Annotated in this window: 67 protein-coding genes and 1 tRNA gene (1 of these 68 only partly in view); 53 read left to right on the top strand and 15 right to left on the bottom strand. The window is 62.9% G+C overall.

Annotated features, from left to right (window positions below):
- The 22 genes from nifK to CKO11_RS12555 form a co-directional block, all read left to right on the top strand.
- Positions 1-534, top strand: the final stretch of a protein-coding gene (nifK, locus tag CKO11_RS12660) for a nitrogenase molybdenum-iron protein subunit beta (protein WP_223639357.1). 1,005 nt of this gene lie to the left of the window's left edge; the window shows 534 of its 1,539 coding nt (coding positions 1,006-1,539); its start codon lies off the left edge, out of view; the stop codon is at positions 532-534.
- Between the two features lie 214 nt (positions 535-748).
- Positions 749-2,326 (top strand): nitrogenase iron-molybdenum cofactor biosynthesis protein NifE, encoded by a 1,578-nt coding sequence (gene nifE, locus CKO11_RS12655; RefSeq protein ID WP_223639355.1) that lies wholly within the window; start codon positions 749-751, stop codon positions 2,324-2,326.
- Between the two features lies 1 nt (position 2,327).
- Positions 2,328-3,713, top strand: coding sequence for a nitrogenase iron-molybdenum cofactor biosynthesis protein NifN (nifN, locus tag CKO11_RS12650; protein WP_223639352.1), 1,386 nt, complete (start codon positions 2,328-2,330; stop codon positions 3,711-3,713).
- A complete protein-coding gene (gene nifX, locus CKO11_RS12645) occupies positions 3,688-4,173 on the top strand; it encodes a nitrogen fixation protein NifX (RefSeq protein ID WP_223639349.1) in 486 nt (161 codons plus the stop codon). Before nifN ends, nifX begins: the two co-directional genes overlap by 26 nt.
- Positions 4,173-4,643, top strand: coding sequence for a NifX-associated nitrogen fixation protein (locus tag CKO11_RS12640; protein ID WP_223639346.1), 471 nt, complete (start codon positions 4,173-4,175; stop codon positions 4,641-4,643). Before nifX ends, CKO11_RS12640 begins: the two co-directional genes overlap by 1 nt.
- A 149-nt stretch (positions 4,644-4,792) precedes the next feature.
- Positions 4,793-4,996 (top strand): CCE_0567 family metalloprotein, encoded by a 204-nt coding sequence (locus CKO11_RS12635; RefSeq protein ID WP_223639343.1) that lies wholly within the window; start codon positions 4,793-4,795, stop codon positions 4,994-4,996.
- A 5-nt stretch (positions 4,997-5,001) separates the two neighbouring features.
- The gene (gene fdxB / locus CKO11_RS12630) at positions 5,002-5,307 is read left to right on the top strand and encodes a ferredoxin III, nif-specific (RefSeq protein WP_223639340.1); all 306 of its coding nucleotides are present in this window, start codon (positions 5,002-5,004) and stop codon (positions 5,305-5,307) included.
- Positions 5,291-5,842 (top strand): nitrogen fixation protein NifQ, encoded by a 552-nt coding sequence (locus tag CKO11_RS12625; protein WP_223639337.1) that lies wholly within the window; start codon positions 5,291-5,293, stop codon positions 5,840-5,842. The genes fdxB and CKO11_RS12625 overlap by 17 nt, the downstream gene beginning before the upstream one ends.
- On the top strand, positions 5,829-6,284 hold the full coding sequence (locus CKO11_RS12620; RefSeq protein ID WP_223639335.1) for a hypothetical protein: 456 nt from the start codon (positions 5,829-5,831) through the stop codon (positions 6,282-6,284). Before CKO11_RS12625 ends, CKO11_RS12620 begins: the two co-directional genes overlap by 14 nt.
- Before the next feature lie 174 nt (positions 6,285-6,458).
- Positions 6,459-6,779, top strand: coding sequence for an iron-sulfur cluster assembly accessory protein (locus CKO11_RS12615; RefSeq protein WP_076485413.1), 321 nt, complete (start codon positions 6,459-6,461; stop codon positions 6,777-6,779).
- A 10-nt stretch (positions 6,780-6,789) separates the two neighbouring features.
- Positions 6,790-7,614 (top strand): iron-sulfur cluster assembly scaffold protein, encoded by an 825-nt coding sequence (locus CKO11_RS12610; RefSeq protein ID WP_223639332.1) that lies wholly within the window; start codon positions 6,790-6,792, stop codon positions 7,612-7,614.
- A gap of 7 nt (positions 7,615-7,621) precedes the next feature.
- Complete coding sequence (gene nifS, locus CKO11_RS12605; RefSeq protein ID WP_223639329.1) at positions 7,622-8,833, top strand: cysteine desulfurase NifS; 1,212 nt, start codon at positions 7,622-7,624, stop codon at positions 8,831-8,833.
- A 10-nt stretch (positions 8,834-8,843) separates the two neighbouring features.
- Positions 8,844-10,004, top strand: a complete 1,161-nt coding sequence (gene nifV / locus CKO11_RS12600) for a homocitrate synthase (RefSeq protein WP_223639326.1) — start codon at positions 8,844-8,846, stop codon at positions 10,002-10,004.
- Positions 10,005-10,015: 11 nt separating this feature from the next.
- Positions 10,016-10,360 (top strand): nitrogenase stabilizing/protective protein NifW, encoded by a 345-nt coding sequence (gene nifW, locus CKO11_RS12595; RefSeq protein WP_223639323.1) that lies wholly within the window; start codon positions 10,016-10,018, stop codon positions 10,358-10,360.
- Between the two features lie 153 nt (positions 10,361-10,513).
- Positions 10,514-11,800 (top strand): RNA polymerase factor sigma-54, encoded by a 1,287-nt coding sequence (rpoN, locus tag CKO11_RS12590; protein ID WP_223639320.1) that lies wholly within the window; start codon positions 10,514-10,516, stop codon positions 11,798-11,800.
- Between the two features lie 295 nt (positions 11,801-12,095).
- Positions 12,096-13,925 carry a nif-specific transcriptional activator NifA gene (gene nifA / locus CKO11_RS12585; protein ID WP_223639317.1) on the top strand — a complete coding sequence of 610 codons (1,830 nt, stop codon included), beginning with the start codon at positions 12,096-12,098 and terminating at the stop codon, positions 13,923-13,925.
- 206 nt (positions 13,926-14,131) lie between these two features.
- The gene (gene nifB, locus CKO11_RS12580) at positions 14,132-15,628 is read left to right on the top strand and encodes a nitrogenase cofactor biosynthesis protein NifB (protein WP_223639314.1); all 1,497 of its coding nucleotides are present in this window, start codon (positions 14,132-14,134) and stop codon (positions 15,626-15,628) included.
- A gap of 9 nt (positions 15,629-15,637) precedes the next feature.
- Entirely contained in the window at positions 15,638-16,390 is a 753-nt protein-coding gene (locus CKO11_RS12575; RefSeq protein WP_223639311.1) for a 4Fe4S-binding leucine-rich repeat protein, read from the top strand.
- The gene (locus tag CKO11_RS12570) at positions 16,380-16,718 is read left to right on the top strand and encodes a nitrogen fixation protein NifZ (protein ID WP_097082457.1); all 339 of its coding nucleotides are present in this window, start codon (positions 16,380-16,382) and stop codon (positions 16,716-16,718) included. The genes CKO11_RS12575 and CKO11_RS12570 overlap by 11 nt, the downstream gene beginning before the upstream one ends.
- Before the next feature lie 30 nt (positions 16,719-16,748).
- Positions 16,749-16,961: a putative nitrogen fixation protein NifT gene (gene nifT, locus CKO11_RS12565; protein WP_223639307.1), complete on the top strand. Its 213-nt coding sequence runs from the start codon at positions 16,749-16,751 to the stop codon at positions 16,959-16,961.
- 2 nt (positions 16,962-16,963) lie between these two features.
- The gene (locus CKO11_RS12560; protein ID WP_223639304.1) at positions 16,964-17,797 is read left to right on the top strand and encodes an SIR2 family NAD-dependent protein deacylase; all 834 of its coding nucleotides are present in this window, start codon (positions 16,964-16,966) and stop codon (positions 17,795-17,797) included.
- A 156-nt stretch (positions 17,798-17,953) separates the two neighbouring features.
- A complete protein-coding gene (locus CKO11_RS12555; RefSeq protein ID WP_223639301.1) occupies positions 17,954-18,157 on the top strand; it encodes a molybdopterin-binding protein in 204 nt (67 codons plus the stop codon).
- A gap of 89 nt (positions 18,158-18,246) precedes the next feature.
- Here the strand turns inward: CKO11_RS12555 and modD are convergent, their stop codons facing one another.
- Genes modD through modA form a run of 4 tightly spaced genes read right to left on the bottom strand, consistent with a single transcriptional unit; the run spans position 18,247 to position 21,641 of the window.
- A complete protein-coding gene (gene modD, locus CKO11_RS12550; protein ID WP_223639298.1) occupies positions 18,247-19,086 on the bottom strand; it encodes a ModD protein in 840 nt (279 codons plus the stop codon).
- On the bottom strand, positions 19,070-20,209 hold the full coding sequence (modC, locus tag CKO11_RS12545; RefSeq protein ID WP_223639295.1) for a molybdenum ABC transporter ATP-binding protein: 1,140 nt from the start codon (positions 20,207-20,209) through the stop codon (positions 19,070-19,072). Before modC ends, modD begins: the two co-directional genes overlap by 17 nt.
- A complete protein-coding gene (gene modB / locus CKO11_RS12540; protein WP_223639292.1) occupies positions 20,206-20,898 on the bottom strand; it encodes a molybdate ABC transporter permease subunit in 693 nt (230 codons plus the stop codon). Before modB ends, modC begins: the two co-directional genes overlap by 4 nt.
- A gap of 2 nt (positions 20,899-20,900) precedes the next feature.
- Positions 20,901-21,641: a molybdate ABC transporter substrate-binding protein gene (gene modA, locus CKO11_RS12535; protein WP_223639289.1), complete on the bottom strand. Its 741-nt coding sequence runs from the start codon at positions 21,639-21,641 to the stop codon at positions 20,901-20,903.
- A 285-nt stretch (positions 21,642-21,926) separates the two neighbouring features.
- On the opposite strand from modA, the gene CKO11_RS12530 reads away from it, so the two are divergent.
- Both CKO11_RS12530 and cysK read left to right on the top strand, forming a co-directional pair.
- Positions 21,927-22,706, top strand: coding sequence for a TOBE domain-containing protein (locus tag CKO11_RS12530; protein ID WP_223639286.1), 780 nt, complete (start codon positions 21,927-21,929; stop codon positions 22,704-22,706).
- A gap of 159 nt (positions 22,707-22,865) precedes the next feature.
- Positions 22,866-23,840, top strand: coding sequence for a cysteine synthase A (cysK, locus tag CKO11_RS12525; protein ID WP_223639283.1), 975 nt, complete (start codon positions 22,866-22,868; stop codon positions 23,838-23,840).
- 71 nt (positions 23,841-23,911) lie between these two features.
- Here the strand turns inward: cysK and CKO11_RS12520 are convergent, their stop codons facing one another.
- Entirely contained in the window at positions 23,912-26,224 is a 2,313-nt protein-coding gene (locus CKO11_RS12520; protein ID WP_223639280.1) for a M10 family metallopeptidase, read from the bottom strand.
- 781 nt (positions 26,225-27,005) lie between these two features.
- Between CKO11_RS12520 and CKO11_RS12515 the strand changes: the two genes are divergently transcribed.
- Both CKO11_RS12515 and CKO11_RS12510 read left to right on the top strand, forming a co-directional pair.
- Positions 27,006-27,464 carry a GNAT family N-acetyltransferase gene (locus CKO11_RS12515; RefSeq protein ID WP_223639277.1) on the top strand — a complete coding sequence of 153 codons (459 nt, stop codon included), beginning with the start codon at positions 27,006-27,008 and terminating at the stop codon, positions 27,462-27,464.
- 54 nt (positions 27,465-27,518) lie between these two features.
- Positions 27,519-27,595, top strand: a tRNA-Arg gene (locus CKO11_RS12510).
- A 30-nt stretch (positions 27,596-27,625) separates the two neighbouring features.
- Here the strand turns inward: CKO11_RS12510 and CKO11_RS12505 are convergent.
- The 8 genes from CKO11_RS12505 to CKO11_RS12470 form a co-directional block, all read right to left on the bottom strand.
- Entirely contained in the window at positions 27,626-28,708 is a 1,083-nt protein-coding gene (locus CKO11_RS12505) for a tyrosine-type recombinase/integrase (RefSeq protein ID WP_223639274.1), read from the bottom strand.
- Complete coding sequence (locus CKO11_RS12500) at positions 28,705-29,001, bottom strand: DNA-binding protein (RefSeq protein WP_223639272.1); 297 nt, start codon at positions 28,999-29,001, stop codon at positions 28,705-28,707. Before CKO11_RS12500 ends, CKO11_RS12505 begins: the two co-directional genes overlap by 4 nt.
- Before the next feature lie 102 nt (positions 29,002-29,103).
- Entirely contained in the window at positions 29,104-29,307 is a 204-nt protein-coding gene (locus CKO11_RS12495) for a hypothetical protein (protein ID WP_223639270.1), read from the bottom strand.
- Positions 29,304-29,522 carry a hypothetical protein gene (locus tag CKO11_RS12490; RefSeq protein ID WP_223639268.1) on the bottom strand — a complete coding sequence of 73 codons (219 nt, stop codon included), beginning with the start codon at positions 29,520-29,522 and terminating at the stop codon, positions 29,304-29,306. The genes CKO11_RS12495 and CKO11_RS12490 overlap by 4 nt, the downstream gene beginning before the upstream one ends.
- A 102-nt stretch (positions 29,523-29,624) precedes the next feature.
- A complete protein-coding gene (locus tag CKO11_RS12485) occupies positions 29,625-29,918 on the bottom strand; it encodes a DUF2312 domain-containing protein (protein ID WP_223639266.1) in 294 nt (97 codons plus the stop codon).
- A gap of 74 nt (positions 29,919-29,992) precedes the next feature.
- Positions 29,993-30,211, bottom strand: a complete 219-nt coding sequence (locus CKO11_RS12480) for a hypothetical protein (RefSeq protein WP_223639264.1) — start codon at positions 30,209-30,211, stop codon at positions 29,993-29,995.
- 198 nt (positions 30,212-30,409) lie between these two features.
- Complete coding sequence (locus CKO11_RS12475; RefSeq protein ID WP_223639262.1) at positions 30,410-30,943, bottom strand: type VI secretion system-associated protein TagO; 534 nt, start codon at positions 30,941-30,943, stop codon at positions 30,410-30,412.
- 255 nt (positions 30,944-31,198) lie between these two features.
- The gene (locus CKO11_RS12470) at positions 31,199-31,543 is read right to left on the bottom strand and encodes a hypothetical protein (RefSeq protein WP_223639260.1); all 345 of its coding nucleotides are present in this window, start codon (positions 31,541-31,543) and stop codon (positions 31,199-31,201) included.
- Here CKO11_RS12470 and CKO11_RS12465 point away from each other — a divergent pair.
- Complete coding sequence (locus CKO11_RS12465) at positions 31,542-31,901, top strand: hypothetical protein (RefSeq protein WP_223639258.1); 360 nt, start codon at positions 31,542-31,544, stop codon at positions 31,899-31,901. The genes CKO11_RS12470 and CKO11_RS12465 overlap by 2 nt on opposite strands.
- 103 nt (positions 31,902-32,004) lie before the next feature.
- Positions 32,005-32,301 carry a hypothetical protein gene (locus tag CKO11_RS12460; RefSeq protein ID WP_223639255.1) on the top strand — a complete coding sequence of 99 codons (297 nt, stop codon included), beginning with the start codon at positions 32,005-32,007 and terminating at the stop codon, positions 32,299-32,301.
- On the opposite strand, the gene CKO11_RS12455 is transcribed toward CKO11_RS12460, so the two are convergent.
- Positions 32,286-32,609, bottom strand: a complete 324-nt coding sequence (locus CKO11_RS12455) for a helix-turn-helix domain-containing protein (protein WP_223639252.1) — start codon at positions 32,607-32,609, stop codon at positions 32,286-32,288. The two genes, CKO11_RS12460 and CKO11_RS12455, sit on opposite strands and share 16 nt — an antisense overlap.
- Positions 32,610-32,790: 181 nt before the next feature.
- Here CKO11_RS12455 and CKO11_RS12450 point away from each other — a divergent pair, with 181 nt between their 5' ends.
- The 16 genes from CKO11_RS12450 to CKO11_RS12375 all read left to right on the top strand — a co-directional run bounded on the left by CKO11_RS12450 (position 32,791) and on the right by CKO11_RS12375 (position 44,779).
- On the top strand, positions 32,791-33,243 hold the full coding sequence (locus CKO11_RS12450) for a hypothetical protein (protein WP_223639249.1): 453 nt from the start codon (positions 32,791-32,793) through the stop codon (positions 33,241-33,243).
- Positions 33,240-33,602, top strand: a complete 363-nt coding sequence (locus CKO11_RS12445; protein ID WP_223639247.1) for a hypothetical protein — start codon at positions 33,240-33,242, stop codon at positions 33,600-33,602. Before CKO11_RS12450 ends, CKO11_RS12445 begins: the two co-directional genes overlap by 4 nt.
- A complete protein-coding gene (locus tag CKO11_RS12440; protein ID WP_223639245.1) occupies positions 33,602-34,282 on the top strand; it encodes a hypothetical protein in 681 nt (226 codons plus the stop codon). The genes CKO11_RS12445 and CKO11_RS12440 overlap by 1 nt, the downstream gene beginning before the upstream one ends.
- Positions 34,266-34,916: a hypothetical protein gene (locus CKO11_RS12435; RefSeq protein ID WP_223639243.1), complete on the top strand. Its 651-nt coding sequence runs from the start codon at positions 34,266-34,268 to the stop codon at positions 34,914-34,916. Before CKO11_RS12440 ends, CKO11_RS12435 begins: the two co-directional genes overlap by 17 nt.
- 175 nt (positions 34,917-35,091) lie before the next feature.
- Positions 35,092-35,667, top strand: a complete 576-nt coding sequence (locus CKO11_RS12430) for a hypothetical protein (protein ID WP_223639241.1) — start codon at positions 35,092-35,094, stop codon at positions 35,665-35,667.
- Positions 35,664-36,578 (top strand): hypothetical protein, encoded by a 915-nt coding sequence (locus CKO11_RS12425; RefSeq protein WP_223639239.1) that lies wholly within the window; start codon positions 35,664-35,666, stop codon positions 36,576-36,578. Before CKO11_RS12430 ends, CKO11_RS12425 begins: the two co-directional genes overlap by 4 nt.
- Before the next feature lie 139 nt (positions 36,579-36,717).
- Positions 36,718-37,050, top strand: a complete 333-nt coding sequence (locus CKO11_RS12420) for an HNH endonuclease signature motif containing protein (RefSeq protein ID WP_223639237.1) — start codon at positions 36,718-36,720, stop codon at positions 37,048-37,050.
- A 132-nt stretch (positions 37,051-37,182) separates the two neighbouring features.
- Positions 37,183-37,623: a phage terminase small subunit P27 family gene (locus CKO11_RS12415; protein ID WP_223639235.1), complete on the top strand. Its 441-nt coding sequence runs from the start codon at positions 37,183-37,185 to the stop codon at positions 37,621-37,623.
- Positions 37,607-39,280: a terminase large subunit gene (locus CKO11_RS12410; protein ID WP_223639234.1), complete on the top strand. Its 1,674-nt coding sequence runs from the start codon at positions 37,607-37,609 to the stop codon at positions 39,278-39,280. The genes CKO11_RS12415 and CKO11_RS12410 overlap by 17 nt, the downstream gene beginning before the upstream one ends.
- The gene (locus CKO11_RS12405) at positions 39,277-40,554 is read left to right on the top strand and encodes a phage portal protein (RefSeq protein WP_223639231.1); all 1,278 of its coding nucleotides are present in this window, start codon (positions 39,277-39,279) and stop codon (positions 40,552-40,554) included. Before CKO11_RS12410 ends, CKO11_RS12405 begins: the two co-directional genes overlap by 4 nt.
- A gap of 6 nt (positions 40,555-40,560) precedes the next feature.
- Entirely contained in the window at positions 40,561-41,472 is a 912-nt protein-coding gene (locus tag CKO11_RS12400; protein WP_223639227.1) for a S49 family peptidase, read from the top strand.
- A gap of 104 nt (positions 41,473-41,576) precedes the next feature.
- Complete coding sequence (locus CKO11_RS12395; RefSeq protein ID WP_223639224.1) at positions 41,577-42,884, top strand: phage major capsid protein; 1,308 nt, start codon at positions 41,577-41,579, stop codon at positions 42,882-42,884.
- A gap of 66 nt (positions 42,885-42,950) precedes the next feature.
- A complete protein-coding gene (locus CKO11_RS12390; RefSeq protein ID WP_223639221.1) occupies positions 42,951-43,421 on the top strand; it encodes a hypothetical protein in 471 nt (156 codons plus the stop codon).
- A 10-nt stretch (positions 43,422-43,431) separates the two neighbouring features.
- Positions 43,432-44,019, top strand: a complete 588-nt coding sequence (locus CKO11_RS12385) for a hypothetical protein (RefSeq protein WP_223639219.1) — start codon at positions 43,432-43,434, stop codon at positions 44,017-44,019.
- Between the two features lie 2 nt (positions 44,020-44,021).
- Positions 44,022-44,369, top strand: coding sequence for a phage head closure protein (locus tag CKO11_RS12380; RefSeq protein WP_223639217.1), 348 nt, complete (start codon positions 44,022-44,024; stop codon positions 44,367-44,369).
- Positions 44,370-44,377: 8 nt separating this feature from the next.
- Entirely contained in the window at positions 44,378-44,779 is a 402-nt protein-coding gene (locus tag CKO11_RS12375) for a hypothetical protein (RefSeq protein ID WP_223639215.1), read from the top strand.
- Here the strand turns inward: CKO11_RS12375 and CKO11_RS12370 are convergent.
- Positions 44,776-45,057: a hypothetical protein gene (locus tag CKO11_RS12370; RefSeq protein WP_223639213.1), complete on the bottom strand. Its 282-nt coding sequence runs from the start codon at positions 45,055-45,057 to the stop codon at positions 44,776-44,778. The genes CKO11_RS12375 and CKO11_RS12370 overlap by 4 nt on opposite strands.
- 29 nt (positions 45,058-45,086) lie before the next feature.
- Here CKO11_RS12370 and CKO11_RS12365 point away from each other — a divergent pair, with 29 nt between their 5' ends.
- From CKO11_RS12365 to CKO11_RS12325, 9 genes are read left to right on the top strand one after another with little or no spacing between them, the layout of a single operon-like run.
- Positions 45,087-45,491, top strand: a complete 405-nt coding sequence (locus tag CKO11_RS12365; protein WP_223639212.1) for a DUF3168 domain-containing protein — start codon at positions 45,087-45,089, stop codon at positions 45,489-45,491.
- Positions 45,492-45,522: 31 nt separating this feature from the next.
- A complete protein-coding gene (locus tag CKO11_RS12360; RefSeq protein WP_223639210.1) occupies positions 45,523-45,975 on the top strand; it encodes a phage tail tube protein in 453 nt (150 codons plus the stop codon).
- Positions 45,975-46,391 carry a GTA-gp10 family protein gene (locus tag CKO11_RS12355; protein WP_223639208.1) on the top strand — a complete coding sequence of 139 codons (417 nt, stop codon included), beginning with the start codon at positions 45,975-45,977 and terminating at the stop codon, positions 46,389-46,391. Before CKO11_RS12360 ends, CKO11_RS12355 begins: the two co-directional genes overlap by 1 nt.
- On the top strand, positions 46,391-46,531 hold the full coding sequence (locus CKO11_RS12350) for a hypothetical protein (protein WP_223639206.1): 141 nt from the start codon (positions 46,391-46,393) through the stop codon (positions 46,529-46,531). The genes CKO11_RS12355 and CKO11_RS12350 overlap by 1 nt, the downstream gene beginning before the upstream one ends.
- Positions 46,531-48,729 (top strand): phage tail tape measure protein, encoded by a 2,199-nt coding sequence (locus CKO11_RS12345; RefSeq protein WP_223639203.1) that lies wholly within the window; start codon positions 46,531-46,533, stop codon positions 48,727-48,729. Before CKO11_RS12350 ends, CKO11_RS12345 begins: the two co-directional genes overlap by 1 nt.
- Positions 48,726-49,379 (top strand): hypothetical protein, encoded by a 654-nt coding sequence (locus CKO11_RS12340; protein WP_223639200.1) that lies wholly within the window; start codon positions 48,726-48,728, stop codon positions 49,377-49,379. The genes CKO11_RS12345 and CKO11_RS12340 overlap by 4 nt, the downstream gene beginning before the upstream one ends.
- Entirely contained in the window at positions 49,376-49,948 is a 573-nt protein-coding gene (locus CKO11_RS12335) for a hypothetical protein (RefSeq protein ID WP_223639196.1), read from the top strand. Before CKO11_RS12340 ends, CKO11_RS12335 begins: the two co-directional genes overlap by 4 nt.
- A complete protein-coding gene (locus CKO11_RS12330; protein WP_223639193.1) occupies positions 49,945-50,361 on the top strand; it encodes a DUF6950 family protein in 417 nt (138 codons plus the stop codon). Before CKO11_RS12335 ends, CKO11_RS12330 begins: the two co-directional genes overlap by 4 nt.
- A complete protein-coding gene (locus CKO11_RS12325) occupies positions 50,349-52,487 on the top strand; it encodes a fibronectin type III domain-containing protein (RefSeq protein WP_223639191.1) in 2,139 nt (712 codons plus the stop codon). The genes CKO11_RS12330 and CKO11_RS12325 overlap by 13 nt, the downstream gene beginning before the upstream one ends.
- Positions 52,488-52,647 lie beyond the last annotated feature (160 nt).

Genomic DNA, 52,647 nt, shown 5'->3' with positions numbered 1-52,647 from the left:
ATCCCGGATCAGCTGAAGCTGGAGCGTGGCCGTCTGGTCGACGCGATGGCCGACAGCCAAGCCTATCTGCACGGCAAAACCTTCGCGATCTTCGGCGACCCGGACTTCGTGCTCGGCATGGCCAAATTCGTGATGGAAATGGGCGGCGAGCCCAGCCACTGCCTGGCCACCAACGGGTCGAAAAAATGGGCCAAACAAATGCAAGCGGTTCTGGACGCCTCGCCGTTCGGTGCCAAGGCGCAAGTTTGGGCCGGTAAAGACCTGTGGCACATGCGTTCGCTGCTCGCCACCGAGCCGACCGACTTCCTGATCGGGTCGTCCTACGGGAAATACCTTGAGCGTGACACGGGTATCCCGCTGATCCGCCTGACCTTCCCGATCTTTGACCGTCACCACCACCACCGCTTCCCGACCTGGGGCTACCAAGGTGGTCTGACCGTTCTGGTGAAGATCCTCGACGCGATCTTCCTCAAGGCCGATCAGGATGCGGGCAAAGTCGGCGAAACCGACATGAGCTTCGACCTGACCCGCTAAGGGGCAGGGCTTTGCCAAGGGACCGGCGGTGCAAACCGCCGGTCTTTTTTATTGTGCGGGGCCGTCTTGTGGGGTGGCTGTCGTGAACCCGACAATCCTACAATTTTCGGGCCAAGTCGAAAAATGCAGGCAGGGCAGGGGGTTGGCCGCTATTTTGCAGGCTGCAAAACTTGGCACGCTTCTTGCTTGATCTTCTGTAACAGGGAGACGCCTCATGTCCGAAGCCTTGAAGAACAAAGTCGCCGAAGTCCTGAACGAACCGGGCTGCGCCACCAATACCGCGAAAGCCGACGGGGCGCGCAAGAAGGGCTGCACCAAACAGTTGACGCCCGGTGCGGCGGCGGGCGGCTGTGCCTTCGACGGGGCGATGATCACCCTGCAACCGATCACCGATGTCGCCCATCTTGTGCATGCGCCGCTGGCGTGCTGGGGCAATGGCTGGGACAACCGCTCGGCCGCCTCTTCGGGCTCGGAGCTGTATCGCAAGGGCTTCACCACCGATCTGAGCGAGCTTGATATCGTCATGGGCCATGGCGAGAAAAAGCTGTTTCGCGCGATCCATGAGGTGATCAAGGAACAATCCCCCGCCGCCGTTTTCGTTTACGCCACCTGCGTCACTGCGCTTGTGGGCGATGATATCGAGGTGGTGTGCAAAGCTGCCGCCGAGAAGTGGGGCACGCCGGTCATTCCGGTGAATGTGCCGGGGTTCGTGGGCTCGAAAAACCTTGGCAACAAGCTTGGTGGCGAGGCGCTGCTGGATCATGTGATCGGCACGATCGAGCCGGAAACCACCACGCCTTACGACATCAATATCATTGGCGATTTCAACCTGTCGGGCGAGCAATGGCAGGTGAAGCCGCTGCTGGATAAGTTGGGCATCCGCATCCTTGGGTCGATCTCGGGCGATGCCCGCTATCGCCAAGTGGCGCAGATGCACCGCGCCAAGGCGACGATGCTGGTTTGTTCGCAAGCGCTGGTGAATGTGGCGCGCAAAATCCAAGAACGCTGGGGCGTGCCTTACTTTGAGGGCTCGTTCTACGGCATCGCAGATACCTCGGAAGCGCTGCGCAAGATCTGCGGGCTGCTGGTGGAGCAGGGCGCCGATGTCGAACTGCTAAGCCGGTGCGAGGCGCTGATCGCCGAAGAAGAAGCCAAGGTTTGGGCCGCGCTTGAACCGCTGCGCCCCCGCGTCGCGGGCAAGCGCGTGCTGCTGTACACCGGCGGGCACAAGACGTGGTCGGTCGTGGCGGCGCTGCAAGAATTGGGCATGGAGGTGGTGGGCACTTCGATGCGCAAAGCGACCCAAAACGACCGCGCCCGCGTGGTCGAGATCATGGGCGATGCGAACCATATGTATGAAAACATGGCCCCGCGCGAGATGTATGACATGCTGCGCGATGCGGGGGCCGATGTGCTGTTGTCGGGCGGGCGCAGCCAGTTCGTGGCGCTTAAAGCGCGCATGCCTTGGGTCGATGTGAACCAAGAAAAGCACGAGCCCTACGCGGGTTACATGGGGATGGTCGATCTTGTCCGCGCCATCGACCGGTCTGTGAACAACCCGATCTGGGCCGATCTGCGCGAACCCGCGCCGTGGGATGTGCCGCTGACGGGGGGCGCTGTGCTGCCCGCGCCGTCTGGGGCTTGCCCGGTCACGCATATGAGCGCGCCGATGGGCCGCGCGCCGACCTTGGTGCCGCAAACCCCCGCCAGCCCCGCGGCGAAAGCCCCGCAAGCCGCCGCCAACCCGCTTGAAGGTTTGGCCAATTCCGCCACCGATTTCGAGGATTGCTGAGATGGCTTGCCTGACCCACCCGCGCCGCGCGCTGTCCACCAATCCGCTCAAAGCCTCGGCCCCCTTGGGCGCAGCGCTTGCCTATTTGGGCATTGAGCGCGCGGTGCCGCTGTTTCATGGTGCGCAGGGCTGCACCGCCTTTGGCATGGTGCATCTGGTGCGCCATTTCAAAGAGGCGATCCCGCTGCAAACCACCGCGATGAACGAGATCACCACGATCTTGGGCGGCGCCGATCAGTTGGAACAAGCGATTGAAAACCTCCGCAAACGCGCGAACCCGAAGTTCATCGGCATTGCCTCGACCGCGCTGACCGAAACCCGCGGCGAAGATGTGGCGGGCGAATTGCGCGATATTCTGGCGCGCCGCAAAGACTTTGCGGAAACCAAGGTCGTCTATGCCGCCACGCCCGATTTTGAGGGCGGGATGCAAGACGGCTGGGCCAAGGCGATTGAGGCTTTGGTCACCGCGCTTGTGCCCGAAACCCCCGCGCCCGACCCGGATTTGCGGCAAGTGACGCTTTTGCCCGGCGTGCATGTGACCCCCGCCGAAATTGAAGAGTTGGTGCGGATGATCCGTGCTTTTGGGCTGAACCCGCTGGTCCTGCCCGATATTTCCACCTCGCTTGATGGGCATCTGGCCGAGGATTGGTCGGGCTGTTCGCTGGGCGGCACGCCGGTTGATCGCATCGCCGATGTGACGCGTTCCGCCTGCACTTTGGCGATTGGCGAGCAGATGCGCGGCACCGCGCAAATCATCGAAGACAAGGCCGGCGTGCCTTATCGGGTCTTCCCCTCTGTCACTGGCCTCAAGGCCGTGGATGCGTTCGTGCGGGTGCTGATGGAGCTTTCGGGCACGCAAACCCCGCCGCCGTCGATCCAGCGTGACCGCGCGCGTTTGCAAGATGCGATGCTGGACGCGCATTTCTTCACCGGCGCGCTGAAAGTGGCGATTGGGGCCGAACCCGATCTGATGTTTGGCCTGTCCACGACGCTGACGCAAATGGGCGCGGAAATCGTGACCGCCGTCACCACCACCCAGCACAGCCCCGTCATTGAACGGATGCCGTGTGACGAGGTGATCTTGGGGGATCTGGGCGATTTTGAGCGCGGCGCGAAAGCCGCGGGCGCGCAGATCTTGCTGACCAACAGCTATGGCCGGATGGCGGCAGACGCGCTGCATTTGCCGCTGGTGCGCGTGGGCTTTCCGGTCTTTGACCGGATCGGCGCGCAAGATGCCTGCCGCGTCGGGTATCGCGGCACGCGTGCCTTTTTGTTCGAAATCGCCAATGCCGTGCAATCGGTTCACCACACCCCAAGGCCGGAAGATTTCGGCGCAACCCCCCTGCCTGAGGAGTTCTCTTATGTCCCGCACCCTGCGTCTTGTTGAGGAGTCGGATGCCCCCGCGCCCGGTGAAAAGCCGCTGCGCGTGGCCATTGCCTCGAACGATCTGGAAAACCTCGATGCCCATTTCGGCTCGGCCCGCAAGATCGCGGTCTATGAGGTCTGGAAAACCGGCGCGCGTTTCGTGGCCGCGCATGAATTTTCCAATGCGACCGAGCAATCGGGCAAGCATGACGATATCGACGACCGGATTTCGCCCAAGGTCGAGGCGCTTGACGGCTGTGCGCTGGTCTTTGCGCTGGCCATTGGCGGCCCGTCGGCGGCACGCGTGGTGAAAGCCGGGTGCCACCCGATCAAACGCAAAGAGCCCGAGCCGATCACCGATGTGATTGCGCAGGTGCAAGAAATGCTGTCGGGCAGCCCGCCGCCGTTTTTGCGCAAGATCCTCGGCACTTGGGAAAAACCCGATTTCACCGCCGATTTCGATGAAGAGGAATCCGTGTGATGGATGCCGCCACCGAAACGCCGCGCGGCGGCGAAATGGTCGAAAGCCCGTTCCTGAAACAACTGGTCGCCGTGATCCGCGCCGAGGACACGCATGGCCAATGGGATGCCAAGGCCGACATCGACTTGCTGGAAGAGTTCATCATCACCAAGGAAGAGCGCCGCGACATGCCGATCATTGGCGACCCGGAGCCCGAGGTGATCTGGCGGCTGACTCGGTTTTATGACGCGGTCGGTCTGCTGGTGGAAAAGCGCACCGGCTGCATGGCGACGCAAATGCAAAACATGCACCACGAGGGCTTTGGCCGGGTGGTGCTGATTGCCGGGCGTCTGGTCGTGGTGTCGAAACACCTGCGCGATGTGCACCGCTTTGGCTTTGAAACCTGGGCCAAGCTCGCGGCGGCAGGCGAAAAGCTGGTCGATGACGCGGTGAAGCTGATCGAGGAATTTCCCGAAGCAGCAAAGGCTTAAGCGATGATCCAGATCCAACCGCTAAAGCCCAAGCGCAAACCCCGGGTGGTGGAACCTGTGAAACTGCATCCCTCGCGCGGGCGCACGGCGCTGTCGCGGTATCTGCGCGCGGGGGCGACGCCCCAGAAACCGAAAGCAAGGACGGCCCAATGACCTTGGAAGAACTGGAAGCCCGCGCCAAGAAACTGTCGATGCGCGCCACCAATGCCAAGATGGAATTGCACGATTTGTCAGAGGAGCTGCCGACCGATTGGCAGAAAATTCCCGAAGTCGCGCAGCAGACTTATGAAATTTATCGAGACCTGGATGAAGCCCGCAAAGCGGTGAAGGCCGCCAAGCAAGCGAAGGAGTAAGACCGATGGCAAATGTGGCCTATACGCGCGGCGGCGCAGAATACACCCCCGTTTATCTGATGGAGATCGACCCGGAAAAATGCATCGGCTGTGGCCGGTGCTACAAGGTGTGCGGGCGCGATGTGATGACCCTTTACGGCGTGACCGAAGACGGTGACATCGTCAAACCCGGCACCGAAGAATGGGACGATGTCGAGGACGAAATCGTCAAAAAGGTGATGCAGATGGACGAAGCGGACAATTGCATCGGCTGTGGCGCCTGTGCGCGTGTGTGCCCGTCGGAATGTCAGACCCATGCGCCCCTTTCCTGATCCGTTCAGCGCCACCCCGGCGCCCGCACCGATGCTGGCGGGGGATGCAGATTTTGTCTGCATCTTCGCCCATGCTTTGGCAGAGCGGGCGGCGGGGCAGGGGCCCCTGACCGCGCGGTTGGGGCTGTCGGGGGCCGATCTGGCGGCGCTGCGCGACGCCTATCTGCCCGGCGCCGATCTGCCCGACCTTGATCTGCCCGCGCCCGGCCAAAGCGCCGAGGAACAGGCGATCACCATGCTGATCTTGTGGCGCGCGGGCGTGAACAGCCCCGAGGCGCGCTGGCTGGCGGCGATTTTGGCGCGGCGCGCGCAAGAACACCGCCATTTGTGGGAAGACCTTGGTCTGCCGTCGCGCGCGCATCTGGGCGCGCTCATTCGGCGGCATTTGCCGGGCTTGGCGGCAGCCAATCATCAAAACATGCGCTGGAAGAAATTCTTCTACCGCCAAATCTGTTCAGACAGCGCCTTTTCGCTGTGCCTTTCGCCCACATGCGATGAATGTGACGAACGGGCCGAGTGCTTTGCCCCCGATTGATCCGACACGTTTGTTGGCGGGGGCAGAGGCGGCCCGCTCGCGCCCGGAGGAAAGCGCCGAGGCGATTTCCCATGCGCTGCATGAAGCCCCCGAAGATATCGAGGTGCGGCTCGCCGCCTATCGCTTTTACTTTTACACGCATGATTACGCGGCTGCCTTGCCGCAAGCGCAGGTGATCTTGGCGCTGGCCGCGCGCCGGCTCAATATCGCGCAAGACCCCGCATTGGTGCGCCCCGAAGACGCCGATTTTACCGCACATGACTTTGCGCCGGGGCTCTATTTGCAAGCTTTGGTGGGCATTGGCTATTGCGCGGTGCGGCTGGGGCGCACCGATCTGGCGCGCGATGTCCTGTCAATTGCCGCCATGCTGGACCCGACCGACCGGTTTGGCGGGGCCTGGTTGCTGGAACGTTACGAAACCGGCCTTGCGGAAGACTTGTAGGCCACTTGGCCCGAACTTTGTCGCAACCCGCACATTCCCCCCACATTGTTGGCCCGCACTTGGCCCAAAACCTGCGGAAATAAGGGGCCAGCACTTGGCACGATGCTTGCTGTATCCTCCATGAGCCCTCGGCCAACCGGCCCAAAGGCACGGCATCAGTCACAGGAGAGTGTCATGATCGATATCACCGAACCTGCCCAAAGCGCGATCAAAGCGGCCATCGATGGCGCGGGGCAACCCGTTGCGGGGCTGCGCCTCATGGTGCAATCGGGCGGCTGCGCGGGCCTGAAATACGGCATGGCGCTGGAACTGGAAGCCCAACCCGACGACGAGGTGGTGAGCTTTGGCGATGTGAATGTGCTGATCGACCCGGCCAGCCGCGAACATCTGACCGGCGCGAAAATCGATTTCGTCACCAATGTCGAAGGGGCCGGGTTCGTGTTCGACAACCCCAACGCCCAGAACAGCTGCGGTTGCGGCAAATCCTTCTGCTGAGGAGCGCGCGATGTTCGATTATTCTGACAAGGTCAAGGAATACTTCTTCAAGCCGCGCAATGCGGGGGTGTTGGAAGATGCCAATGCCGTGGGCGAGGCCGGATCGCTCGACCGGGGCGATGCGCTGAAGTTGATGCTGCGCATCAACCCTTTGTCGGAAATGATCGAAGAGGCGCGCTTTCTGAGCCACGGCGGCGGCTCGATGATCGCCTGTTCTTCGGCGCTGACCGAATTGGTGCGGGGCAAATCTGTTGATGAAGCCTCGCGCCTGACCTCGGCGGATATTGCGCAGTTCCTTGACGGTTTGCCGCCCGAGAAAATGCATTGCACCGAAAGCGGGGAAAAGGCGCTGGCCGCCGCGATTGCGGCCTTTCGCGGCGAAACCCCGGTCGCGCCCGAACGCCGTCCGGCCCAGCCAGCGCTGGTGCAAATCGCCGTGCCGCCGAAACCGCGCCGCGCCCCGCCGCCCGCCGCCGCCGCGATGGCCGCGCGTGAAGCGGGCGCTGCGCCGGGCATGACGCTGCGCGAGTTGATCGCCAAAAACAACCCGCTGGCCGCGATGCAAGAAGAAGAAACCACCGGCCCGGTGGAGCCTGTCAGCGAAGATGACGCCTCGGTGATTTCGAAAATCATCACCGAAATGCGCCCGATTTTCCAGCGCGACAAGGGTGATATCGAACTTTTGGAAATCAAGGGGCGTCAGGTGTTCGTGCGGCTGTCGGGCACCTGTGCAAGCTGCATGATGGCCAGTCAAACCCTTTCCGGGGTTCAGAAAAAAATCATGGAGACCCTGGGTCGCCCGTTCCGTTTGATCCCCTCCACCGCCCGCGCCTGAGGATATTATGAGCCAGCTCGCCCGCATCTATCTCGACAACAATGCCACCACCCGCGTGGTGGAGGACGCCGTCGCCGCGATGATGCCGCTTTACACCGAAGACTACGGGAACCCGTCTTCGGCGCATGCGTTTGGGGCGGCTGCGGGCAAAGGGATGCGCGCAGCCCGCAAAGCCGTGCAAACCCTGATCGGTGCGGACAGCGAAGCCGAGATCATCTTTACCTCGGGCGGGACCGAGGCGAACACCACCGCGATCCGCTCGGCTTTGGCGGTGCAGGAAGGCCGGCGCGAAATCATCACCTCCACCGTCGAACATCCGGCGATTTTGCAGCTTTGCGACGCGCTGGAAAAATACGAAGGCATGAAGGTGCACCGTATCCCGGTTGACGCCCAAGGGCGGCTGGAGATCGACGCTTACCGCGCCGCACTGTCGGACCGGGTTGCCGTGGTATCTTTCATGTGGGCCAATAACGAAACCGGGGTGATCTTCCCGGTCGAGGGGCTGGCCGAACTGGCGCATGAACACGGGGCGCTGTTTCACACCGATGCGGTGCAAGCCGCGGGCAAGACGCCGATTTCGGTCGCGGGCACGGCGATTGATATGCTGTCGCTTTCGGCCCATAAATTCCACGGCCCCAAGGGTGTGGGGGCGCTTTATCTGAAAAAGGGCGTGGCGTTTCAGCCGCTTTTGCGCGGTGGCAAACAAGAACGCGGGCGCCGGGCGGGCACGGAAAATGCCCCTGCCGTGACCGGTGCGGGGATCGCGGCAGAGATTGCGGCGGCGCGTGTGGCCGAGGATGCGCCGCGCATCGCTGCGCTGCGCGATAAGCTTGAGACGGGCATCTTGGAGCGTGTGAGCCATTGCGCCGTTCTGGGCGCGCCGCGCGACCGGGTGCCCAATACGCTGTGCATCGCCTTCGATCTGGTGGAAGGCGAGGGGATCGTGATGAAGCTGGACCGGGCGGGCATTGCCGCCTCGACCGGTTCGGCCTGCGCTTCGGGGGCGGTGGAACCCAGCCATGTGGTGCGGGCGATGGGCGTGCCCTTCACCGCCGCGCATGGCGTGGTGCGGTTTTCGCTGTCGCGCTTCACCACCGAAGACGAAATCGACCGCCTGCTTGAAACGCTTCCCGCCATTGTCGCGGACCTGCGGGCGCTGTCGCCCTTTTGGTCGGACAACGGCCCCAACCTGCCGGGCCAAGCGCCCGCTGCCCAGTGAGGAGATGACCATGCTCCACGCCCAACCGCTGACCCCGCAAACCTACGCCTTGTGCGACACGACCCTGCGCGATGGCGAACAAACCGCCGGGGTGGCCTTTTCGCTCAGTGAAAAGCGCGCCATCGCCCATGCGTTGGATACGGCAGGCGTGGCCGAGATTGAGGTGGGCATCGCCGCGATGGGCTGGAACGAAGTCGCGGAAATCCGCGCCGTGGTGGCCGAAATACAGCGCGCGGCCCCGGTGGTTTGGTGCCGCTTGCGGATGAATGACCTCGATATGGCGCAAAAAACCGGGGTGAAGCGGGTGCATTTTGCCGCCCCCACCTCGACCGCGCAGCTTGAAGGCAAGCTGCGAGTGGATCGCGACTGGATCCTGCGTGAAACGGCGGAACTCGTTTATTGCGCGACGCAGCGCGGGCTAGAGGTCTCGGTGGGGGCCGAAGATGCCAGCCGCACCGATCCCGATTTCCTGATCCGGCTGGCCGAGGTGGCGAAAGCCGCCGGTGCGATCCGGTTCCGTTTGGCCGACACTTTGGGTCTGCTTGATCCGCTGGGGGCCTACCGTCTGGTCAGCCAACTGGTCGCCAAGATCGATCTGCCGATCGAAATGCATGCGCATAACGATTTTGGCATGGCCACGGCGAACACGATCATGGCCGCCCATGCGGGCGCCACGCATTTGTCTGTTACCGTGAACGGTTTGGGCGAGCGGGCGGGCAATGCCGCGCTGGAGGAAGTGGGCGCCGCCTTGGAAGCTGGCGGCATGACCACGGGGCTGGATCTGACCGCCCTGCATCCGCTGTCTGACATTGTCGCCCGTGCCTCGGGCCGCGCATTGCCAGTGCAAAAGCCGATCACCGGCGCGCTGGTCTTTGCCCATGAAAGCGGCATCCATGTCGATGCGATTTTGAAGCGCGCCGATACTTATGAAGACCCGCGCTGCGCCCCGCAACGCTTTGGCCGCGAACGGCAAATCGTGATCGGCAAACATTCGGGCGCGGCCGGGCTTTGTGCCGCGTTGGCCGAGGCGGGCCTGCCGTCTTCGACCGAGATTGCCGCGCAACTCAAACCGCTTTTGCGGGCCCATGCCATTCGCACCAAGCGCCCCGCCAATGCCGACGATTTGCGCCGCATGGTGGCGCGGCTTGCGCGCAACCAGCCCATCACCTGAGGAGAGACAGGATGACCACCGAGACCCAAAGTCCGACGCTTGAGGCGCTGATGAAGCTTTCCTCGGCCGAGGATATGTTCGCCCATCTGGGGCTGGAGCCCGACCGTCACATTCTGAACGTGGCGCGGCTGCATATCATGAAGCGCTTTGGCACCTATCTGCGCGAGACCGATTTTTCGGGGCTTTCGGAAGACGAGGTGTTGGCCCAGACCCGCGAGGCGCTGGCGCGCGCGCATGATGATTTCGTCGCCTCGACCCCCTTGGCCGAAAAGGTCTTCAAGGTGTTCGAGACGCAGGCCCAACGTCAGGCCAATAAATTCGTCGGGCTCGATAGCCTGAAAATCGCTCCGCGCTGACAGGGGCGGGGCGCGCATGGTGTGCCAAAATCTTTTGCATCGCGCTGCCCCCTGCCACTTTTTCGCGCAAGTCATCTTGCGACCTACGGTTGTAGTGTCGCAGGCCAACAAACCCGCCGTTCCGGCCCGAACCCATTGAGATAGGTTGATCCCATGGACCTCGTGCAGACGCTTACACAACGCCAATCGATGCAGATGGGGGGGCAGATGCTCCACTCTCTGGCGATCCTCGGCATGTCCTCGCACGACCTTTCCGAACATCTTGTCGAGCAAGCCACCTCCAACCCATATCTGGCCTATCGCGCGCCCTCGGCCTTTGTGGCGCGCGGCGGGGCGGATTTCGATGCCGTGGCGGCGGTGGCCGCGCATAAGCCCAGCCTGATGGCGCATGTGGTCGATCAAATCGAGATGGCCTTCACCAACCCGTCCGAGCGGATGGTCGCGCTGCGGTTTGCGGAGTCTTTGGAACCCTCGGGCTGGCTCAGCACGTCGGTGGAAAATATCGCGCTGTCGGCGGGGGTGTCGACCACGCGCGCCGAAGCCGTGCTGACGGTGTTGCAAGGCCTTGAACCGGCAGGGCTGTTTGCCCGCGATCTGCCCGATTGCCTAATCATTCAGGCGCGCGAAGAAGATATTCTGACTTGGGAAGTCGAAAGCCTTATTCGCAATATCAACCTGTTGGCGGAAAACCGGCTGAATGAATTGGCCGATTTGTGCGATTGCGAGGTTTCCGACATTCCGGAGATCGTCAAGCAGATCCGGCATTTGAACCCGAAACCGGGGCTGGCCTTCGACCATCAGCCGACCCCGGTATTTCCGCCCGATCTGATTGCCGTGCGCGGCGAAGAAGGCTGGACGGTCGAGCTGAACCGCGCCACCTCGCCCTCGATCACCGTGCGCGAAGACCGGCTGCCCGATGGCCAGACTGACAAGACCGCGCGGGCCGAACGGCGCAAAGCCTTGGCCGAGGCGCGCGCGCTTGCGCAGGCGCTGGAACGGCGCGGCGATACGCTTTTGCGCACGGCGGCGGTTTTGGTTGCCCGTCAATCGGCCTTTTTGGAAAAGGGGCCCGCGCATCTGGTGCCGCTGACGCTGGAAGATGTGGCGGCGGAACTGGGGCTGCATGCCTCGACCATTTCGCGCGCGGTTTCGGGGCGGATGATCCAGACCCCGGTGCGCGCACTGCCGCTGCGGGCGTTCTTTTCGCGCGCAGTGTCGACCGGCGCGGGGGGCGAGGCGATCTCGCGCGATTCCGCGCTCGATTTCGTCAACCGCGTGGTGGGCGATGAAGATCCGGCCAATCCGCTGAGCGATGATGCGATTGTGGTGCTGGCCGAACGGGCCGGGCTGCGGCTTGCGCGGCGCACCGTGGCGAAATACCGCTCGACGCTGGGGCTGGCCTCGTCTTACGAGCGGCGCCGCGCGGCCCTGGCCGGTTAAGTCGTATTCCGCATATCAGATGCCGCTTTTTGCGCCATGGCGCGCCCCATCGCCGCAAAGTTGTGCGTAAGGCTGTGATGAAACGCAAAATTGAGCGACAAAACCGCCCAATCTCCCGATGCCTGCCGCATCCCGATCCATTCGGCTCCAATATACCTTTGGGGGGGCCACGGATGTGAAGTGGCAAGATGCGATTCTTTCGCGCAGTGACAGACCGGCTTTGCTTCGGCAGGCAGGAGGCGATTGAAGAGCCATCACCATTTCTGTGCATGCTCGAGACAGGGATTTGAATACCATGACCGACCAGACGCACGCCGAACAAGACGCCGGGGTGGGCCCGGCCCGACCGCGCAAACGCTCGGCGCGGCAGGTGGCCGACCGGCTGGCGCTTGATGCGATTTATGAAATTGCCAAAACCTTTGCCGGGGCGCCGGACCCGATGGCCGTTGTGCCGCAGATTTTCAACGTGCTGTCGTCGTTTCTGGATTTGCGCCACGGGGTGTTGGCGGTTCTGGCCGAACCCGATGGCAAAGACCGGCGGGTGAACCCCTACCGCATCGCCGCAACGGCGTTTCGCCGCAATGAGGATGACCCGCCCTCGGATGTGCTGCCCGATGCGGTGGCGCGGATCGTGTTTCGGTCATCCGTGCCCTTTGTAGCCTTTGATCTGGAAGAAGAATTTGGCCCCGATGCGGTGCCGCCGCGGCTGCGCGATTCCGGTCAGACCTTGATTGCCGTGCCGCTGCGTGACCCAGAACGCAGCCATTTCGTGCTGGGTGTTTTGGCGGCCTATCGCAGCCATGACCACAAGCGCGCGGGCTATTCCGATGCCGATGTGCGGGTGCTGACCATGGTGGCCTCGCTTCTTGAACAGGCTTTGGCGTTCCGCGCGCGGGTGGCGCGCGACCGTGAACGCGCGCTTGAAGATACGCGGCGCATGCTGCAAAGCATGAATGACCAGCGCGGCGGAAACCAGCCGCCGGTGACCATCGACGGGATCATCGGCGACAGCCCGGCGATTTCCGAGGTGGTGGCGCAGGTCAAGCGCGTGGCGGGCACGAAAACCCCCGTGTTGCTGCGCGGCGAAAGCGGCACCGGCAAGGAATTGTTCGCCCGCGCGGTGCACAGCCAATCGCCCCGCGCCAAGGGGGCGTTTATCCGGGTCAACTGCGCGGCTTTGTCGGAAACGCTTTTGGAATCCGAACTGTTCGGCCATGAAAAGGGCGCCTTCACCGGGGCCAATGCGCTGAAGAAAGGGCGGTTTGAACTGGCCGATGGCGGCACGCTCTTTTTGGATGAGATCGGCGAGATTTCCCCCACCTTCCAGACGAAGCTTTTGCGGGTCTTGCAAGAGGGCGAGTTTGAACGTGTGGGCGGGCAGCGCACGATCAAGGTGGATGTGCGCATCGTCGCCGCCACCAACCGCGATCTGGAAGAGGCGGTCGCGCGCGGGGAATTCCGCGCCGATCTTTACTTCCGGATTTGTGTCGTGCCGATCGTGCTGCCGCCGCTGCGTCAGCGCAAATCCGACATTAAGCCCTTGGCGCAGCTGTTCCTTGACCGGTTCAACAAATCGAACGGAACGGATGTCAAATTTGCCCCCGGTGCGTTTGACCAGATTTGCCGGTGCAAATTCCCCGGCAACGTGCGGGAGCTGGAAAACTGCGTGAACCGGGCCGCTGCATTGTCGGATGGGGAAATCGTGCTTGCCAATGAATTGGCCTGTTCGCAAGGGGCGTGCCTTTCGGCCGAACTCTTCCGGTTGCAAGAAGGCGCCTCGCCGATTGGCGGGCTGGCCTCGGGGCGCACGATCACGCCCAGCGTGCGTGCGCCCGAACCGCCGCCACAGGCTGCGGCCCCGCCCGCTGCCGCCCCGCCGATGGCCCCGCCCGTACATGAGCCGGTGGCCCATCACGCGCCCGCGGCCTTTGAGCCGCCGCATCCCGAACCCGAAGAGGTGCATCAGGTGCGCCGCAAAACCTCGAACATCACCCGTGATGAGCTGATCCGCGCCTTGGAAAGCGCAGGCTGGGTGCAGGCGAAAGCGGCGCGGCTGTTGGGGATGACCCCGCGCCAGATCGCCTATGCGCTGCAAAAGTTCGAGATCGAGTTGCGCCGGATCTGACGCCGCTTGCCCTGACCTCCGGTTTCGACCGGCCCACGCCCGAGGCCCAAATGGCGCTTCGGGCGTGTTGCGTTCCAAAACTTGGCACACTCATTGTCGCGGATGCGACAAACTTCGTGCCAAACCCCCACAAAGCGCCCCCAAACGCCTTGGCACGCTCTTTGCTGAATATCTTCTGAACGCGCAGCACAGCAAGGGGAAGCACCATGTCTGACAATATCGTCTCGCTCGGGGGGCTCACCATCGGCACCAAAGATGCGCTGGAAAAGGCGATGGCCTCCGAGGGGTGCTCGACCTCCGGTGCCACCGGTTGCGGCTCAAAACAGGCGCCCGAGGATATGGACCCGGAAACCTGGGCGAAGGTGAAAGATCACCCCTGCTATTCGGAAGAGGCGCACCACTATTTCGCCCGGATGCACGTGGCCGTCGCGCCCGCCTGCAACATCCAGTGCAACTACTGTAACCGCAAATATGATTGCGCCAATGAAAGCCGCCCCGGTGTGGTGTCTGAACGCCTGACGCCCGAGGAAGCCGCACGCAAGGTGATTGCGGTGGCCAATGAAGTGCCGCAATTGTCGGTTCTGGGCATTGCCGGGCCGGGCGATAGCTGCGCCGATTGGAAAAAGACCAAGCAAACCTTCACCAAGGTGCGCGAAGATATTCCCGACATCCGCCTTTGCCTGAGCTCCAACGGGCTGGCATTGCCGCAGCATGTCGACGAACTGGCCGATATGAATGTCGACCATGTCACGATCACCATCAACATGATCGACCCGGAAGTGGGCGCGAAAATCTATCCGTGGATCCGCCATGGCGGGCAGCGCTATTACGGTGTGGAAGCCAGCCGCATCTTGCACGAACAGCAGATGTTGGCGCTTGATATGCTGGTGGAACGCGGGATCTTGGTCAAAGTGAACTCGGTCCTGATCCCCGGCATCAATGACGAGCACCTTTTGGAGGTGAACAAGGAAGTCAAACGCCGTGGCGCGTTCTTGCACAACATCATGCCGCTGATTTCCGACCCGGCGCATGGCACGCATTTCGGCCTGACCGGCCAGCGCGGCCCGACCGCTGCGGAATTGCAAAAGGTGCAAGAAGCCTGTGCCGGTGGCGCGAACCTGATGAAACATTGCCGCCAATGCCGCGCCGATGCGGTGGGGCTGTTGGGCGAAGATCGCGGGCAGGAATTCACCAAGGATTTGGTGCCCGAAGAGGTCGCCTATGATCCGGCGGCGCGCGACACCTATAAAGAATGGGTCGCCAAGGAACGCGAAGACCGTCGTGCGGCGGCAGAAGATGCCAAGGCCGAAACCGGCGCAACCGTGGCGGAAACCGCGCCGAAACTGCTTGTTGCCGTGGCTACCCAAGGCGGCGGGCGCATCAACCATCATTTCGGCCATGCGTCGGAATTCCAAGTGTTCGAGGTGGATACCGATGGCGTGCGCTTTGCTTTCCACCGCCGCTGCGACAATTACTGTGTCGATGGCGCGGGCGAGGAAGACCGTCTGGATCGGGTGATTGCCACGCTGGAGGGCATCGACACGGTGCTGTGCGCGAAAATCGGCGATTGCCCGCGCGAAACGCTGGCCGAGGCGGGCATCACGGTGCTGCAAGATCACGCCTATGACTATATCGAGACCGCCGTTTCCGCCGTTTACCGCGCGCGCATGGGGCTGGCCCCGGCGCAAGCCGAGCGCGCCTAAGGAGGCATCATGCCCGAAGGACCGGAACCGCTGGATTGGGAGGGCAGGGCGCTGGATTGCGACAACTGTCGCTTCCGGATGCGGCTCGACCTTGGGCAATGCGGTCAGGGCTGGTCGTGCCTGAATGATCGCTATGCAAAACGGATTGAGCGGTTCTTTCTGCTCAATCCGGAACTGGCCGATGAAAACCTCAATCACCCGTATTTCGAAACGCGGGTGAATGCGGCGCGCCACGCCTCTATTTTCCGGCTGCCACGCTTGCTGGAAGACCCAGATCCGGCGGTGCGCGCGATGGCGATCTTGCGGCTGCCGCAAACCAGTGCCGAGCGGCTGATGGCGGACCCAGACCGCAATGTGCGCATTGCGGTCGCGTGGCGTCTGCCGCCGAACAAGCTGTTGCCGCTGGTGCATGACGACGACCCCGGTATCCGGTTGGTGGTCGCGCGCCGTGCCGAAGAGGGCATGCTGCCGGTGATGATCTGCGATGCCGACCCGGAAGTGCGCGCCCATTTGGTGCGCCGCATCGGCGCCGATTGGATCGACCGGTTTCGGGCCGACCCCGATCCCCTTGTGCGCCGCGATGCCGCGCGCCGCCGCCCGATGTTGTTTGTCGAAGACCCCGATATCCGCGTGCGCTACGCCGCCGCCGAAGAGGGCTGTGAAAAGGTGCTCGCGCATCTGATCGACGACCCCGAAGAAATCATCCGCGAGACCGCAAAGGCGCGGCTTGCCAAGCTGGAAGGAGCCGCAGATGTCGACTGATGACCGCGAAATCGAGGTGTATCGCCAACCGCTTTATTTGCCGGGTGACAAGGTCGTCTCGCGCAAGCAGGTGAAGAACGATGGCACCATGCCGGGCCGCGAGATTGGCGAGATTGTCGTGAAAAAGGGCGATGTGGGCTATGTGCGCGACATCGGCACCTTCCTCGGGCAATTCTACATCTACGCCGTCGATTATCTTGAACGTGGCGCGATTGTCGGTATGCGCGAGGCCGAGATCACCCCCGCCGAGGAATTGCGCGCCCGCGACGATGATCGCCCCGCGCTGCAATCCCACATCGTCACCCGTGACATGCTGCAAAAAGCCTGAATTTCCCTATTTCTCCAAGGAGTACGCCCGATGAAAGTGATGATCCGCGAAACCGCCAAAGGCCTTGAAGCCTATGTGCCGAAAAAGGACCTTGAAGAGATGGTGGTCGAGCAGGAAAAGCCGGGCCTGTGGGGCGGCTGGGCCAAGCTTTCGAACGGCTGGGTCTTTGCTATGCCCGAATTTGACACGCCCCCCGCGCTGCCGGTGACGGTGGATGCGCGCAAGATCGCCGACGAGGATTGAGCATGGCCGATCTGGACCTGCTGGATACGGCGATGGCCGAGGTGGCGCAGGGCAAGCGCGTGCCTTACCTTGGGGCCGAGGTCTCGGCCCTGTCGGGGGGCGAAGCGCCCTCTACCCCGCCTGCGCTGTCCGCCATTTTGGAAGCCAAGGTCCGGGTGCCGCGCCGCGCGGTGGGCAACCTTTGGGCCGTGGCGCAATATATCGAAAGCCGCAAGTTCCGGGGCACACTGAATAAATTGGTGCGCGAGGCATTCGCCGTGCCGCCGGGCGATGCCAACCCGGTGCATGAATGGCTTGCCCGTGTGCGCCCGCCGATGGTGGTGGATAGCTGGTATGACGATGGCATTTTGCGCGCTTTCGGGCCGGGCCGCGACGATTGGGGCTATGTTCAGGGCGTCAGCCGCTCGGGCGGCTGGACCGAGGATTATCACCGCGCCTTCACCGCCGGCGGCGGCGAATTGGAGGGGGCCGACCCAAGCTGGCCAAGCCTGATCTACAAGCCGCATGGGCTGGCCACGGCCGAAGGCTCGTTCCTGATGTCGGATGCCGATTACGTGGAAGTGCTGACCGAGATCGATATTCAGACCCCGATCCCGGAAGAGGTGCAAAACCGCCGCACGGGCCGCCCGTTCCTGTTTTTGGGCTGCCGGTTCGACGATCAGCTTTTGCGCATTTACGCGCGCCAAATCGCAAAACGATCCGCCCCGGGCCATATCGCCGTGATCCCCGGCCCGCTGACCAAGATGGAAGAAAAATTCATCGAGGAACTGGCGATCACCCGGATCGATGCGCCGCTGTCGGCCGTGGTGGAGCGACTCACGGTGGCGGAAGGATAAACCCCTTTGGGGCCAAATCCTCATGCCGATTGCGCATGGCCGACGTGTGCGATCGGCGCTTGTTTTTGGGCCTTTTCGGCGCGACCCTGACCTTAGCCGATGTTGTCGGCAGTCGTGACCCCGGAAGGGCCCACAGGCGGGCCGGAAAGGACAGGCATGAAGCTTAGCGCACGCAATGTTCTGACGGGCACAGTGACCGCCGTAGATGTTGGTCAGGTCACCTCCCATGTGAAAATCGACATAGGCGGATCTATCGTCACCGCCGCGATCACCAATGAAGCGGTCGCAGATTTGGGCCTGAAGGTAGGAGACCGGGCCAGCGCGATCATCAAGGCAAGCGATGTGATCGTCGGCCTTTAGGGCTGTCTTGTCAGGGCGGAAAGGGGTGCGGGCAGCCAAGGTTCCCGCGCCCCTTTCGCATGTTTGGGCAATTGGTTGGGGCGCGAAGCTCACGCCATGCCAATATGCACCTTCACGTCGCGCGGCGGCGCGGTATAGGGGGCCGAGGTCACCAGCACATGTGCGCCCGTTGCGGCATAATCTGCCGCGTTTTTCGTATTGATGCCGCCCGCTGCGGCGACTTTGCCCGGCCAATCGGGGCCAAGCGCTGCGACCGTGGCGGCCACCTCCGCAGGCGGGAATTTCTCAAGTTGCAGCACGTCGGCGCCAGCTTGCGCGGCGGCCAGGGCATCGTCGCGGTTGGCCACTTCGACGACCACGCGCCGCTCGGGGCAGGTTTGGCGCAAGCGCGCGATTTGTGTAGCGAGCGCGTTTTCCCCGCCAAAAACGCGATGCTCGGCAAAGAGCAGCACCGTATCAGACAGCCCCGCGCGGTGGATCGTGGCCCCGGCCGCGGTGATGGCCTTGAGCGACAGCGCCCGCGTGCCCGGCACCGATTTGCGCGTGCAGGCCACGGAAATAGCGGGGTTCAACGCCTGCGCGGCGGTTAGAATGTCACTGGCACAAGAGGCCACGCCCGAGGCCCATTCCATCAGCGTTTGCGCGACCTTCCAGCCCGCATGTAATGCCTCGGCCTGACCGCGCCCAAACAATAGCATCTCGCCTTCGTCGACCCGCTTGCCCGAAGGGCAGGCGATCCACGCCTCAGCCCCGAGAAGCTGGAAAATCCGCACCGCTTCCTCGGAACAGGCGACGGTCATTTCCCCGCGCGCGCGCATGGTGATTTCGCCCGCTTCGGCGCCGATCCCAAGGCTGCGGGTCGTCAGATCGCCCGCAGGCACATCTTCGCGGATCAGCGCCATCAGCGCCGTGTCATCGATCATGAACATCATCGTCCTCTTGCCAATCGGGGGCGGTTTCCATCGAGGTGCCGGGATGCGACAGCGCCGTGGCCTTGAGGCGCGCCACGATCGGCTCGCCCGGTGCAAACCCCAAGCTGTCCCACGATTTGCGCGAAATCCGCGCCAGCAGCAAGGCGCCATCTGCCGCGCGGCCAAGTGCCAGCCGCACGGTGACCAGCGGGCTGCCATTGGGTTCGGGTTCGGCATCCACAATGGTGGCGGGCAGGGCGTTCAGAATTGTGGTGTCGGCGGGCGGGTTGCGCCCAAGGCTGACATCGGCCGCCGGAATCCGCATCCGCCGCCGCGCGCCCGCAGGCCCGAGCCGCCCCGGCACCACGATCACGCCCCCCGGCACGGCGATCTGGCTCAGCCCATAGGCGTCATCGACCGCCACGACCTCGCCCTCCAGCACCGAGGCCAAATCGGGCCGATGAATGAGTGGCAAATCGGGGTCGGCCAGCATTGGCGCCAGCGGGCCTTGCGCGCGCACGCGGCCCGCCTCCATCAGCACCAGCCGGTCGGCCAGACGCTCCACCTCGGTCATGTCATGGCTGACCAAGATCACCGGCATTTCCAGCCGCGCATGCAGCCGTTCCAGATAGGGCAGAATGTCTTCGCGCGAGAGCCGATCAAGCGCGGATAACGGCTCGTCCATCAGCAAAAGTTCGGGTTGCGACAGCAGCGCGCGCCCAATCGCCACCCGTTGCCGCTCGCCGCCCGACAATGTGGCGGTGGGGCGCTCAAACAGGGGCGCGATCCCCAAAAGCGAAACCACCTCTTCTTCGGTGATCCGCAGGGGGCCTTTGGCGCGTTTAAGCCCGTAGCACAGGTTTTCACGCACGTTTAAATGCGCAAAAAGGCTGGCTTCTTGAAACACATAGCCGACCGCGCGGCGGTGCACCGGGGTGAATTTGCGCCCCGCTTGCCAAGTTTGGCCATGCACCACCAATTGCCCTTCGGGCAGTCGCGTCAGCCCCGCCATGCAGCGCAATACCGTGGTTTTGCCGCACCCCGAGGGGCCAAACAGCGCGGTCACCCCATGGCCCAACGCCTCGAACGCGGCATCAAGGGTAAAGCTGCCGATGCGGCCTTTGAAGCTGGCATGGATCATGGCCGCGCCCCCCCGCGCGCGCCCAAGCGCCGCTCGATCAGCATCATCGCCAAGATCACCGTGAAAGACAGCACCAGCATCAGCCCGGCCAGCAGATGCGCCTTGTCCCATTCCAAGGTCTCGACATAGTCAAAGATCGTCACCGACAGCACCTTGGTGCGCCCCGGGATCGCGCCGCCGATCATCAGAACAACGCCAAATTCGCCCACCGTATGCGCAAAGCCCAGTATCGCCCCGGTAGAAATTCCGGGCAGGGCCAGCGGCAGGGCGACGGTGCGAAAAGCGTCCAATGGGCCTGCGCGCAGCGTCGCGGCCACCTCCATCGGGCGCGGCCCCATCGCGGTGAAGCTGTTGCGGATGGGGTTCACGACAAAGGGCAACGAATAGACGACCGAGCCCAGAACCAGCCCGGCAAAGGTGAAGGACAATTTCTGCCCCAAAAGCGCGGTGAGCGGTGAGTCTGGCCCCATCGCGATCAGCAGGTAAAACCCCAAAACCGTGGGCGGCAGAACGATGGGCAGGGACACGATCGCCCCCACCACATCTTTCCACCAGCCGCCCGGTTGGGCCAGCCACCACGCCAGCGGCGTACCAAGGACCAAAAGCACCGCCGTGGTGATGGCCGCAAGCTTCAGCGTCAGGCCCAGCGTTTGCAGCATAGCCGGGTCGTGGAGGCTGGAAAGGTCCATGGTTATTCCCCGGTTTCGTACCCGTATTTCACTATGATCTCAACGGCCTGCGGCGTTTTCAGAAAGTCGAGAAAGGCCTGTGCCGCCGGATCGTCTTTCCCCGGCATCAGCAGCACGGCATCTTGCCGGATCGGGGCATAAAGATCGGCAGGCACCACCCAGCTTGACCCCGATCTATCGCCGGCCACTTGCGACATTGCGACAAACCCCAAAGGCGCATTGCCCGAGGCGGTGAATTGGTAGGCCTGCGCAATGCTTTTGCCGGTGATGATCTTGTCTGCCAGCGTCTCGGTCAAGCCCAAGGCCGCGATCACCTCGACCGCCGCCGCGCCATAGGGGGCCGAGGCCGGATCGGCAATCGCCACATGCTCCGGGTCGGCGTCCAGCGCCTCGGGGCCGGTAACGGTGGCGGGGTCCGCGCTCCACAAAACCAGCTTGCCACGCGCATAGGTGAAGGCGCTGCCGGGCACGGCAAAGCCGCCTTCGACCGCTTTTGCAGGGCGCGCCGCATCGGCGGACAAAAACACCTCAAACGGCGCACCTTGGGTGATTTGCGCGAAAAACTGCCCCGAAGGGCCGAAAGACAGTGTCACCTCATGCCCGGTTTCGGCGGTAAACAGCGCGGCAATCTCTTGCGCGGGTTTGGTGAAATTGGCGGCGACGGCGGCCATCACCGCGTCTGCTTGCGCGGGGGCGGTGGCAATCAAAAGGGCGGCACAGGCAGTGCTGAGGCGGGTAATCATCTTGATCCTTTCTTCGGGAGATCCCGAGGCTGGAAGCGCTATGTATACGAACTTCATAGCGACTGGCGTGCGAAATCCGCAATCGGGGTGCGGCGGGGCGCCTCGGACGCCTTGTCACTTGGCCCGCAACTTGCGCCGGGGTGGGGGTGAATTTTGGGCGGCAGAGGGGATGGTGCCTAAGAAATGGGCGGGGTTTGCCCGTGATCCGGGCGCTTTTGCCGATCGGCGGTGGCCATTGCCGCGCCGCTGCGCCAGATTGGCGGCACGCAGCCGGAAGGACAGGGCATGACAGAGGGTTTACGCGGGGCGCTGACGCTGGAACGCACCGGGGCGCGGATGGGGGCCGAGCGGGTGGCGCTTTTGGCCGCTGTGGGGCGCACGGGCTCGATCTCCGCCGCCGCGCGCGAGGTGGGGCTAAGCTACAAGGCCGCTTGGGATGGCGTAAAGGCGATGAATAACCTTTTTTCCAGCCCCTTGGTCACAGCGGCACCGGGCGGGCGCGCGGGCGGTGGGGCCGAATTGACCGCGGCGGGGCGGCAGGTGATTGCCGCCTATGGCGAGATCGAGGCGGAACTGGCCAAGCTGCTGGCCCGGCTTGAAAACCGGCTTGATCTTGCGCCGGCGCAGGTGTTGCGGGGGCTGAGCCTGCGCACCTCGGCGCGCAATGTCTGGGCGTGCAAGGTGAGCAGCGTTCTGGCCGACCGTGTCAGCGCCGAGGTGAAGCTTGATCTGGGCGGGGCACAGCTTGTGTCGGTGATTACCGCGCGTTCGGCGCGGGAATTGGGGCTGATGCCGGGGGTCGAGGTCTTGGCGCTGGTGAAATCCAATTTCGTGATGCTGACCCGCGAAGAGGCGCCGCGCCTGTCGATCCGCAACCGGCTTTCGGGCGTGGTGATGGAGCGGATCGACGGTGATTTGGGCACCGAAGTGGTGCTGGATTTGGGCGCGGGCAAAACGCTGGCCGCCGCGATCACCCGCGAAAGCGCGGATGGTCTGGCCCCCGCGCCGGGCGAGCGGCTGACCGCTTTGGTGAAATCGAGCCATGTGATTCTGGCGCTGCCCTAAGGAAAAACGTGCCAAGGCGGTGCGGCGGGGCGCAACGCTTTCCCGAAGTTTCGCGAAAGCCGGAACGGCGGTTTTTCAAGGGTTTTCAGTCAGATTTCTTCATGCTTTCAAGGGGCAAAGGCCGGGATCTGCCCGGCTGCAATCGACTGGAGATAGGATATGAGCCGCATTTACGACGACAATTCCCGTTCCATTGGCCGCACGCCCTTGGTGAAGCTTTCGCGTTTGGGCGCGGGGCTGGGGGCGACGATCTTGGCCAAGATCGAGGGCCGCAACCCGGCCTATTCGGTGAAATGCCGGATCGGTTCGGCGATGATCTGGGATGCCGAGGAAAAGGGTTTGCTGACGCCGGGGCGCGAAATTGTTGAGCCCACCTCGGGCAATACCGGGATTGCGCTGGCCGCGGTGGCCGCCGCGCGGGGCATTCCGATCACCCTGACCATGCCCGAAACCATGAGCCTTGAGCGGCGTAAATTGCTGGTGGCTTACGGCGCGAAACTGGTCCTGACCGAAGGCGCCAAGGGCATGGGCGGGGCGATTGCCAAGGCCAAAGAAATCGCCGCCTCGGACCCGAAATATGTGCTGTTGCAACAGTTTGAAAACCCGGCCAACCCGGCGATCCATGAACGCACCACCGGCCCCGAAATCTGGGAAGATACCGATGGGAAGGTGGATGTGTTCGTGGCCGGTGTGGGCACCGGCGGCACGATCACCGGGGTGAGCCGGTATCTGAAGCAAGACCGGGGCGCGGCGGTGCATACGGTCGCGGTGGAACCGGCGGCAAGCCCGGTGCTGAGCCAAGCCCGCGCGGGCGAAGAGATCAAACCCGGCCCGCACAAAATCCAAGGCATCGGCGCGGGCTTCGTGCCCGGTGTGCTGGATCTGGGGCTGATCGATGCGATCGAACAGGTCAGCAATGAAGAGGCGATGGAGGTGGCGCTGCGCTTGGCCCGCGAAGAGGGTATTTTGTGCGGCATTTCTTGCGGCGCGGCGACGGCGGCGGCGCTGCGTTTGGCGCAAGACCCGGCGCATGCGGGCAAAACCATCGTGGTGATCTTGCCGGATTCGGGCGAGCGGTATCTGTCGTCGGCGCTGTTCGAAGGCATGTTTGACGCGGCGGGCACCCCGGTCTGATCCGCTGAGACGGGTTCGGTCACTTAGGGGCCGGGCGAAGCGGGATGTCCCCTTCGCCCGGTCCTTGCGCGTTAAAGCAAGACATCGTCGGCGCTCAGCGCCCCCGCGTTCAGGCCCGAAAGCGTGATTTCCAGCCCGTCAAAACTCAGCACCGTATCGCCCCCGGATTGGCCGAGCGCCGCGCTGAGATCGTCCCAGACGGCCAGCCCCGCCACGGCGGTCAGGTCCAGCACATCGGTGCCGATCTTGAAGTCCACGATCGTGTCGGCGCCGTCACCCGTGGTGAAGACAAAGACATCCACGCCCGCGCCGCCGCTCAACTGGTCGTCACCCGTGCCGCCGATAAGCGTATCATCGCCCTGATTGCCAAAGATCGTATCGGCCCCCGCGCCGCCTTCCAGCGTGTCTTGCCCGCCAAAGCTGATGATCAGGTCATTGCCTTCGCCCCCATCGACCCGATCATTGCCAGTGTCGACACTGTCTTCAAAGCGGTCATCCCCGAGCCCCAGCGCGACAACGTCATCGCCCTGGCCGCCGCGCACCGTGTCATTTCCGGCGCCGCTGGAAAGCGTGTCATTGCCGTCATCGCCAAAAAGCAGATCATCGCCGTCGCTGGTGGTGATGCGGTCCGCGCCGGTTCCGCCATGCACGGTATCCCCGGTTCCGGCGGTGTCGCCGGTGGCGGTATATCGGTCATCGCCACCGCCCAGATCGACGTAATCGCGCCCGCCATTGTCATAGGTCCGATCCGCCCCGGCGCCGCCCAAAAGCGTGTCATTGCCCAGACCGCCCGACAAAACCGCGCCATCGTCGCCAGCGCTGAGATGGTCATTGCCCGTTTCGCCGTGAAGCTGGTCAAGCCCGTTGGTGGCCGTCAGCGTGTCATTGCCGTCCCCGCCCCAAACCTCATCGGCGTTGGTGTCATTGCTGTCAAAGAAGATGTCATTGCCTGCGCCAAGGTGGATCGTATCGCGCCCGAAGCCGCCGCGCACCTGATCATTGCCGGAACCGGCATCAATCGAGTCGTGTCCGCTGCCGCCATCGATCGTATCATCGCCCGCGCCGCCCATAAGCGCATCATCGCCCGCCGTGCCCATCATGTTGCGGCCGATGCTGCTGTCATCGCCAGGGCCGGTGACCAGCAGGAATTGCGTGGCCTCCAGCGCCGAAAGGGTCAGGCCGGTCAGCGTCAGCGTGCCCTGCGCCGTGGCGATGCTGACGCCTGCCGCGCTTTCGCTCATCAGTGCCAGCAGCAAGCGCCAGTCGGTGATGGCCGATAGCGCCGAGATATCGATGCTATCGCTGAGGTCGAAATCGGCGATCGTGTCGCGCCCGAAGGTCAGACCAAAGACAAATGTATCCGCCCCCACCCCGCCGGTGAGCGTGTCATTGCCCGCACCGCCGATCAGCGTATCATCGCCCGCGCTGCCGATCAGCGCGTCATTGCCGCCCGCGCCATCGATCAGGTCATTGCCCGCGCGCCCATTGATGGCATTGTCCGCGGCATTGCCTGTCAGCGTGTCATGGCCCGATCCGCTTGTCAGGTTTTCGATCACCGTGCCTTCGGCGATCACCATATTGCCGAAGCGGCCGAACACATCCGAAATCGCGCCTGCGGTGAGATCGATCCGGCTTGCCTCGGACCGGGCCGAGAAATCGATCCGGTCGATGCCCGAACTGTCGACAAGGGTGAAGGTCACGGAGGCGTTGAAATTCGCGGTGCCCAGATAGTCGAGCGCGCCGCCAGCGGTGGAGCCCAGCCCGTAAACCGTATCGCCGCCGTGAATCGCGCTGGGGGTGCCGTAAAGCGCCTGCATGGCCGCGATGTCGAACATCATCGGGGTCAGCACATAGGCATAGCTTGCATCGGTGTAGCTGTTCAGATTTTGCGAGAAATAGGACATGACAGAGGTTTGCCAGCTGTCATTGGCGTAAAGCGCATGCGTGGGGAAATAGGCCGCGCCGTTGTAATTGCCGGTATGGCCCAGGCCCAAGGCATGCCCGATTTCATGCACATAGGTATGATAGCCGTAGCCGCCCACGCTGTTGCCATAGCTGTTCAGCCAATCGGTCGAGACATTGATCGTGGCCTGAGAAAAGTGCGCCCCGAAATAGTAATAGTTCGTATAGGCCCCCGGGGCCGTATTCTGGAACCGGATCTGCGCGCCCCAGTCGCTTTCGACGAATTGGATATTGGCGATCTCGGACCAATCCGACAAAGCGGTGCGGATCATCGTTACTTCCGCCGCGCTCATATTGCTGGCAATCGAATAGCTGACGGTTCGGCTGGGGCTGAGGGCCCAAGACAGGGTGTGACCCACTTGCCAGTAGCCGATCGTCAACTGCGTGACGGCTTGTTCCGTGGTATAGATTGGCAGAGGCATACGGCACTCCTGTTGAACCGGCGCAAAGCGCCAACGAAACCGCCCCGGCAGAGCCGGTGGCATGAGACTGAGCAACGGTGGGGTGGGGCCGATTTCTTCGGTGCGTCCGATCGCCCTTCAGGGGTAAAATTCAGCGGGTCTTCGGGCAAGGTAATATCCCGCGCAATTTTTATGTATTGGGCGGATGTGCGGTTTTAATTGGCGGTGGGGTTAATGCGCAATTAGGACCTTGGCGCGTAAATATGGCGCGGTTTTCAGAATTCGGCTTTTCGGTGGCGGCCGAATGGAACGGGCGGGGCGGCGCTGCCCGCTGCCGGTGGAAGCCGCAAAGGCCAAAGAATCAGGGGCGGGGAGGGTCGATCGTCTGCGTGGCCTCAGCAGGGAAGGGCTGCAAGCGCGTGATCCGTGCGCTGTGACGGCGCAGGGCATGGCCGTGCGATCAGGCGCTGGTGGGCGCGGATGTTATAATCTTTGGGGGTCTTTTTATTTCGCGCGGCGTGTTTTGTTTTGGCGGATATTTTAGTCCCGATTGTGGGTGATTTAAAATGTTCGGTGATCAAAAAATATGTGCTGCCCTGAATTTTGAAATTAAAGATATATCCGGGTGCGCGTTGGGGGTTTATTGAAAATATAAGAACTGCGGCACACGGCACGCCTTCGGCCGGTGTGTGGGGCCGTGCCGACCCCGCGTTCCGCTCCGCTGCGATCTTTTCAAACTTGGCGGGGCGCGGGGGGCTTTTCTTTGCGCCACAGGACCGCCATAACCGCATCGGAGGCCCTCATGATCACCATTTCGCTTGAGCATCCGGTGCAGGACGATCTGGCACTTTTGCACGCGCGCCACACCGCCGCGATGCATGCCGATACCCCGCCCGAATCGATCCACATGCTGCCCGCCTCGGCTTTGGCCGCTGACGGGATCTGGTTTTACGTTTTGCGCGATGCGGGCACGCCTTGGGCGATGGGGGCGCTGAAGCGGATCACGGCGGATCACGGCGAGATCAAGTCGATGCATGTTCTGGACGAGGCGCGGGGCCGGGGGTTTGCGCGCGCGCTTTTGCATCACCTGATGGCCGAAGCGCAGCGGCTGGGGTTTGCCCGGCTGAGTTTGGAAACCGGGGCGCAGGCAAGCTTCGCGCCCGCGCGCGCGCTTTATCTGGCGGCGGGCTTTGTGGACTGCGCGCCCTTTGCGGATTATCGCCCCGATCCGATGTCGGTGTTTCTGACCCGTGCGCTTTAGCGCGGCGCAGAATGCTTGCGCCGCGCGCGCGCTTGTCGCAAAAGGGGCGCATGCGGTCCCGTAGCTCAGCTGGATAGAGCAGCTGCCTTCTAAGCAGCGGGTCGAGGGTTCGAGTCCTTCCGGGATCGCCACTCCTTCAAAAAGACATTGAAAACGTTAGGTTATTTTCTGTTTTTTACAGATTGGACGGGACTTTTTACAAAGTTCTGGTCTTGTTCTGTTCCGCGAACGGCGCGGCGGCGGTCTGCGGCTTCGGTATAGTGCTGCACTTCGGAGAGGCTTTGATGCCCGGTCCAGGCGGCGATCTGGTGGGTGGTGGCGCCTGCCTCGGCCAAGCGCATGGCGCGAGATTTGCGCAAACCATGCGCGCTGCGGCCTTCGATTTTGGCCGTGCGGGCCGCATCGGCAATGACGGTGCCCAGGGCTTTGTGCGATCTGGTGCGACCGCCGTGCGTGGCCAGAAATGTCATGTGCCCGGTGAGGCAGGCGAGGGCCGCGTGCATCGTGTCGCGGTCTTCGATCATCGCCGCGGCATAGGGGGGCAGGGCGCAGGTCCATGGCACAAAGGCCTCGTCACCCGTTTTCTGTTGGCGAAAGGCCAAAACGCCATCGCGTCCGACCATGCCCGGCCCGATGCGCACCGCATCCGAGATCCGCGCCCCGGTCCAGTAAAGCAGCTCAAAGCAGGCGCGGGGCACGCTACCGATCGGCCAGCGGCAGCGGAAGCGCTCGATCTCGGCGGCAGACCATGGCGGATGGCCCTCGGTTTTTGGGGCCTTGGGCTTGATGACGGATTTCGACGGATCGGTTTTGAGTAAGCGCACGGTGGGGTCTGCGCCAAAGGCGCAAAGTTGACGCCATGCCTTAAGCCGATGGCCTGCCACGTTGGGCTTAAGCACGGCAAGATCGTCGGCAATATCTTCGGGGCGCAGGTGGGCCGCTTTGGCATCTTCGGCCTGCGCCCGGATCGCATCGATGTGGCGGCGTAGCAGGGCGCGGTAATTCTCGGAATGCGCAAGAAACATTTCGGAGCGCAGATAGGCCTCGCAAAGCGCTGTGATCGTGCCGGGGGCAGCGCGCAGTTTCTTGGGGGCCGCGGCGGATGCGGCGGCATAGGCGGCAAGGAAATCGGGGTGGTCGATCGGCAGATCGGGCAATTTCATGCGCGGCTGACCGGGCAGGCGCAGGTAGCGGTAGACCTTGCCTTTGGATGTGCGGATGGTCTGGATATGCTCCAGCGTCACCGTGCTCTCCCGAATTTGCCGGCGCATGTGTTCACCGCCTCCGTTTCCGCGCTTTCCCCTTCAATGGGCAGCGTCGCGATGAATGCGTCAAGGTCGTAGAGGTCATAAAGGCGCTTGCCATCAAGAATACGGCGCGGGATGCCGAGTTGGCGTAGCTTGCTTTCTGAGACGCCGACGTAAAAGGCCGCGCGGTGCGCGGGCAGCAGGCGCGGCGTGAAATGCGGTTCATGCTTACCCATCGGCGGCAGCCTCCGAGATATCATTGAGCCCTGGCGCGATGTCGCCTGTGCCACCGCACTCTTCGCAGTCCCGGTTATCTTGTCCGCAGCGGCCAGCGTGGGGTTTGTCGAGGCGGCGCATGATGCCAGAGGTTTCAGAGATGATCGGGACGCGCATCAAAGCACCCCCTTTACAATCAGCGCGGCGCCTGCGGCGATCAGGCCTGCGCCGCCGTGGATCAGGATGCCCAGCAGCAAGCCGATGCCGATGCCAAGGCCTTCGGTCTGGTCTTCCTCGGCTTGGGTGACGATCTGGTGGGCGCGACGCAAGCCGAGCGCGCCGGTCAGGCAAGCGGCAAGGCCTAAGGTGGTGCAGATCATGGGCGCATTCCTTCTTTGCAGGGCAAAGCAATGGCGCGTGGCCCTGCGAGCGGGGTGATCTTGACTGCGAAGCCATTGTGAATGGCGCGCACGAGGTGGCCGAGGAACCAGCCGCGCGCGAGCGGATCGTGCCAGTCAATGTCGCGGGTGCCGCAGTCGCGCAGCACTTCGTTTCTTTCGGGATCGATCGTTTCGATGCGTTGCGGGAAGGTCATGGATGTCTCTGGTTTTCGGGGAGGCTGCGGCGCGCGGGTGGGGATTTGACGCGCCGCAGCCTTGGCCCCGCGCCGGGAGGAGAGTTTGCGCGCGGGGTGTTCTCAGATCATGCCAAGGGCGGCTTTGTAGATGTCGAGGACCGCCTCTTCCTCGGCCAGATCGTTCTGGTCGCGTTTGCGCATGGCGATGATCTTCTTCATCACCTTGGTGTCGTAACCGCGCGCCTTCGCCTCGCTCATCACGTCCTTTTGCTGCTCGGTGATGTCTTGCTTCTCGGCTTCGAGGTGTTCGTATTGCTCGATGAATTGGCGCAACTCGTCAGCTGCCACGTTGTAGGCGCGGTCGCGCACATCTTTGTCGGCTTGGGTTTCCTTCATCGGTGTCTGATCGAGCATTGGCTTCACCTTTGGAAAAAGTGCCCGGATGCGGGGTCGCTTTGCGCATCCGGGCCAGTGGCAGTGCCTCGGTTTCAGCGGCACTCAGGAAAGAGGGGCGCGGCGGCATTGGCCGGAGCGCAATAATGCGGATCGCGGATCGCACGCAGCTCAAGCGCGGTGCGCAAAGTGGCATTGGCCAGCACCAGCGTGACGATCACCAGCGCAAGGAAGCCCGGGATCGACAGTGGGCGTTGATGCGGCGCGGGAAGCCCGTCGCGCAAATGCAGAAACCGGGGATCGTCACGCCGCATCTTCGCCTCCTGTGAGTGGTGGTTGGTGTGAATACGTTGCGATAAACGCAACAAACGGTCAAGCAAAAAGATGCGAAAAACGCAACAAAATGCTTCGTTTGATTCGCTCTGTTCTCTCGCGTGCGCAAAATTGGTTTGGCGAAAGTAAAAAGCCCCGTGCGATGACGGGGCTCGGTACTGCTGATTTCCAGCTCTGCGCTACCAGTGGCAGGCCTCTCGCACCTTAGGGATCGCATCGTCGATGCCTCGGATGTCGAAGGATGCAGTCGTCGCGGATTCATTGAAGGGGGTGAACCTGACGAGCATCGTCTTGTGTCCAAGCATTTTCTTGATCATCGGGATCGCCCGGGCACCAGACCACAGGCCAAGCGCGGAATTGTTCGTGCTTGCATCCATCCTGACCTTGGTTGCGGGAAGATCGTCAATCCGTAGGTCAACCGAGCCGTAGCCGCTGAACCCGGACGCTAAATGGCAGTTTGTAGCGATGAAGATTGAGGTGGTGTCTTCGTGGCAGCGGATGAAGAGTGTGGCAGGTGCAGATGTGCGGAGGCGCCCGCAATTCACGTCCTCTTGCGACACCGTCTGCATGTAGACGCTTGTCGTGTCTGTGAAGTCAGATGTTTCGACCCTGACGGTCCACGCGGATTGTGTTTCCTCTGCCGTTGTTTGGGGCGTGCGCCCACTCTCGAGGTCATAGCATGCCAGACGATCCAGATCAGCTTCGATGCCCATGCAATCAGATACTTCTGCGCTCGCTATCGGTGCAGATAGGAGCGCGAATCCTGCCGCGAAAGCATATGCATGTACTTTGACAGCGCGTCTTAGGTTGGGTGGCGCAGTCATCTGATTCCTCCTGAAATGTTGATGCGCTTCAATCCTTTTCGCGGTTTAGTAGTCACTTAACCGCAAAATCTGGCGGCTTGCACAGCCAATGTGTTCTCGTAAAGTTCTCCCCTCTTCGAGGAATGGGGGGATTGGTGGATAATATTACTTTTCGGATGCGCGTTGAGGCGCTGCCTGGGGATCAACAGGATGCTCTTCTGGGCTTTCTACTTTCGCTTCTAGGAACTGAAGAAACTCTTCCGCCTGCTCTTGAAGCTTTGGCGGCAAGCGCTCGTAGATTTCGACGATCGTGTCAGACTTAGAGCGCGCGCCGCGGCTGCGAAAGAAGTCGATCACTTTGGGTATTTCTTCCGGCTGTACGCGACGACTGCCAGAGAGGGTTTTTGTTACCTTCTCCAGCGATATGCCGAGGGCCTGAGCGAGTTCGGTCTTCTCGCCCCGTCGCCCTGTCAGGCGTTGCTTGATCCAGTTTCCATCGATCACTTCCATGGTGGAAGATTGGCAAAAGCTGCGAAAATCGAAAATTGACGAAATTCGCAACTCGTTGCTTGACCGCATATTGCGATTATCGCAATGTATGGGCATGTTGAACCCTGCCAAACAAGTGATCCAAATCTGCGGCGGCTATGAGGCCGTCGCCGAGATGACCGGGCGCAGTACCGTGCGCGTACGGCGTTGGGAATACCCCAGAGACCGTGGCGGCACCGATGGTTTGATCCCCGCAGAATGCCAGAGGCTTCTTCTTATCGCAGCGCGAGCGCGTGGGATTGATTTGCGGCCTGAGCATTTTTTCGACTTCCAAACGCCAGATCGGGCACCCGGTTTCGGGGTCGAGGGGGCGGCATGATGCAAGGGCGTAGATCATTGGGTAAGCCTGCGCGCGCGCCCGGCCTGTATCAAGGGAATCCGGTTGCGTTGCCCGGTCCCCAGATCAGGGAGGGGGTGCTGTGGTGATCGTGTTCGAACTTGCCCCGAGTTTGATCTTGCCCGTGGTGCGCGAAGTCGTTGGCTGTGCACTTACGCGGGTGATGGTGGTCTGTGTCGACCGGGATTCCCTTGAGGTCGATGTGCTTGATGAGGCGCATTCCGGCACGTTCGACTCTGCCGCACTAAGCGCACGGCTTTGTTCGGAACTGTCTGCGGTTGCGGGTGCGCCGCTGCCAAGTGCTGGCGCAACTGTTTCGGTTCAGGTGGCTGCGTTGGGCGAGGGATTTACTGAAGTGCGGGTGTCTCAGCCATGCGCGTGATCGGTTTCCTGTTCCTCGGGCGCATCGAAAAGGTCGTCAAATGCACTTTGTCGATCATCCGCATGGGCCGCAGCGAGCGACATGCTGCGTCCGGTCGGGGCTGGGGTCATGGATTGCGCGGGTTTGCGTCCAGTCGCATTAAAAGCGAGGGGATGGCGCCCAAGTTTGGCTGCCACCAGCCAGCGAGGCATGCCCTCGGCCAGCAAAAGCGCTGCGGTTTGGCGCTCATCGTCGGTGACTGTGCCTTTGCGTACAATCGGCATGTCGTTGAGTTCAACCCCGGTGACGGGGTGTCTGGTTCCAGCCATCGCATCTTTCCGTGTTGTGCGATGGCTGTTCGCGGCGGGAAAGGCTGTCTCCTTTCCCGTCGCAACCATCGCGAGACAATGAATCCACATTGGAAGTCTGCGCCTGTGCCCCCCTTCGGTCAACCGGCTGGAAGGAACGGGGTACTTAGCTCCAAGGAGTTGTGTTGGGGGGAGGGTGTGCATGTTTGATTTCCGTGCAACGTTGCGGATGCAGGTGCGCGCGCTAACCGAGCGGTTGGGCGGTGTGCATGGCGCTGCGGCGGCACTGGAGGCGCGCTGGGGTGATCCCGTTGCGGCCTCGACCATTTCGCGCAAGCGCGAAGGCTCGCTGGAATTCACCGTGGCCGATGTCGTGGCTTTTGAAGATGCGCTTGGCGCGTATCCGGTGAGCCGGATGCTGGCGCGGCGGATGGCCGATGCAGAGGTGGCGCGCGCGATGGATGCGGGCGAGCTGGCGTTGCAGGCAGGCGAGATCGCGCGCGAGGTGGGCGAAGCCGTGGGCGCGCTGGTGCAGGCCGCGCAATCGGCCCGTGCTGTGGATCGGGCGGCAGCACTGAAAGAGATCGATGAGGCGCTGGACGCGCTGCGCAAGGCGCGCGGGGCGCTTGAATTGGAATATGGGGGCACGAAATGACTGCCGTAGGAGCGCAGCCCATTGATGGGCCAACAGGCCAGACCTGCAGGGCAATGCGGATCGAGACCGGGCGCATGGTTGCCTTTCTTGATCTGATCCGCGCGGGGCTTGCGGGTTTTGGCGATGGCGAGATCGAGGCGATCGACCGTTTTTGCGATTATGCCGGGCTGGTGCGATTGGTGCAGATGGAACCCGAGGCGGGCGCGCTTGTGTTGTTGGCGGTGCCAAGCCTGCGGATGCTGCATTTTCTTGAACGGTTCGACTGTGCCCCTTGGGCTGCTTTCGCGCAGGCCTATGCCGGGGTCGCGCTGCCGCCAGAGTTGGGCGATGTGGAAAGTTTGCTGGCGAGGGCGTTTTGATGGCGGATGCGCAAGATACCTTCGGGCCGATCATCGTGCGCGGTGAGGTCTTTCCAGATGTTGCGGCGGTTGCGGCGCGGTTCAACGTAACGCGGAACACGGTATTCAAGGCGCGGCGCGACGGGAAACTCGACACGCTTGGGCTGCGCAATGCGCGCACGGATTTGGTGATCCGGGGGCGCGCTTTTCCAAACACTCGGGCGGTGGCCAAGGCGTTTGGCGTGTCAGTCGCCCATGTGGCGCAAGCGGCCCGGTCGGGCACGCTGGACCGGATCGGGCTGGATCGAAGCGCTTCGGCCATGCCGATCTGCATTCGCGGCAAGCGGTTCAAAAATGCCCGGGCGGCGGCGCGGGCTTTCGGCGTGACGCCAGGGGCGATTTATAAGGCTTTGCACCGAGGCGGGATCGACGGTCTGGGCGAGCCGCGCAAGGGCGTGAGCGGGGCAAAACCGTTCGAGATGTTCGGCCTGCGCTGGCCCAGCATGGCAGCGGCAAGCCGCGCGCTGGGGTTTGGCCCCGGCTACATCAGCAATGCTTATTGCAAGAAGTCCGAGGCGATGATGGCTCGCATACGCGACGCGGTGATCGCCGAAGGGATGCGGCGCAATGCGCAAGCCGCCGAAGCGCGGTTGCGTGCCGCGGCGCGCGACGGAGGAGGCGAGCATGCAACAGCAGCGTGACCTGGCAGAAGCGGGGGGCAAGCGTCTGGTGGCGGTCGATCTGGCTTCGCTGCCGGAATATGAGTTTGGCGACTTGCGGCTTGAGGGGCATTTCTTTTTGCCCTGGCATTTTGGCCGCTTTCTCAATTCGGTGATGCACTTGCGGGCCAGCTATGAGGTGCAGGGGGTCGCGCGGGCGCTCTTCGACATTGCGCAGATGCAGTTCCCCACCGGCACGCTGCCCGATGATGATGTGCAGCTTTCGCGGCTTTTGCGGATGGACCTTTTGCATTGGCAGACGCTGCGCGCGCAGGATTTTGGGCCGCTGCGGGGCTGGTTTCGGGTGCGTTGCGGGGCGGAGGTCCGATTGGCGCATCCGGTTGTGTGCGAGGTGATTTCGCAGGTCTTGGAGCGGCGTGAAGAACGCGAGCGCGAAAGCAACGCCAAGGCTGTGGCGATGCGGCTCAAGCGGTTGCGCGATGGGTTGCGCGCGCTTGGCGCGAGCGAGGATTTGTTGCGCGACCAGGTGCTGATCGAGCGGATGGACCGCTGGCTTTTGGATAATGTGCCCGGTCAGCGCCGGGTCGAAGCCTATGAGCGGGTGATGATGATGGCGGTGCGCGAGCGCTGGATTGAGGGGCCGCGACTGGTCTGACGATCTGTTACCGTAACAGTTGGGAACTGTTCCGGAACGTTACGCCACGTGGGTAACAGTTACCCCCAATAAGAAAAGAAAGAAAACAATAACAAAAGAAACAACACACCCGGCAACAGAAACGACCGGGTCGCCTTTGGATAGGTCGCAAGATTGCAAAGAAGAGGGAAGGCCGATGGGGCAGGAACAAGGGCGCAGCGAGGCGCGGGTGCGGGGGGTGTTGCTTGAGCCGATGGCTGGGCTCAAGCGGCGGCGTGGGGTGACGGCAGAGGCACAAGAGCGCGAAGCGGCGCGGATCGCGCGGAAACTGGCCTATATGAGCGAGGCAAACCTGCGCGGCTTGTGCGAGCTGGCATTGAAACAAGCGCGCGGGGTTTGGCCGGAAACCGCGCTGATCTTGAGCTGGGGCTATGGGCTGCAGGTGCCGCCGCCCAGCGAAAGCGATTATGTCGGTTCGTTGATGCGATCGGCCATGGGGCGCGCCGCACGCGATGGCGGGTATTTGGTCGAGCTGATGCGAATGGCAAAGCGGCTCGGCCCGCCGCCGGGTCGCTACATGCTGTCGAAACTGCGCGAGGAAGCCGCTGACAATGCACGGCGCCGGGAAGGGTTGCGGCGGATGATCGACAAGGGCACGTCGCTGCGGCGCGAGGATTTGGAGTGGCTCAACCGCTATCACGCCGATCTGGCGCAGGCCGAGGCGATGCTGGCCGATGACGCGGGCGAAGGCGCGGCGGGGTGTGCGGCATGAGCATGATGATGCGGCAAGGGGCGCGCCGGATGCCTGCGAAGGCGCTGGCGTATATTGCAGTGATGCAGGTGGCCGGGGCGGCAGATCGCGATCTGTTGGCGGCATTGTCCGACACTGATCGGGCTTTGGTCCAGTCTTGGGTGGCGGTGGTGCGATGGGCTTTGTCGGAGCGGCGTTTGCGCCGCGAGGATGTCTGGCGTCGTGTGGATGGCCGGATCGAGGCGGTCTTGGGTTTGGCGCGCCTGCAGACACTCTCGCAGGCTTATGTGATGGCGCGGGCGGCAGCGCCAGCAAGCTGCGGGCCTGAGATCGTCGCGGCGCCTGCGCGTGGTGCGTCTATGCGGTTTCAGCCCGAGGCGATGGTGCCAAAGGGCGAAGCCGATTGGCGCGCTGAGCCGGTTGGGTATCGGGGCCGGGATGCGGTGCGGCGCGCGGATCTGTTCGACAAGATGGAGCGCGCGGCTTTGCGCGCCGGGCGTGAGGTGCCGTTTTCGCCGGGGCAGGTTTCGGCGGGGCGCTCTTATGCGGCGCTCGTCGAGTTCGTGTCGGCAGGCGGGGTCAAGCTGTCGAGCCTTGAGGGCCGGATAGGGGGCGCAGGCGGCGGGGGAGAGGTCGCATGGATCGAGCGCTATTGCCAAGCGTCGGAACGGCTGCGGCGGATGCGCATCGCAATTGGCGATGGGGCGGCGCTGTCGGTGCGCCGGGTAAGGCCTTCCAAGCGGGCCAAGCCGGGCGCGACCGGTTCGGCGCGCACGATCTCGGATCGGGTTCTGGTCGATGGGGTTTGCGTGTCGGGTTTGAGTTTGGGCGATGTGTTGCTCGCCAATGGCTGGGCCAAAAGCGGGCAGAATATCGAGGCGGTGCGGGGCGCGCTTGCAGCGGCTTTGGAGCGCATGCGGATTTGGGCTTGACTGTTAAATCGCGAATGGATACCCATTTTACCAAGATGACGAATAGCGCCCGAAGGCTGGATAAGCCTTGCGGGCGTTTTTCATTGGCGGTGCGGCCATGGCGATAAGAAAGCTGTGTTCGGCACCGGGATGCGAGGAAATGGCGCTGCCCGGAGGGTCGCGCTGTGCCGAGCATCAAGCGCGCGACAAGGCACGCAAGGCAAGCTATCTGCGCAAAGCCGAAGCGGTGCGCTGGCATGCGCTTTACAGCGATCCACGCTGGAAGCGCGCGTCGGCGGCATTCCTTAAGGCGCATCCGCTTTGTGCCGATTGCGGCGCGTTGGGTGTGGTCGAAGCCGCGACCGAGGTTGACCACATCGAGCGGCACATGGGCGATGCGCGAAAGTTTTGGGACAAGGGCAACTGGCAGCCGCTTTGTAAGCGATGCCACTCGCGCAAGACTGCGCGGGAGGTTTGGCACGGCAAGGCCTGACAGAACCGGGACCGGGGGGGTATCTGAAAACCTGCCTGGTAGCCTGTGCACCGGCGTGTGTACCTTTCTTTTCGCGGGCGCTGAATTGGGATGAAAAACCCACTTGATGGAGGGTAAGAGCGAGGGCGGAATATGCGCGGAGCAAAGGGCAAGCTGAGTGTCGTTACCCCGATGAAGGGAGACGAGGACACGGTCCCACCGCCGCTTGATTTTATGAGCCCGGATGCGCGCGACGTTTGGCTTCGGCTGGCGCCGCAGCTGGTTAAGCTCAAGCGGCTTGAGCCGCATTTCCACGAGCTGTTTGCAAGCTACTGCGAAGAGGTCGCCGTTTACATCGCGATGACGAAAGACATCGGTGAAAACGGCGTCACCTATGAAACCGGCCAGGGGCGCAACGGCAACCAGAAGCGCACCCGCCCAGAGGTGCATTTGCGCAAATCGACGCTGGAAAGCATGATCCGGCTCGGCGCTTTGTTTGGCTTGTCGCCGGTGGATGAAAAGCGGCTCGGTAATGCCAACCAGGGCGATCTTTTCGAAGACCTGATGCGGGCGGTGAATGGAAAATCCGCTTGATCATCCGGTGTCGCGCTATGCGACGGATGTGATCGAGGGGCGGATCGTTGCGGGCGAGCTGGTGCGGCTTGCCTGTGAACGGCATCTTCGGGATCTGCAAACCGGCGCCGAGCGCGGCCTCTACTTCGATTGCGCGGCGGCGGATCGGGTGATCAATTTCGCCCGGCTGTTGCAGCATACGGTCGGGCCGATGGCGGGCAAGCCCCTTGAATTGCAGCCGTGGCAGGTGTTCCGGCATGGGTCGGTGTTCGGCTGGAAGCGTGAAGGGACCGGATTGCGCCGGTTCCGCTCGACCTATCATCAGGTCGGCAAGAAGAACGGCAAGACAACCGATACAGCGGTGCCGATGCTGTTCACGCAATTGCTTGATGGCGAGGCCTCGCCGCAGGGTTTTTGCGCGGCCACGACGCGCGATCAGGCCGGGCTTCTGTTCAAGGAAGTTGGCCGGATCGTGAGGCGCTCGCCCTTTCTGGGCAAGCTCATGGAGCCAATGCGCCACGAGATCCAGACGCCGCGGGTGGATGGGGTGATCAAATGCTTGTCGCGCGACGGGGATTCGAGCGACGGGATCAACCCGAGCTTTCTGGCGCGCGATGAAATGCACCGCTGGACCGATCGGGAACTGGCTGAAACGATTGTCGAGTCGATGATCGCGCGGGCGCAGCCGATTGATTGGGTGATCACCACGGCGGGCCATGACCGTCAATCTTTGTGTGGCGAGTTGCGCGGCTATGCCGAAAACGTGCTGCGCGGCGCGATCGAGGACGATTCCTTTTTCGGCTTCGTGGCCGAGCCGCCTGCCGATTGCGACCCGTTCGATCCGGCGTTCTGGCCGATGGGCAATCCGAACCTGGGCGTCTCAAAGCCGCTCGATGCGATGCAGGCGGCAGCGTCGAAAGCCGCGTCCATTCAGGCCACCTTGCCGAACTTCAAGCGGTTCCACTGCAATCTGTGGACCGAGGGCGAACAGATGTGGATCGCACGCGAGGTCTGGGACCAAGGCGCGGCGTCCGAACCGTTTGATGTGCGCATGCTTTATGGGCGCGATGCCTGGGTCGGTGTGGACCTTTCGAACAAGGTCGACACCACGGCCATCGTGGTGGCGGTGCCGGTGGATGGGCTGATCTATCTGGTCGCTTATACCTTCCTGCCTGCCGGGCCGAAGGGCTTCATCGTGCGGGCGCAAAAGGAAAAGCGTGAATACGTGGGGTGGCGCGATCAGGGGTGGCTTGAGGTCCACACGGGCGGGGCCATTGATGAAGCGCAGATCGAGGCGCGGATCGGCTGGATCGCGAAGAAGTTCGCGGTGCAGGAAATCGCCTATGACCCTTGGGGCATGAAATACATGGCCGACCGCTTGGCCAAGAAGCGGTTGCCGATGGTCGAGCACCGGCAGGGCTTTGCCAGCATGTCGAACCCGATGAAGCGGGTTGAAGAACTGGTCGCCCAAAACAGGCTCCGCCATGGCGGCAACCCGGTTCTGGGCTGGCAGGTGGGCAACGTGCATCGCGATGAAGATGCGGCTGAGAATATCAAGCCGAATAAGAAGCGCTCGACCGGTCGGATCGACGCTGCGGTGGCCATGATCATGGCGGTGGGGCGGGCGACAGCGGGCGAACGCAAACGCAAACAGGGGCGAGGCATCGAAACACTATGAGCTTGCGGGGGATCTTTGGCCGTGGGCGGGCCGCGCAGTTGGAAACGGCGCGCAGAGAGCCCCCGCTTGTGGCGACGGCATCGGCCAGTGCGGGGGCTTTGTCGCCAGCCTTTGAGGCAGGCTGGCAGGAGGTCGGCGTTTCAGGGTCGAGCCGTGTTCGCAACCTGCCGCGCGTCACGCCCGAACTGGCGCAAAAGCACGCCACGGTGGTGGCCGCGTGTTCGGTTATTGCGGGCGATTTGGCGAAGCTGCCGCTCGCCGTTTATCAACGCAACGCGACCGGGCGCGAGGTGCGCGTGCGCGAGCATCCGGTCGATCACCTTCTGAATTCCGAGGCTTCGCCTGGTGTGCCCGCCCATGTGATGCGCTTTGCGATTGGCTACGCCTTCACCCTGCGAGGCAAATCTTTCGCTTTCGCGCCGCGCGACGGGGCGGGTGAGCTGGTGCTGGTCGAGACGATCCGGCCCGACCGTTGCGAGGTTTTGCGCGTCGGGCGCGAGCGGTTCTATGAATTCGAAGATGGCGCGCAAATCCAGCGCCGCGTGTCTGGCCGGGTGATGGCGCACCTGCGCTATATGGCGGAAGATGGCTGGACCGGACGCAGCCCGATCGAGGTTGCCGCAGAAACGCTGGGGATTGCGCTGGCACGCCAAGAAGCGGCGGCGCGGTTGGCAGGCGGAAAGGGGTTCAAGGCGGTCGCGAAGCTCGAAGACTTTGGGGCGGATGAAGAAACTTGGCAGCGGTCTCGGGCACGTCTCAAGGCGGCGATGGCCGAGGATGCCGACGATAGCGTTTTGATCATGGGGCAAAGCGATGACATTAAATCGCTGGGCCTGTCGGCGGCGGATCTGGAATTATTGTCCAGCCAGAAGTTCGACCGCGAACAGATCGCAGCGCTTTACCGGGTGCCGCCCGCAAAGCTGCAGATGCTGGAACATGGGGTGAAGGCCAACGGCGAACAGCAGGCGATCGATTACAAGGCCGAATGCCTGACACATTGGGGCAAGTTCTTGGAAACCGGAATGGGGCAGGGGCTTTTGACAGCGGGCGAGCGTCAGGCCGGTCTGTTCCTGCGCCATGAATATGACGCGCTTTTGATGGCCACGACGAAAGAGCGCTATGAGGCGATCACCAAAGCTGTTGGCGGGCCGATCCTGACGCCAAACGAGGGGCGCGAGATCGAAGGCCTCGATGCGATTGAGGGCGGCGAAAAACTTTATCCGCCCTCGAATATGACCCGCAAAGAAAGCGGTGCGCAGGGCGACGGAGACTGAGGGCAGATGGGTAAGACGGTTCAAGAGGTGCTTTTGTCGAGCGCCGCGATGGTTGCCTTGTGCGAAGAGCATGCGGCCGATTTCTTGGCGATGGGGTGGCCGGAAGCCGCAACCGGTGCGCAGGTGGCAGCAGCTGGCGACGGGTCGCGCTATGCGATCGAGCGCGGTGTGGCGGTCATGCCAGTGCGCGGGCTGCTGACGCCGAATTCGGTTGTGCTTGAGCGCTACCTGGGCTGGGCCACCTATCGCGGCATTTCGGAAGCCTGTGCTGAATTGACGGCTGATGATGCGGTTTCGGCGGCGGTTCTCGAATTTGATACGCCCGGTGGCTACACGCTTGGGGTCGAGGAAGCGGCAGCGGCGATCAAGGCCTTGGCGGCTGTGAAGCCGGTCTATGCGCTTGCGGCCCCGCTTGCCGCGTCTGCGGGGTATTGGCTGGCGTCTCAGGCGCGCGAAGTGGTGATGACGCCCGGCGCGGCGGTGGGGTCGATTGGGGTTGCCGTGACCACATCGGCCTATCTTGCGCCGGGGGCATCCAGCGGCATGCAGATCTTCGAATTCACTTCAAGCCATGCGCGCGCGAAATGGCCTGACCCTTCGACCGATGAAGGTAAGGCCGAGATCCGCCGCAGCCTTGATGAAAGTGAAGCGCGGTTTCATGCGGCGGTGGCCGAAGGGCGCGGCATCGCGCTTGAGGGATTGGCCGCACAGCTTTCTGTGACGGATGATCCTGCCGATGGCGGCGCTGTCTTCGATGGGGCCGAGGCGGTGGCGCGTGGTTTGGCCGATGGGGTCGAAACGCGTGCGGATTTCTACGCACGGGTGATCGGGGAACACTCCCCGGCGCCCCGGCGCGCAGGAGGTGCACGCGGGGCAATGGCGCGGGCGGCGGTGGCGCGGGCGCGCGCTCAACTCTGAAATCTCACTGACCGGGTTGGCGGTGTGACCTGCGCGCGATGGCGGGCGCGGGATTTGTGGCTGTGCGCGCGGGTGCCGCAGCGTTTGATTTGAAAGGAACTCCGATGGCGAAGAACATCGACGATTTGCGCCGCGCGCGGAAAGCGGCGGCGGATAAAATGGGCGAAAAGGCAGAGGCGCTGGCCGCGCTGGAAGCGGCGGAAGCGCCCGATGCCGAAGCGATCACCGGGGCCGAGGCGGAATTTGCCGCGGCGCAGGCTGATTTCGAGGCGGTGGACAAGCAGGTGAAGCGCGCCGAAGCGGTCGAGGCTGCCAAGGCGGCAGCCGCGGTGCCGGGCGATGCAGAACCGGGCCAAACTGTGGCCGCTGTGCCCAAAGACCCGGCTCATAAAGGGGTTGAAGTGGGGCTGATCGTTGGCGCCTTGGCCGCGCAAAAAGGCGATCTCGATCGCGCGGTGGCGCAGCTCGACAAGGCGGGCTTCGGGCAGGTGGCGGCGGCGCTTAATGCGACCGATTCCACAGCGGGCGGTGTGACCGTGCCGCGTCCGCTGGCCAGTGATCTGATCGAGATGCTGCGCCCGCGTGTCGTTGTCCGCCGGGCGGGCGCGCGTCCGGTGCCGATGCCTGCGGGCCAATTGCGCAAAGCGCGCCAAACGGGCAGCGCAAGCGCGGGCTATGGGGGCGAGACCGTCGCCCCGCTGGCCAGCGCCCCGAGCTTCGATTCCATCGATCAAAGCTTCAAGAAGCTGCGGGCATTGGTGCCGATTTCCAATTCGCTGCTGTCCTACTCCTCGATCCAGATGGGTGTGCTGGTGCGTGACGACCTGCTGAAGGTGATGGGCGCGCGCGAGGATCTGGCCTTCCTGCGCGGCGATGGCACGAATGACACGCCGACCGGCATGCGCAACTTCATTCCTGGTGGGCACTGGATCGGCTCGGTCGCGGGCACCGATGTTTTGGTGATCGACCAGAAGCTGCGCAAGCTCGTCTCGCTGGTCGAGGATGCCAATATCTTGATGGTTGCGCCGGGCTGGGTGATGCGCCCGGGGGCGAAGAACTTCCTTGCCGCGCTCAAGGATGCCAATGGCAACAAGATGTATCCGTCGATTGATGACAAGGAAGAACTGATGGGCTTCCCGATCTACACGACGACGCAATTGCCGAACAACTTGGGCACCAATTCCGACGAGACCGAGGTGATGTTTGCCGATTTCAGCTACCTGATGATCGGCGAAAGCGGGGTGCTGCGGATCGCGCAATCGACGGAAGCGGCCTATCTCGATGCCGGTGGGCAGATGCAATCGGCCTTCGCCAATGACCAGACGCTGATGCGCGCCATCGCCGAACATGATTTCGCGCCCGAGCATGATGTGGCCCTTGCCGGTCTGCAGGGCGTCGGCTGGGCGCTCTAAGCGCTGAATGGTGATCTGGCGGCGCGGTGATGGCTGCGCCGCCCCTTTTGAGCGAAAGGTGCCGATATGGCGAAGCTGGTGACCGTGAAGTTTATCAAGGCGGCTGCGCCTTACAATGTGGGCGATGTGGCCGGGTTTGAAGCCTCTGCCGCCAAGGCCATGATCGCCGATGGTATTGCGGAGGCGTTCAAGGCCTCGAAAACGAAGGCCGTGGTCGAGGCCGAGGAAAAGCGCGTTTCGGTGACCTTTTTGCGCGGGGCGCCGCCTTATAATGCGGGCGATGTGGCGGGCTTTGCGCCGCTGGTTGCGGCGCAGCTGGTGGCCGAGGGGAAAGCAATCCTCAATGCCAATAAGGGCGCTGAGGCCGCGTCGGAAGTTGCGCCGCAGATTGATGCTGCGCAGGACATTGCCGAAAACAATGTCGCCGAAGCGTCTGCGGCGGAGGCCGAAGTTGCGGCTGATGATGAACCTGTGGCGATGGAGCCCGACGACGACGCCGAAGACGGTGCGCCGCCCGTGCAGGGCGTGACGGTCTAAGAGGCGCGTCATGCGGGTGATTGGGGCCGTTCCGGCGATTGTTGGCGTGGATGACTTCAAGCGGGCCACGCATGCCCAGCTTGATGAGACGGAAGATGACGCCACGCTGGTGGCCTATCTTGCGGCGGCGCAGGCCGTGGTTGAGCGCGCGACGAACCGCCCGCTTGGTGTGCGCGAGGTCGAGATCGCGGCGCGATTGCCCGGCCCGGTTTCGCGGTGGTGGTTTCCGTGTGCGCCGGTCAGTGCGATTTCCAAGGTCAGTTATGACGTTGGCGATGGGGCGATTGATCTGGGGATGGAGAGTTTTCGCCTGCGCTTTGCGCATGATGAGCCGCAGATCGACTTTGCGGCGGGGATTTTCCCCTATTTGGTTGGCCAGATGGAGATCACTGTTACGGCAACCGTTGGCGCAGCCGATGGTGACCCGTCGATCCTGCCCCTGACGCAGGCGATCTTGCTCGTGGCCCGCGAATGGTATGATGCGGGCATTTCCGTTGGGTCAGATGGTGGTTCGGGGGATCTGCGCCTTTCCTTTGGGGCGCGGGCCCTAATCCGGTCGGGCGTCTATAAGCGCCCGCGCGTGTTTGCGAGGGCTTGACCGTGGCTCGCTTGAATACACGTATCACCATCCAGCGCGCCACCTCTGGCGATGACGGCTACGGCAACGTCACGACCGGCTGGGCTGATATGGAGGTCGCCCCCGGCGTGCCGATGAAGCTTTGGGCCGACATCCGCGAGACCCCCGGCAAGGAGGTGGTCGCAGCGGGCCGTTTGGAAGCCAGTCGCACCGCGACCATCTGCGTGCGGGCCTCTTCGCGATCGCGCACCATTACCGCTGCCGACCGCATCATCGCGCGCGGGCAGGTTTGGAATATCCGCAGCATCTGCGCTGTCGCGGATGGCCGGGAACTGATCGAGATGCTGTGTGAGGCGGGGGGTGCCGTCTAATGCCGGGAATGGATCGCGTCCGCGCCAAGCTGCATACGCACATGGCGAAGGCTATCGAGGCCGGGAAGGTGCAGGCCCGTGTTGAGGGGGAGAAGATCGCGCAACTGGCAAAGGGCTTCGCTCCAGCTGAAGAGGGCAAGCTTATTGCTTCGATCCGCGTCGAGGATGCGGACACGATTGCAACCGGTGGCGGCGGTGAAAGCGGTTTTGTGGGCGTTTTGCTCAAGGCTGGTGATGCCTCAACCATTGTGACCAATAAGACGGGCGGGGAGTTTCAGAACGCCTTGATCCAAGAATATGGCACCAAGGCCCGCGCGGCGCATCCGTTCTTTGGTCCTGCCAAGCGCCTACAAAAACGAGCGGCCCGGGCCGCAATTAAGCGAGCCATCCGCCGTGTTTGGAAAGGTTAGGGGTGACCAAAGCAAGTTGGCCAAGGTGCGGTTCCATTATCGGCATTTCCGGTGAGATAGCAAAGGTAGATAGCCCCTTCATAGGACACGAATAACTCATGCTTTCTCGTCCCGCTTGGGTAGGTGGAATAATCCGAAGGCTGCCCGGTTGAGATATTGGCGGAACTTAAAACGCGGCCCTCTGACAAGATCTGCTGAGCAAGGTCGACAGTTGTTTGTTGCGCCGAAACAGGCGCGCTGACCACCGCGATCAGGGCCGCAAGAAGAATAGGCTTCACGACAACCTCCGGAATGGGATGGACCAACGATGGCAGCACCTGCCTTGGAATTGCAAGGCGCGATCGTGGCAGCGGTGCGCGCGGATTCGTCGCTGATGGCTCTGATTGCGGATATTTACGACCGCCCGCCCGCCGATCCGTTCGGTGACGCGCAGGGCTATGTGACATTCGGTCCCGAAGACACAAGCACCGAAACTGGCTGCGTTGGCATCGAAACGGTGACCCTACAGCTCGATGTCTGGTCGCGGCGCGTCGGGCGCGTGCATGCGAAGCAGATCCTGCATGAACTGACCCGCGTGGTCTTTGCTGTGGTGACCGTCGAAAACCCGATCGTCAGCCGTGGCGAGCCGTTCAAGCGCATCATCGAAGACCCGGACGGGGTCACAACACACGGAATCCTCCAGCTCTCGTTCGGGATGGAGACGCGCGGCTGAGGCCGCTTTCTCAACAGCCTAGGAGGCAGATATGACGGCACCTGTGCATCAGGAATACGACGAGCTCGTGCTCGAATTCTCGGATGATGATGGCACCACTTGGGCGCGCAATTGCGTCATCATGGGGTGTGAAGTCAACCGCACCTCGAATACCTCAACCGTGGAAACGGTTTCGGATTGCGCCGATGAAAGCAAGCCGAATGCGGTCGAAGAGCGTGTGCAATCCCTCAAGGTGACCGTGAGCGGCACCGGGAACTGGACACAGGCTGGCTATGGGAAGTTTCTGGCGAAATTCTACGCCGGGGACAGCACCACTATGCTTGCGCGGATTGGCAACCTTGGCGCGGCCAGCGGCGAAATTCAGTATGAGGAGGGCCCGATCATCATTGCTTCCCTTGGAGAGGCGCGCACGAAGGGTCAGGTTGTGTCGGCTTCGATCACAATCAACTTTGCGACGACGCCCACGCTGACGATGGCATCCTGATGGCAGAGCCGAAGGTGATCAATTGGGGGTGCGGTGAGCACCCCTTTTTGCTGCGCATCGGGGAATGCGAGGCGCTTGACGATCTGACGCCCGCCGGAATTGCCGATTTTCGGTATCGGCTGGCGCAAGGGGTGGAGCGCGGCGCGCTTGCGCATGCCCCCGTTAAGACACGAGAGGTGATCAACTGCATCCGCTTAGGCCTGATTGGTGGCGGTATGGATGCGGAAGAAGCGCGCAAGCTTGCTTTGCGAGGCCATGACGAATGCTCGCGCGATCAGCTGAATATGGTTTGTTACGGCCTGCTGACTGCGGCGCTGGCGGGCAAGGATCATGACAAGCCGGGAAAGCGGGCGGCGGCGGGCCGGAAGCGCCGGAGCGCATCAGCTTCGCCGCCTGCTATGGAAACGGGGCCGTAATGGGCTTCACGCCTGAACAGGTCAAGCGCATGAGCTTCTGGGAGTTCTGGGCCTGCTTTGAGGGCTTCAAGGCGTTTCATGGTGTCAAATCGGAGCAGACAGCCAGCCTCGACCGGCTGCGCGAACTCGGGGTTGAGTGATGGCGGAAACTGACGGCCTTGTTCTTCCAGTCGGGCTGACTGAGAAACAGCTTTTACAGCAGGTGGCCCGCATAGAAAGCCGTATGGCGAAGATGGAAACGGCCTCGACCAAGTCGTTCGTGCGGGCAAATGCCAAGATCGCGCAGTCTTTTAAGGGGCTTGAAGCAAGGTCTGGCGGCATGACCGCTCAGGTGCAAAACCAAATGCGGATGCTGGCGTTTCAGTTCAATCAGGTTGGGCAGCAATTCGCGGCCACCGGGAACCTGATGCAGGCAGCAGTTATTCAGGTGCCAGACATCATGGGCTCTTTCGGGGGGCTGGCGCCGGTTCTGGCTGGCGGGGCCTTCGCGCTTGCTGCGTCTTTTGCGCCTGCTCTCTTTGCAGCCACCAATAATGCCAAAGAGGCTGAGGAGCAGATCAAAAAGCTGGCTGCCGCGCTCGGCGATCTTGAGGCCGCGACCAAGGCCGCGCAGCAGAGCCGGTTCGATCTGCTGGAGCAGTTTGGCCCTGAGCAGGTCACACAGGCGAGGCAGATGTTGGATATCCAGCGCGAGCTGGCGCGGGTGAACCTTGCTCGGGAATTGACCGCCGCCGCCGATATGATTGGCAAGGTGCAGCTTGGTGACCTTGCCGGAAAGTCTGCCGATGAATGGGAGGCATTCGGGCGGCAATTGCAAGATGCGCGCGCCGAGATCGAGTCGCTGGCCACGGCTGAAATGTCGGGCAACATGACCGAGGCAATGCAAGACCGGGCGCTCGCGCTTGATGAGTTCATGGCTCGGTCGCAGAACTATCAGGCTGATCTTAACGCCGTGCAAAAAATGTTTGGCGCAACCGAGGAAGAGGCGGGGAAACTGGTCGCCTCCATGTTGCGGCTGCGCGATGCAGATGGTCCGCGCGCTCAAGCGGCGGCGGCGGCGGAGTTGCGCGACCGCCTTTCGGAAGTTCTCGGTAATATGGATGGCGCCAATGAGGAAGCGCTGAAACTGGTTGAGCAGCTTCTGAATGTCGAAGATGCGGCGCTGCGCGCTGCTGCGGCGGATATTGCGGGCGCCATTTCGCCAGCAGCAGATGAAGCGAAGCGCCTTGCCGATGAGCTTGGCCGTGCAGTGACCAATGCGATGAATTTGGCGGTGCAGGGTATTTCGAGTCTGCGACAGGCGCAGATCAATTACGACTTCCGCGATGATTGGCGCGGCAGGGCAGCAGCATTGGCGCGGGAGCAGTTTGACAGCACCACCTCAATCCCATCCGATGCCCCGCCCGAGGTAACCGCGCAGATTGAGGCGCAGCGGCGCGCCTTCGTTGGGGCGGCGGTTGCGACTGAGGAATACCGTCAGCGCCTCATCGAATGGCGCAAGGAAGAGGCGGCGGCGGCGCGCGCAGGCAAAAGCGGCAGCAAGGGGCGCGCAAATGCCTATGAAAGCGCGATTGAAAGGCTGATCGGAGACACGGATGCAGCCAATCAGCAAATTGCAGCCATGAAGGAAATCACGGCCAGCGGGCGCGACTTGCGCGCTGAGCTGGAAGCGATTTCCGAAAAGCAGAAGATCCTTAACTCTGCACAGCGGGCTGGGATTGAGGTCACCCCTGAAATGGCTGCGCAGATCGATGCGCTGGTGGATGCCTATGTCGATGCGAATGACGAACTCAAAAACATGAAGGATATCGCGAAAACCGGGCAAAGTGCTCTGGATGATCTATGGGGGTCAATTATCGATGGCTCCAAGTCCGGCAAAGAGGCAGTTGCGGATTTGATCGCGCAGATTGCCCGGGTGCAGTTCACGAAGGCGATAATGGGTATCCCTGGCATGAGCGGGTTCTCGTCGTGGATTGGTGGGTTGCTGACTTCGGCGGATGGGAATGTCTTCGAGGGCGGGCGGCACCTGACAGCCTATGCGAATGGCGGCGTGGTGAGCAGCCCGACTTTCTTCCCGATGGCTGATGGGACCGGCCTTATGGGCGAGGCTGGGCCCGAAGCGATCATGCCGCTGACGCGGATCGGTGGGAAGCTTGGAGTGCGCGCGGCTGTTTCGCAGGCCCAGCCGCAGCCCGTTGTCGTCCACGTCCAAGCCTCGCCCTATTTCGACGCCCGCGTTTCGCAGGTGTCTTCGGCGAATGACGCCCAAGTGGCGATGGCGCAGCAGCGCGCCATGCCGGGCGCGATCCGCGATATGCAGATGCGGGGCACGCGATGAACAGCATCATCGACATTCCGCTGCTGTTTTGGCGGGTGACAGAGGTCAACTGGCGCATCGACTGGCGCGGGCAGGGCGCGCTTTCCGGGCTGAATGGGGCGGATCAGGCCATTCTGAACCGTTTCCCGCGCTTTGTCGGGGCGGCGCCTTTGGTGTTGCCGCCGCAGATGATCCCGGCCTGGCGGGCGCTGATGACCAAGGGCGCGGGCCGGGCCAATGTTTACCGGGTGCGGATGCTTGACCCGGTGGCGCAGGCGGTGCCGCGCCAGGGCTGGCGGGCCGATTGGGCGGACTATCAGCGCGGCTTTTACTCCGAGGCGCGCCCGCAGGTGATCTGTGCGGCTGGGGCCGCAGCGGGGGCAACCTCGATCACGGTGGACGAACGCGCGCTTCCCGCCCCGATCAAGGTGGGCGCCTATCTGAGCCATAACGATTGGCCCTTCGCGGTGACGGGGCGCAGCGGAACGGGCGCGGCCACGGTGCTTGAGGTGGCGCAGCTGCGGCGCACAATCCCGGCAGGTGGCCCAATCGACTGCATCGCGCGCGGGCTGTTTCGGGCCACGGATGATGCGACGGGGCAGGTGGGCTATGGGCTCGACCGTGTGGCCCGGCCCACCCTTGACCTGGTCGAATGGATCACCCGGCCATGACGTTCGATCCGCGCGCGGATGTGGTGGCGGTGCTTGATCTGATCAGCATCGACACGCCGGACGGGGTGTTTCGGTTTCTGGCCGGGACGGATGGCATCTTCACCGATGTGGATGGTCACCAGTGGATAGGCTCGCGGCTGATCACCGGCTCGGAGCTGAAGGCCTCGATCCAAGGCGAGGCGCCGAGCGGGTCTTTGACGCTGGCCTTTATCCCTGACCCTTCCGGGGCCGATCTGGTGGCCGAGGTGCGTGCGCTTGGGTCGGACTATGTGCGCGGGCGGGAGATCATCTTCTGGGATCAACCGCTGCTCAGCATGGAAGAATTCTATGCGCCGACCTTGGCCCCGATGCGGCTGATGACGCGCACCGCGACCAGCATCGATTTTGACCTGTCTGGCACGATGGAGCGCGCGATCACGCTCAATTTCGAGGGGCCCTTTACCGGGCGCAACAGCGCGCCGGGGTGGCAATATACGAGCAACGATCATTCGGCCCTGATCGGGGCGGCCAATACCTCGCTGCGGCTGATGCCAACCGACACCTACCAAGAAGAGAAGCTGTTCGGATGACGCCACTCTATGCAGAGGTGAACCGCTGGCTTGCGACCCCGCACCAATGGGGCGTGGCCGACTGCATCACGCTGCCCGCCGATTGGGTCGCCCGGATGACCGGCGCCGATCCTGCCGAAGATATCCGGCACACCTATGCCACGGCGGGCGAGGCGCAGCGGGCGTGGCGGTTCTTTACCGATCCGCTGGCCAGTGTGGCCCCGCGGATGGCGCGCTGTGGGCTGCGGCGCACCACGGCGCCGGTCGCGGGCGATGTGGGGCTGATCTTCGTCATGGAGCAAGGCGGGCCGCGCCCGCATGGCGCGCTGTTCCTGGGCGATAAATGGGCGGTCAAAACGCAGGATCACGGCGTTCTGGGCATTACGCGCCCGAAGGTCATCGCGGCATGGGAGACGGGTTATTGCGAAAGCTGATTTACGCCGCAATCCTTGGCACGACCTGCCTTAGCACGTCTGCGCAGGCCGGGCCGGTTGGGGCCTTTTTGTCTGGCATCTGGACCGGCCTTTCCACGGGCGTCGTGGCTGGCGCGGGCATCACTGGTGCATGGGCAACCGGGGCATCGATTGGCGCAGGGCTTGCAGCCTTCGGTGGCACGTTCCTTGGGCGCGTGCTGTTCTCGGTTGGCCTCTCTGCCATTGCGCAATCTCTGGCGCCGAAGCCGAAAGTCGCGCCGCTTGAGGTGATGACAAACTATGCGCAGGACCTTTCTTTCGTGGAGATGGCCTATGGGGAGGTGCGTAAGGGCGGCGCTTTTGCGCTGAGCGCCTTTTCGCAAGACGGGGCCGCATCGGAGGGGATGGTCGCAAAGGCGCGCCGCCATTACGGCGTGATCTTGGCCGCGCACCCCATTGAAGGCGTGATCGCGCATTATCTTTATACATGGGAGGTGGAAACAGACGAAGCGGGCGTGGTGACAACCGACCCGATCAACGGGCGCTGCAAGATCCGCCTCTATGACGGCACGCAAACCGCGCCGGACGCAATTTGGGACGCGCTATTCCCCGAGGTCACGGCGGCTGATTATTACCCCGGCCTCGCCTATGCCGCGCTTTACGCAGAGCGGGTGGCGGATAGCGAGTTTTCAAAGGTCTATCCGAGAGGCCGGGAATGGGCCTATGCCCCGGTGCTGCGCGGCGAAAACCGCATCTATGATCCGCGCACCGGCACGACCGGCTGGACCAATAACGCCGCGCTGGTGATCGCCGATGTGGCGACGCGCTGGTATGGCAAGGCGGTCGATTGGGATGAGGTCGCGGCACAGGCCGATATCAGTGATGCGCCGGTCACGAACCGCGACGGCGGGACGCAACCGCGCTGGACCATCAACACGGTGCTGCGCACGGATATGACCTGGGAGGATGTGCGGGCGCATCTGACGATGTGCTGCGATGCCTTTTTTTATGAGCGCACCGATGGCAAGCTTGGCTTCAAGGTCGGCCATTACGAAGAGCCGCCGCTGACGCTCACCGATGCCGATTTCGCGGCGGTCAGCCTCAAGCACAAAGCCACGGGGCCAGATGATGTTTACAGCTTCGCCTATCGCTACGTCGAGCCCGCCCGCGATTACGCCGAGGAAGTAACCGGCGCGGTTGTCGTGGGCAGCAACCCGGCTGGCGGGCGATCTGAGCAAGAGTGCTACGGCATCACCTCGCACAATCAGGCATGGCGCTGCGCCTATCGGTGGGCCAAGGCGAGCAAGCCGGAATGGCGGCTGAGCGGCACCCTCAAGTTCATCGGGCGCGAGCTGATGGGGCATCGGTTCGTGCGGGTGCAGCTTTCGGAGCTGGGCCTTGATGCCGTGTTCGAGGTGGCCACGCTGGCGCGCAATGCGGGCTCGCACAGCTGGAGCCTTGAGGCCGTAAGCGTTGACGCGGCTGATTTTGCCCCCGATGCGCTGACCTTGGAGCCGCCGCGCCCGGTGCGCGCCACGATTGCAGAGGATGGCACGGTGCCCGTGCCTGCATCGCTGACCGGCGCGGTGGTCGAGGGCACGGGCGGGGTGGCGCAGATCGAGTGGACGTGGCCCGCGCAAACCGAGGATCTGAAACAGCGGCTGCGCATCCGGCGCGATGGCGGCGATTGGTATGAGCTCACAATGGTGGCCGGGCAGTCGAGCTATCTCGACACAGGGCTGGTCGATGGGGCCACCTATGAGGCGCAGGTGCGCAATGTCACCGTGGCGGGGCGGCTTTCCGATTGGGCCCCCGAGGCCCCGGTAAGCGTGGATGCGGTGGCCAATACTTTGCCCCCGGGCGGGTTTGGCTATTTCAGCGCCATGCAATCCGGGTCCAGCGTGGCGCTGTCTTGGACCGCGCCGAACGATAGCCATTTTGCGGCGGCGCGGATCTATCGCGCGACCGACAGCACCGATTTGGGCGATGCGAGCCTTGTCGGGCTGGAATATGGCGCGCCGAATGCCACCGACGAATGGCTTGATGCCGCCCCCGGCACCGGCGCGCACAGCTACTGGATCGAGCCGGTCAACGGTTCCGGCATCCCCGGCACCGTCAGCGGGCCCCAGACCGTCACAATCAGCTAATTGAGGTCACAATGACAATCACGACGCGCCGGGTTACCGGCCCCATTGTGCTGCCCGATGGGTCTATCCCGGCCCATGGTCGCCTGACCGTCTCGCTAACCGGGCCGGATGCCGAGGGCGGCACGCAAATCGTCATGGGGCCGTTGCTGTTGCCACTCGA

This window comes from Rhodobacter sp. TJ_12, assembly GCF_020023995.1.
Lineage (GTDB): Bacteria > Pseudomonadota > Alphaproteobacteria > Rhodobacterales > Rhodobacteraceae > Rhodobacter.
This window is presented reverse-complemented; position numbering and strand designations above follow the sequence as displayed.

What these genes read in the sequence shown, in the direction of transcription:
- nifE (WP_223639355.1), top strand. Translation starts at nt 749, where the DNA reads ATGTCCGAAGCCTTGAAGAACAAAGTCGCCGAAGTCCTGAACGAACCG.
- nifN (WP_223639352.1), top strand. Translation starts at nt 2,328, where the DNA reads ATGGCTTGCCTGACCCACCCGCGCCGCGCGCTGTCCACCAATCCGCTC.
- nifX (WP_223639349.1), top strand. Translation starts at nt 3,688, where the DNA reads ATGTCCCGCACCCTGCGTCTTGTTGAGGAGTCGGATGCCCCCGCGCCC.
- CKO11_RS12640 (WP_223639346.1), top strand. Translation starts at nt 4,173, where the DNA reads ATGGATGCCGCCACCGAAACGCCGCGCGGCGGCGAAATGGTCGAAAGC.
- CKO11_RS12635 (WP_223639343.1), top strand. Translation starts at nt 4,793, where the DNA reads ATGACCTTGGAAGAACTGGAAGCCCGCGCCAAGAAACTGTCGATGCGC.
- fdxB (WP_223639340.1), top strand. Translation starts at nt 5,002, where the DNA reads ATGGCAAATGTGGCCTATACGCGCGGCGGCGCAGAATACACCCCCGTT.
- CKO11_RS12625 (WP_223639337.1), top strand. Translation starts at nt 5,291, where the DNA reads ATGCGCCCCTTTCCTGATCCGTTCAGCGCCACCCCGGCGCCCGCACCG.
- CKO11_RS12615 (WP_076485413.1), top strand. Translation starts at nt 6,459, where the DNA reads ATGATCGATATCACCGAACCTGCCCAAAGCGCGATCAAAGCGGCCATC.
- CKO11_RS12610 (WP_223639332.1), top strand. Translation starts at nt 6,790, where the DNA reads ATGTTCGATTATTCTGACAAGGTCAAGGAATACTTCTTCAAGCCGCGC.
- nifS (WP_223639329.1), top strand. Translation starts at nt 7,622, where the DNA reads ATGAGCCAGCTCGCCCGCATCTATCTCGACAACAATGCCACCACCCGC.
- nifV (WP_223639326.1), top strand. Translation starts at nt 8,844, where the DNA reads ATGCTCCACGCCCAACCGCTGACCCCGCAAACCTACGCCTTGTGCGAC.
- nifW (WP_223639323.1), top strand. Translation starts at nt 10,016, where the DNA reads ATGACCACCGAGACCCAAAGTCCGACGCTTGAGGCGCTGATGAAGCTT.
- rpoN (WP_223639320.1), top strand. Translation starts at nt 10,514, where the DNA reads ATGGACCTCGTGCAGACGCTTACACAACGCCAATCGATGCAGATGGGG.
- nifA (WP_223639317.1), top strand. Translation starts at nt 12,096, where the DNA reads ATGACCGACCAGACGCACGCCGAACAAGACGCCGGGGTGGGCCCGGCC.
- nifB (WP_223639314.1), top strand. Translation starts at nt 14,132, where the DNA reads ATGTCTGACAATATCGTCTCGCTCGGGGGGCTCACCATCGGCACCAAA.
- CKO11_RS12575 (WP_223639311.1), top strand. Translation starts at nt 15,638, where the DNA reads ATGCCCGAAGGACCGGAACCGCTGGATTGGGAGGGCAGGGCGCTGGAT.
- CKO11_RS12570 (WP_097082457.1), top strand. Translation starts at nt 16,380, where the DNA reads ATGTCGACTGATGACCGCGAAATCGAGGTGTATCGCCAACCGCTTTAT.
- nifT (WP_223639307.1), top strand. Translation starts at nt 16,749, where the DNA reads ATGAAAGTGATGATCCGCGAAACCGCCAAAGGCCTTGAAGCCTATGTG.
- CKO11_RS12560 (WP_223639304.1), top strand. Translation starts at nt 16,964, where the DNA reads ATGGCCGATCTGGACCTGCTGGATACGGCGATGGCCGAGGTGGCGCAG.
- CKO11_RS12555 (WP_223639301.1), top strand. Translation starts at nt 17,954, where the DNA reads ATGAAGCTTAGCGCACGCAATGTTCTGACGGGCACAGTGACCGCCGTA.
- modD (WP_223639298.1), bottom strand. Translation starts at nt 19,086, where the DNA reads ATGTTCATGATCGATGACACGGCGCTGATGGCGCTGATCCGCGAAGAT.
- modC (WP_223639295.1), bottom strand. Translation starts at nt 20,209, where the DNA reads ATGATCCATGCCAGCTTCAAAGGCCGCATCGGCAGCTTTACCCTTGAT.
- modB (WP_223639292.1), bottom strand. Translation starts at nt 20,898, where the DNA reads ATGGACCTTTCCAGCCTCCACGACCCGGCTATGCTGCAAACGCTGGGC.
- modA (WP_223639289.1), bottom strand. Translation starts at nt 21,641, where the DNA reads ATGATTACCCGCCTCAGCACTGCCTGTGCCGCCCTTTTGATTGCCACC.
- CKO11_RS12530 (WP_223639286.1), top strand. Translation starts at nt 21,927, where the DNA reads ATGACAGAGGGTTTACGCGGGGCGCTGACGCTGGAACGCACCGGGGCG.
- cysK (WP_223639283.1), top strand. Translation starts at nt 22,866, where the DNA reads ATGAGCCGCATTTACGACGACAATTCCCGTTCCATTGGCCGCACGCCC.
- CKO11_RS12520 (WP_223639280.1), bottom strand. Translation starts at nt 26,224, where the DNA reads ATGCCTCTGCCAATCTATACCACGGAACAAGCCGTCACGCAGTTGACG.
- CKO11_RS12515 (WP_223639277.1), top strand. Translation starts at nt 27,006, where the DNA reads ATGATCACCATTTCGCTTGAGCATCCGGTGCAGGACGATCTGGCACTT.
- CKO11_RS12495 (WP_223639270.1), bottom strand. Translation starts at nt 29,307, where the DNA reads ATGATCTGCACCACCTTAGGCCTTGCCGCTTGCCTGACCGGCGCGCTC.
- CKO11_RS12490 (WP_223639268.1), bottom strand. Translation starts at nt 29,522, where the DNA reads ATGACCTTCCCGCAACGCATCGAAACGATCGATCCCGAAAGAAACGAA.
- CKO11_RS12485 (WP_223639266.1), bottom strand. Translation starts at nt 29,918, where the DNA reads ATGCTCGATCAGACACCGATGAAGGAAACCCAAGCCGACAAAGATGTG.
- CKO11_RS12480 (WP_223639264.1), bottom strand. Translation starts at nt 30,211, where the DNA reads ATGCGGCGTGACGATCCCCGGTTTCTGCATTTGCGCGACGGGCTTCCC.
- CKO11_RS12475 (WP_223639262.1), bottom strand. Translation starts at nt 30,943, where the DNA reads ATGGGCATCGAAGCTGATCTGGATCGTCTGGCATGCTATGACCTCGAG.
- CKO11_RS12465 (WP_223639258.1), top strand. Translation starts at nt 31,542, where the DNA reads ATGGTGGAAGATTGGCAAAAGCTGCGAAAATCGAAAATTGACGAAATT.
- CKO11_RS12470 (WP_223639260.1), bottom strand. Translation starts at nt 31,543, where the DNA reads ATGGAAGTGATCGATGGAAACTGGATCAAGCAACGCCTGACAGGGCGA.
- CKO11_RS12455 (WP_223639252.1), bottom strand. Translation starts at nt 32,609, where the DNA reads ATGGCTGGAACCAGACACCCCGTCACCGGGGTTGAACTCAACGACATG.
- CKO11_RS12450 (WP_223639249.1), top strand. Translation starts at nt 32,791, where the DNA reads ATGTTTGATTTCCGTGCAACGTTGCGGATGCAGGTGCGCGCGCTAACC.
- CKO11_RS12445 (WP_223639247.1), top strand. Translation starts at nt 33,240, where the DNA reads ATGACTGCCGTAGGAGCGCAGCCCATTGATGGGCCAACAGGCCAGACC.
- CKO11_RS12440 (WP_223639245.1), top strand. Translation starts at nt 33,602, where the DNA reads ATGGCGGATGCGCAAGATACCTTCGGGCCGATCATCGTGCGCGGTGAG.
- CKO11_RS12435 (WP_223639243.1), top strand. Translation starts at nt 34,266, where the DNA reads ATGCAACAGCAGCGTGACCTGGCAGAAGCGGGGGGCAAGCGTCTGGTG.
- CKO11_RS12430 (WP_223639241.1), top strand. Translation starts at nt 35,092, where the DNA reads ATGGGGCAGGAACAAGGGCGCAGCGAGGCGCGGGTGCGGGGGGTGTTG.
- CKO11_RS12425 (WP_223639239.1), top strand. Translation starts at nt 35,664, where the DNA reads ATGAGCATGATGATGCGGCAAGGGGCGCGCCGGATGCCTGCGAAGGCG.
- CKO11_RS12420 (WP_223639237.1), top strand. Translation starts at nt 36,718, where the DNA reads ATGGCGCTGCCCGGAGGGTCGCGCTGTGCCGAGCATCAAGCGCGCGAC.
- CKO11_RS12415 (WP_223639235.1), top strand. Translation starts at nt 37,183, where the DNA reads ATGCGCGGAGCAAAGGGCAAGCTGAGTGTCGTTACCCCGATGAAGGGA.
- CKO11_RS12410 (WP_223639234.1), top strand. Translation starts at nt 37,607, where the DNA reads ATGGAAAATCCGCTTGATCATCCGGTGTCGCGCTATGCGACGGATGTG.
- CKO11_RS12405 (WP_223639231.1), top strand. Translation starts at nt 39,277, where the DNA reads ATGAGCTTGCGGGGGATCTTTGGCCGTGGGCGGGCCGCGCAGTTGGAA.
- CKO11_RS12400 (WP_223639227.1), top strand. Translation starts at nt 40,561, where the DNA reads ATGGGTAAGACGGTTCAAGAGGTGCTTTTGTCGAGCGCCGCGATGGTT.
- CKO11_RS12395 (WP_223639224.1), top strand. Translation starts at nt 41,577, where the DNA reads ATGGCGAAGAACATCGACGATTTGCGCCGCGCGCGGAAAGCGGCGGCG.
- CKO11_RS12390 (WP_223639221.1), top strand. Translation starts at nt 42,951, where the DNA reads ATGGCGAAGCTGGTGACCGTGAAGTTTATCAAGGCGGCTGCGCCTTAC.
- CKO11_RS12385 (WP_223639219.1), top strand. Translation starts at nt 43,432, where the DNA reads ATGCGGGTGATTGGGGCCGTTCCGGCGATTGTTGGCGTGGATGACTTC.
- CKO11_RS12375 (WP_223639215.1), top strand. Translation starts at nt 44,378, where the DNA reads ATGGATCGCGTCCGCGCCAAGCTGCATACGCACATGGCGAAGGCTATC.
- CKO11_RS12365 (WP_223639212.1), top strand. Translation starts at nt 45,087, where the DNA reads ATGGCAGCACCTGCCTTGGAATTGCAAGGCGCGATCGTGGCAGCGGTG.
- CKO11_RS12360 (WP_223639210.1), top strand. Translation starts at nt 45,523, where the DNA reads ATGACGGCACCTGTGCATCAGGAATACGACGAGCTCGTGCTCGAATTC.
- CKO11_RS12355 (WP_223639208.1), top strand. Translation starts at nt 45,975, where the DNA reads ATGGCAGAGCCGAAGGTGATCAATTGGGGGTGCGGTGAGCACCCCTTT.
- CKO11_RS12350 (WP_223639206.1), top strand. Translation starts at nt 46,391, where the DNA reads ATGGGCTTCACGCCTGAACAGGTCAAGCGCATGAGCTTCTGGGAGTTC.
- CKO11_RS12345 (WP_223639203.1), top strand. Translation starts at nt 46,531, where the DNA reads ATGGCGGAAACTGACGGCCTTGTTCTTCCAGTCGGGCTGACTGAGAAA.
- CKO11_RS12340 (WP_223639200.1), top strand. Translation starts at nt 48,726, where the DNA reads ATGAACAGCATCATCGACATTCCGCTGCTGTTTTGGCGGGTGACAGAG.
- CKO11_RS12335 (WP_223639196.1), top strand. Translation starts at nt 49,376, where the DNA reads ATGACGTTCGATCCGCGCGCGGATGTGGTGGCGGTGCTTGATCTGATC.
- CKO11_RS12330 (WP_223639193.1), top strand. Translation starts at nt 49,945, where the DNA reads ATGACGCCACTCTATGCAGAGGTGAACCGCTGGCTTGCGACCCCGCAC.